49 protein-coding genes (1 of these 49 only partly in view) are annotated in these 57,129 nt (G+C 66.8%); 11 read left to right on the forward strand and 38 right to left on the reverse strand.

The window, feature by feature from the left end; translation table 11 throughout:
- Positions 1-57: 57 nt before the first annotated feature.
- Together NX778_RS10900 and queC are read right to left on the reverse strand one after the other, a co-directional pair.
- On the reverse strand, positions 58-801 hold the full coding sequence (locus tag NX778_RS10900; RefSeq protein WP_258811768.1) for a metallophosphoesterase family protein: 744 nt from the start codon (positions 799-801) through the stop codon (positions 58-60).
- A 15-nt stretch (positions 802-816) separates the two neighbouring features.
- Complete coding sequence (gene queC, locus NX778_RS10905) at positions 817-1,527, reverse strand: 7-cyano-7-deazaguanine synthase QueC (protein WP_258811769.1); 711 nt, start codon at positions 1,525-1,527, stop codon at positions 817-819.
- A gap of 147 nt (positions 1,528-1,674) precedes the next feature.
- Between queC and NX778_RS10910 the strand changes: the two genes are divergently transcribed.
- Both NX778_RS10910 and NX778_RS10915 read left to right on the forward strand, forming a co-directional pair.
- Positions 1,675-3,447 carry an autotransporter assembly complex protein TamA gene (locus tag NX778_RS10910; protein WP_258811770.1) on the forward strand — a complete coding sequence of 591 codons (1,773 nt, stop codon included), beginning with the start codon at positions 1,675-1,677 and terminating at the stop codon, positions 3,445-3,447.
- Entirely contained in the window at positions 3,447-7,856 is a 4,410-nt protein-coding gene (locus NX778_RS10915; protein ID WP_258811771.1) for a translocation/assembly module TamB domain-containing protein, read from the forward strand. The genes NX778_RS10910 and NX778_RS10915 overlap by 1 nt, the downstream gene beginning before the upstream one ends.
- A 53-nt stretch (positions 7,857-7,909) precedes the next feature.
- On the opposite strand, the gene NX778_RS10920 is transcribed toward NX778_RS10915, so the two are convergent.
- Entirely contained in the window at positions 7,910-8,092 is a 183-nt protein-coding gene (locus NX778_RS10920; RefSeq protein WP_258811772.1) for a hypothetical protein, read from the reverse strand.
- A 107-nt stretch (positions 8,093-8,199) separates the two neighbouring features.
- Between NX778_RS10920 and NX778_RS10925 the strand changes: the two genes are divergently transcribed.
- The gene (locus NX778_RS10925; protein ID WP_258811773.1) at positions 8,200-8,712 is read left to right on the forward strand and encodes a CcdC protein domain-containing protein; all 513 of its coding nucleotides are present in this window, start codon (positions 8,200-8,202) and stop codon (positions 8,710-8,712) included.
- A 2-nt stretch (positions 8,713-8,714) separates the two neighbouring features.
- Positions 8,715-9,230 (forward strand): CcdC protein domain-containing protein, encoded by a 516-nt coding sequence (locus tag NX778_RS10930; protein ID WP_258811774.1) that lies wholly within the window; start codon positions 8,715-8,717, stop codon positions 9,228-9,230.
- 73 nt (positions 9,231-9,303) lie between these two features.
- Here the strand turns inward: NX778_RS10930 and NX778_RS10935 are convergent, their stop codons facing one another.
- From NX778_RS10935 to NX778_RS10945, 3 genes are read right to left on the reverse strand one after another with little or no spacing between them, the layout of a single operon-like run.
- Positions 9,304-12,120 (reverse strand): ATP-binding protein, encoded by a 2,817-nt coding sequence (locus NX778_RS10935; RefSeq protein WP_258811775.1) that lies wholly within the window; start codon positions 12,118-12,120, stop codon positions 9,304-9,306.
- An 8-nt stretch (positions 12,121-12,128) separates the two neighbouring features.
- Positions 12,129-12,899, reverse strand: coding sequence for a hypothetical protein (locus NX778_RS10940; protein WP_258811776.1), 771 nt, complete (start codon positions 12,897-12,899; stop codon positions 12,129-12,131).
- Positions 12,892-14,265 carry a hypothetical protein gene (locus NX778_RS10945; RefSeq protein ID WP_258811777.1) on the reverse strand — a complete coding sequence of 458 codons (1,374 nt, stop codon included), beginning with the start codon at positions 14,263-14,265 and terminating at the stop codon, positions 12,892-12,894. Before NX778_RS10945 ends, NX778_RS10940 begins: the two co-directional genes overlap by 8 nt.
- Positions 14,266-14,458: 193 nt before the next feature.
- On the opposite strand from NX778_RS10945, the gene NX778_RS10950 reads away from it, so the two are divergent.
- A complete protein-coding gene (locus NX778_RS10950) occupies positions 14,459-14,866 on the forward strand; it encodes a hypothetical protein (protein WP_258811778.1) in 408 nt (135 codons plus the stop codon).
- Between the two features lie 106 nt (positions 14,867-14,972).
- On the forward strand, positions 14,973-16,058 hold the full coding sequence (locus NX778_RS10955; RefSeq protein WP_258811779.1) for a DUF5694 domain-containing protein: 1,086 nt from the start codon (positions 14,973-14,975) through the stop codon (positions 16,056-16,058).
- 190 nt (positions 16,059-16,248) lie between these two features.
- Here the strand turns inward: NX778_RS10955 and NX778_RS10960 are convergent, their stop codons facing one another.
- The 3 genes from NX778_RS10960 to NX778_RS10970 form a co-directional block, all read right to left on the reverse strand.
- Positions 16,249-17,034, reverse strand: coding sequence for a hypothetical protein (locus tag NX778_RS10960; protein ID WP_258811780.1), 786 nt, complete (start codon positions 17,032-17,034; stop codon positions 16,249-16,251).
- A gap of 136 nt (positions 17,035-17,170) precedes the next feature.
- Entirely contained in the window at positions 17,171-17,923 is a 753-nt protein-coding gene (locus tag NX778_RS10965) for a DUF3108 domain-containing protein (protein WP_258811781.1), read from the reverse strand.
- Position 17,924: 1 nt separating this feature from the next.
- Positions 17,925-19,007, reverse strand: coding sequence for a DUF3108 domain-containing protein (locus NX778_RS10970; protein ID WP_258811782.1), 1,083 nt, complete (start codon positions 19,005-19,007; stop codon positions 17,925-17,927).
- Between the two features lie 108 nt (positions 19,008-19,115).
- Between NX778_RS10970 and NX778_RS10975 the strand changes: the two genes are divergently transcribed.
- Complete coding sequence (locus NX778_RS10975; protein WP_258811783.1) at positions 19,116-19,799, forward strand: PhaM family polyhydroxyalkanoate granule multifunctional regulatory protein; 684 nt, start codon at positions 19,116-19,118, stop codon at positions 19,797-19,799.
- 158 nt (positions 19,800-19,957) lie between these two features.
- Positions 19,958-23,206 carry a patatin-like phospholipase family protein gene (locus NX778_RS10980; RefSeq protein WP_258811784.1) on the forward strand — a complete coding sequence of 1,083 codons (3,249 nt, stop codon included), beginning with the start codon at positions 19,958-19,960 and terminating at the stop codon, positions 23,204-23,206.
- Positions 23,207-23,327: 121 nt separating this feature from the next.
- On the opposite strand, the gene NX778_RS10985 is transcribed toward NX778_RS10980, so the two are convergent.
- The 4 genes from NX778_RS10985 to NX778_RS11000 all read right to left on the reverse strand — a co-directional run bounded on the left by NX778_RS10985 (position 23,328) and on the right by NX778_RS11000 (position 28,102).
- Complete coding sequence (locus NX778_RS10985; protein ID WP_258811785.1) at positions 23,328-25,100, reverse strand: tetratricopeptide repeat-containing response regulator; 1,773 nt, start codon at positions 25,098-25,100, stop codon at positions 23,328-23,330.
- Entirely contained in the window at positions 25,097-25,801 is a 705-nt protein-coding gene (locus tag NX778_RS10990; protein ID WP_258811786.1) for a sensor histidine kinase, read from the reverse strand. The genes NX778_RS10985 and NX778_RS10990 overlap by 4 nt, the downstream gene beginning before the upstream one ends.
- 82 nt (positions 25,802-25,883) lie before the next feature.
- Positions 25,884-27,536: an FAD-dependent 5-carboxymethylaminomethyl-2-thiouridine(34) oxidoreductase MnmC1 gene (gene mnmC1 / locus NX778_RS10995; protein ID WP_258811787.1), complete on the reverse strand. Its 1,653-nt coding sequence runs from the start codon at positions 27,534-27,536 to the stop codon at positions 25,884-25,886.
- Between the two features lie 2 nt (positions 27,537-27,538).
- Positions 27,539-28,102 carry a DNA-3-methyladenine glycosylase I gene (locus tag NX778_RS11000; protein ID WP_258811788.1) on the reverse strand — a complete coding sequence of 188 codons (564 nt, stop codon included), beginning with the start codon at positions 28,100-28,102 and terminating at the stop codon, positions 27,539-27,541.
- A 115-nt stretch (positions 28,103-28,217) separates the two neighbouring features.
- Between NX778_RS11000 and NX778_RS11005 the strand changes: the two genes are divergently transcribed.
- On the forward strand, positions 28,218-28,715 hold the full coding sequence (locus NX778_RS11005; RefSeq protein ID WP_258811789.1) for an FMN-binding negative transcriptional regulator: 498 nt from the start codon (positions 28,218-28,220) through the stop codon (positions 28,713-28,715).
- 14 nt (positions 28,716-28,729) lie between these two features.
- On the opposite strand, the gene NX778_RS11010 is transcribed toward NX778_RS11005, so the two are convergent.
- The 13 genes from NX778_RS11010 to NX778_RS11070 form a co-directional block, all read right to left on the reverse strand.
- Positions 28,730-29,599, reverse strand: coding sequence for a DUF4142 domain-containing protein (locus tag NX778_RS11010; protein WP_258811790.1), 870 nt, complete (start codon positions 29,597-29,599; stop codon positions 28,730-28,732).
- 147 nt (positions 29,600-29,746) lie between these two features.
- Positions 29,747-31,396, reverse strand: a complete 1,650-nt coding sequence (locus NX778_RS11015; RefSeq protein WP_258811791.1) for an acid phosphatase — start codon at positions 31,394-31,396, stop codon at positions 29,747-29,749.
- A gap of 207 nt (positions 31,397-31,603) precedes the next feature.
- Positions 31,604-32,074: a DUF4405 domain-containing protein gene (locus tag NX778_RS11020; RefSeq protein WP_258811792.1), complete on the reverse strand. Its 471-nt coding sequence runs from the start codon at positions 32,072-32,074 to the stop codon at positions 31,604-31,606.
- A gap of 4 nt (positions 32,075-32,078) precedes the next feature.
- On the reverse strand, positions 32,079-32,891 hold the full coding sequence (locus tag NX778_RS11025; RefSeq protein ID WP_258811793.1) for an FAD:protein FMN transferase: 813 nt from the start codon (positions 32,889-32,891) through the stop codon (positions 32,079-32,081).
- Positions 32,888-33,424 (reverse strand): FMN-binding protein, encoded by a 537-nt coding sequence (locus tag NX778_RS11030; RefSeq protein ID WP_258811794.1) that lies wholly within the window; start codon positions 33,422-33,424, stop codon positions 32,888-32,890. Before NX778_RS11030 ends, NX778_RS11025 begins: the two co-directional genes overlap by 4 nt.
- A gap of 9 nt (positions 33,425-33,433) precedes the next feature.
- Positions 33,434-34,762 carry a putative porin gene (locus NX778_RS11035; RefSeq protein ID WP_258811795.1) on the reverse strand — a complete coding sequence of 443 codons (1,329 nt, stop codon included), beginning with the start codon at positions 34,760-34,762 and terminating at the stop codon, positions 33,434-33,436.
- A gap of 20 nt (positions 34,763-34,782) precedes the next feature.
- Entirely contained in the window at positions 34,783-35,982 is a 1,200-nt protein-coding gene (locus tag NX778_RS11040) for a cytochrome-c peroxidase (protein ID WP_258811796.1), read from the reverse strand.
- Between the two features lie 104 nt (positions 35,983-36,086).
- A complete protein-coding gene (locus NX778_RS11045) occupies positions 36,087-37,532 on the reverse strand; it encodes a phage tail sheath family protein (RefSeq protein WP_258811797.1) in 1,446 nt (481 codons plus the stop codon).
- Positions 37,533-37,561: 29 nt separating this feature from the next.
- Positions 37,562-38,332, reverse strand: a complete 771-nt coding sequence (locus NX778_RS11050) for an enoyl-CoA hydratase (protein WP_258811798.1) — start codon at positions 38,330-38,332, stop codon at positions 37,562-37,564.
- An 81-nt stretch (positions 38,333-38,413) separates the two neighbouring features.
- Entirely contained in the window at positions 38,414-39,610 is a 1,197-nt protein-coding gene (locus NX778_RS11055) for an acetyl-CoA C-acyltransferase (RefSeq protein ID WP_258811799.1), read from the reverse strand.
- A 13-nt stretch (positions 39,611-39,623) separates the two neighbouring features.
- Entirely contained in the window at positions 39,624-42,041 is a 2,418-nt protein-coding gene (locus NX778_RS11060; RefSeq protein WP_258811800.1) for a 3-hydroxyacyl-CoA dehydrogenase/enoyl-CoA hydratase family protein, read from the reverse strand.
- A gap of 109 nt (positions 42,042-42,150) precedes the next feature.
- Positions 42,151-43,941: an acyl-CoA dehydrogenase C-terminal domain-containing protein gene (locus tag NX778_RS11065; RefSeq protein ID WP_258811801.1), complete on the reverse strand. Its 1,791-nt coding sequence runs from the start codon at positions 43,939-43,941 to the stop codon at positions 42,151-42,153.
- A 36-nt stretch (positions 43,942-43,977) separates the two neighbouring features.
- Positions 43,978-44,580 (reverse strand): TetR/AcrR family transcriptional regulator, encoded by a 603-nt coding sequence (locus NX778_RS11070; RefSeq protein ID WP_258811802.1) that lies wholly within the window; start codon positions 44,578-44,580, stop codon positions 43,978-43,980.
- Positions 44,581-44,811: 231 nt separating this feature from the next.
- Between NX778_RS11070 and NX778_RS11075 the strand changes: the two genes are divergently transcribed.
- The gene (locus NX778_RS11075) at positions 44,812-45,363 is read left to right on the forward strand and encodes a hypothetical protein (RefSeq protein WP_258811803.1); all 552 of its coding nucleotides are present in this window, start codon (positions 44,812-44,814) and stop codon (positions 45,361-45,363) included.
- A 150-nt stretch (positions 45,364-45,513) separates the two neighbouring features.
- On the opposite strand, the gene NX778_RS11080 is transcribed toward NX778_RS11075, so the two are convergent.
- The 8 genes from NX778_RS11080 to NX778_RS11115 all read right to left on the reverse strand — a co-directional run bounded on the left by NX778_RS11080 (position 45,514) and on the right by NX778_RS11115 (position 52,592).
- Entirely contained in the window at positions 45,514-45,891 is a 378-nt protein-coding gene (locus NX778_RS11080; RefSeq protein WP_258811804.1) for an RNA-binding S4 domain-containing protein, read from the reverse strand.
- A gap of 12 nt (positions 45,892-45,903) precedes the next feature.
- Positions 45,904-47,064, reverse strand: coding sequence for a cardiolipin synthase ClsB (gene clsB / locus NX778_RS11085; protein WP_258811805.1), 1,161 nt, complete (start codon positions 47,062-47,064; stop codon positions 45,904-45,906).
- Between the two features lie 4 nt (positions 47,065-47,068).
- Complete coding sequence (locus NX778_RS11090) at positions 47,069-47,884, reverse strand: endonuclease/exonuclease/phosphatase family protein (protein WP_258811806.1); 816 nt, start codon at positions 47,882-47,884, stop codon at positions 47,069-47,071.
- A 73-nt stretch (positions 47,885-47,957) separates the two neighbouring features.
- Positions 47,958-48,416: a dihydroneopterin triphosphate diphosphatase gene (nudB, locus tag NX778_RS11095; protein ID WP_258811807.1), complete on the reverse strand. Its 459-nt coding sequence runs from the start codon at positions 48,414-48,416 to the stop codon at positions 47,958-47,960.
- 69 nt (positions 48,417-48,485) lie between these two features.
- Positions 48,486-50,279: an aspartate--tRNA ligase gene (gene aspS, locus NX778_RS11100; protein ID WP_258812169.1), complete on the reverse strand. Its 1,794-nt coding sequence runs from the start codon at positions 50,277-50,279 to the stop codon at positions 48,486-48,488.
- A 44-nt stretch (positions 50,280-50,323) separates the two neighbouring features.
- Positions 50,324-50,911, reverse strand: coding sequence for a DUF502 domain-containing protein (locus NX778_RS11105; protein WP_258811808.1), 588 nt, complete (start codon positions 50,909-50,911; stop codon positions 50,324-50,326).
- Between the two features lie 44 nt (positions 50,912-50,955).
- Positions 50,956-51,201, reverse strand: a complete 246-nt coding sequence (locus NX778_RS11110) for an FmdB family zinc ribbon protein (protein WP_258811809.1) — start codon at positions 51,199-51,201, stop codon at positions 50,956-50,958.
- Between the two features lie 422 nt (positions 51,202-51,623).
- The gene (locus NX778_RS11115; protein WP_258811810.1) at positions 51,624-52,592 is read right to left on the reverse strand and encodes a DMT family transporter; all 969 of its coding nucleotides are present in this window, start codon (positions 52,590-52,592) and stop codon (positions 51,624-51,626) included.
- Between the two features lie 98 nt (positions 52,593-52,690).
- Here NX778_RS11115 and NX778_RS11120 point away from each other — a divergent pair, with 98 nt between their 5' ends.
- Positions 52,691-53,584, forward strand: coding sequence for a LysR substrate-binding domain-containing protein (locus NX778_RS11120; RefSeq protein WP_258811811.1), 894 nt, complete (start codon positions 52,691-52,693; stop codon positions 53,582-53,584).
- Here NX778_RS11120 and NX778_RS11125 read toward each other — a convergent pair whose 3' ends face one another.
- The 4 genes from NX778_RS11125 to NX778_RS11140 all read right to left on the reverse strand — a co-directional run.
- Complete coding sequence (locus NX778_RS11125; protein WP_258811812.1) at positions 53,585-54,181, reverse strand: class I SAM-dependent methyltransferase; 597 nt, start codon at positions 54,179-54,181, stop codon at positions 53,585-53,587. It abuts the gene before it with no gap.
- A 2-nt stretch (positions 54,182-54,183) separates the two neighbouring features.
- A complete protein-coding gene (gene ubiB / locus NX778_RS11130; RefSeq protein WP_258811813.1) occupies positions 54,184-55,752 on the reverse strand; it encodes a ubiquinone biosynthesis regulatory protein kinase UbiB in 1,569 nt (522 codons plus the stop codon).
- Positions 55,752-56,405: a ubiquinone biosynthesis accessory factor UbiJ gene (locus NX778_RS11135; RefSeq protein WP_258811814.1), complete on the reverse strand. Its 654-nt coding sequence runs from the start codon at positions 56,403-56,405 to the stop codon at positions 55,752-55,754. The genes ubiB and NX778_RS11135 overlap by 1 nt, the downstream gene beginning before the upstream one ends.
- 104 nt (positions 56,406-56,509) lie before the next feature.
- Positions 56,510-57,129: the 3' portion of a Tim44 domain-containing protein gene (locus NX778_RS11140; protein WP_258811815.1), read on the reverse strand. The gene runs 346 nt beyond the window's last position; the window shows 620 of its 966 coding nt (coding positions 347-966); its start codon lies beyond the right edge, outside the window; its stop codon occupies positions 56,510-56,512.

A 57,129-nucleotide genomic window follows, 5' to 3' on the forward strand; every position in this document is an offset into this window, starting at 1 on the left:
GCCTGCCCCCGCGGAGGCGGGGGGGCGGGAACGACGGTAACGCGAATCCCCTCCGCCTCAGATCCCTTCCACCAGCCGCATTGCAAAGATCATCGGCAAGCCCACCCCGATCACCCGCCGCGCCGCAGCGCCGTGGTCGTAGGGGACCCTGAAGTAGCTCAGCTCCCGCGTCGCATCGTCGTACATCGCATAGCAGGCCGCGTTGTTGCCGTCGCGCGGCTGGCCCACCGCCCCCGGAATCGCGAGGTACTGGTGCTCCGGATCGAGCACGATGCGCGTGCCCGACTGCGGCTGGTGCGTGCCCATCCGGCCGTCCGCCGTGCGGCGGTACAGCGCCGGCGCGTGCACGTGGCCCGAGAACACCACCTTGCTGGCGGTCGCGCGCAGCGACCGCTCCGCCTGCTCCGGCTTCTTCACGTATTCCCACTGGATCGGATCCTCGGCGCTGGCATGCACGAACAGCATGCCGTCGAGCTGGCGCGTGAGCGGCAGCTGGCCGAGGAATTCCACGTGCGCCGGCGACATCTGGCTGCGGGTCCATTCGATGGTCGCCAGGGTCTCGGGATGCATCTTGGGCCGCGCCACACTGGCGATCGTGTAGTCGTGGTTGCCCTGCACCGCCACCGCGCCGCGCGCGACGTAGGCCATCACCGTGTCCACCACCCAGGCCGGGTCGCCGCCGTAGCCGACCAGGTCGCCCAGGAAGGCATATTGATCGGCGCCCTGCTGGCCGGCGTGTTCGAGGCAGGCGGTCAGCGCTTCGCGGTTCGCATGCAGGTCGGTGAGCAGGGCCAGGCGCATGTCGCTCCTCGTGGATCAGGCGCCGCGGCTGGCGGCAAACTGTTCGTAGCCGCGCGCGCGCAGCTCGCAGGCCGGGCAGTGGCCGCAGCCATAGCCCCATTCGTGGCGTTCGCCGCGCTCGCCCAGGTAGCAGGTATGGGTCTCGAAGCGGATCAGGTCCACCAGCGGCTGGCCGCCGGCCTCGAAGGCCAGTTCCCAAGTCTGCTTTTTATCGATCCACATCAGCGGCGTCTCGACGCGCTGGCGCGTGTCCATGCCGAGATTGAGCGCGACCTGCAGCGCCTTCATGGTGTCGTCGCGGCAGTCGGGATAGCCGGAGAAATCGGTCTCGCACATGCCGCCCACCAGCACCGTCAGGCCGCGGCGGTAGGCCACGGTGGCGGCCACCGTCATGAACAGCAGGTTGCGGCCCGGGACGAAGGTGTTGGGCAGCCCGTTGGCCTGCATCTGGATCTCGACATTGCTGGTCAGCGCGGTGTCGGAGATCTTCGAGATCAGCGACAGGTCGATCATGTGGTCGTGGCCGAGGCGCGCGTCCCACTCCGGCGACAGGGCGCGCATCCCCGACAGCACCGCCGGCCGCACCGCCAGCTCGATCGCGTGGCGCTGGCCATAATCGAAGCCGATGGTCTCGACGCGCCCGAAGCGCTGCAGCGCCCACGCGAGGCAGGTAGTGGAGTCTTGTCCGCCGCTGAAGAGAACCAGCGCGCTGTCGTGTGCTTGCATCAGAAGTTTCCGGGGTTTAACGTTCGCCTGCCGCTTTGCCAATCCGTTAAGATGAGCTGAGATCGGTAAGAATGGAGAGATATGTCCTGCGCAGGCCTGAATCAGTCGATAGCAAGGGCGCGGCAAGCACGAATTTTGGCACAAATCGTGTTGGCCGTGTATTTCCTGCTGGGCATGCACACCCCATATGCACAGGAGGCGCCAAAGGCGGCGCCGGCCGCCGTGCGCTACGACGTGCAGGTGAACGCGCCGCGCGCGCTGGCCACCCTGCTGCGCGATAACCTCGACCTCGAACGCTGGCGCGGCAACCCGCGCATCGACATGGCGCAGCTGGCCCGCATGGTCAAGGACGCGCCGGAACAGGTACGCACCCTGGTCGAGACCGAGGGCTACTACAGCCCGCAGATCGAGGCCAGGCTCGACACCAGCGGCGCCACCCCGGTGGCGCGCATCAGCGTCGATCCCGGCACGCCGACCACCGTCAGCACGGTCGAGATCGAGCTGCACGGCTTCGCCACCGAAGGCGCCGGCGAACCCTTCGACCCGGCCGCGCTGCGCAAGGACTGGGCCCTGCCCTCCGGCCGGCGCTTCCGCAACGCCGACTGGGAAACCGCCAAGCGCGACCTGCTGCGCCAGGTGAACCGCAGCCGCTTCGCGCGCGCCCAGCTGGCCGAATCGCGCGCCACGGTCGATCCGGCCGCGCACACGGCGGCGCTGCGGATCGTGGTCGACAGCGGGCCGGACGTGCACTTCGGCCAGCTCAACCTGGTCGGCCTGAATCGCTATCCGCGCACCGTGGTCACCAACCTGAACAAGATCACCCCGGGCGACCCGTACAGCGAGGCCGACCTGCAGGCCTTCCAGACGCGGCTGCAGGACACCGGCTATTTCAGCAGCGTCGAGGTGAGCCTGGACAGCAGCGGCCAGGAAGCGGCAACCGCGGAGGCGCCCAACAGTGCCGCGCTGACGCTGCCGGTGCTGGTGCGCGTCACCGAGAACAAGCAGCGCAACGTCGAGTCGGGCGTCGGCTACTCGACCAACACCGGCATGCGCGGCCAGGTCGCCTACAACGACCTGAATGTGGCCGGCACGCGCCTGAAAAGCCGCCTGCTTCTGCAGCAGCGCCAGCAGACCGGACGCGCCGACTTCTACTGGCCGACCACCGCCCAAGGCTACGAGTACAGCGTCGGCGGCGGCATCGACCGCACCGACGTCGAGGGCCAGGTGCTGAACGTGGCCAGCGTGTCGGGCACGCGCGCCTGGGGCACGCCGCGGCTGCAGCAAAGCCTGACGCTGGAAGCGCTGACCGAATTGCGCACCCTGGACGACGAGCCGGGCATCCGCAGCAAGAGCCTGCCGCTCACCTACAGCATTACCAAGCGCGAGCTGGACAACCTGGTCACGCCCAAGCGCGGCTACGTGCTGTCGGGACAGCTGGGCGGCGCGCTGCTGCCGGTGCTGACCGACCGCCAGTTCGTGCGCGCCTACGCCCGCGCCTTCCTGCTGCGCCCTCTCGGCACCGACTTCACGCTGGTGCTGCGCGCGGAGGCAGGTGCGGTCGCCTCCAAATCCAAGGCCGGCGTGCCGGCCACCTTCCTGTTCCGCGCCGGCGGCGACCAGTCGGTGCGCGGCTACGGCTACCAGGAGCTGGGCGTGCGCGAAGACGGCGCGGTCGCCGGCGGCCGCTACATCGCCACCGGCAGCGCCGAGCTGCAGTACTGGTTCAAGCCGACCTGGGGCGCCGCGGTGTTCTATGATGCGGGCAATGCGGCCGACCGCGTGGCCGACCTGCGGCCCAAGGTCGGCTATGGCGTCGGCGCGCGCTGGCGCAGCCCGGCCGGCCCGATCAACGTCGACGTCGCCTATGGCCAGGCGGTGCGCAAGGTGCGCCTGCACTTCTCGCTGGGGTTCACGTTCTGATGGATAGCACCGCAAGCACTCCCACTCCCGCTCCACGCAAGCCACGGCGCTGGCCGCGCCGGCTCGCGCTCGGCATCGCCATCCTGTTCGCGCTGCTGGCCGGTGGCCTGTGGTACGCCGGCCGCCAGTCGACCCTGCAGTGGTTCGCCGAGAAGGTGTCGAACAAGACCGGTGGCCGGATCAAGATGACCGGCATCACCGGATCGCTGTACGGGCCGATGCACGTCGACCATATCGTTTATCGCACCGAAGACCAGCTGCTCACCATCGACAATGTGGACGTGGTGTGGTCGGTGTCACGCGTGTTCGGCGGGGTGATGTACATCGATACCCTGCGCGCGGCCAGCCTGCGCTCCGAGACCTTGCGTGAAACGCCGCCGCAGCCGATGCCGGCGTCGATCACGCCGCCGTTCGCGGTCACGATCCGCGATGCAAAGCTGGACAAGGCGGTCTTCGTCAGCAAGGGTGCGGCCACCGAGATCGACCGCATTCACTTCGGCGTGCAGGGCGACCGGCGCGGCTGGCGCGTGAATGGGGCCGGCGCCGCCACGCCCTGGGGCCAGCTGGCCGCCGACGGCAGCATCGACAGCGCCAAGCCCTACAAGCTCAATTTCAACGTTGGCCTGGCGCAGAGCGCATCGCAATCGCCGCATCCGGCGCGCCTGAGCCTGCACGCGGGCGGCGACCTCGCCACAACCATCGTCGACGCCACCGGGCAGGCCGGCCGCGCCACCGGCAGTGGCCACCTTGAGCTGGCGCCGTACGAAACCATTCCTCTGCACGCGTTCACGCTCAAGGGCCGCAACCTCGATCCCGGCTTTTTCAGTCCCGGACTGCCGACCGCCGACCTGACGGTGGCGGTGGCGGCCCGTATCGGGCGCGACCAGTCGGTGAACGGCAGCGTCGACCTGGCCAACGACGGCCCGGCCGGCACCATCGACCAGCAGCGCCTGCCCCTGCGCGCGCTGCAGGCGCGGCTGGGCGGCAGCCTGACATCGATGACGATTTCCGGCGTGCTGCTCGACTTCGGCAAGGCCGGCGCATTCACCGGCAGCGGCAGCGTGCAGCGGCCAGCCGGCACGCAAGGCCTGGGTGTGGCCGACTTCACGCTGCAAACGAAGCGGCTCGACCTGCACGAGCTGCACGGCAAATTGAACCCGACCGCCATCGCGGGCGAGCTGCGGGTAGGCAGCGAAAAAGACACGCAGACCCTGCGCGCGAACTTCGCCGAGAAGAATCTGCGGCTGGCCGTGCAGGCTACGCTGTCCGGCAACGCGGTGCAGGTACAGGAAGCGCAGCTCAGGGCCGGTAACGGCGTGATCACGCTGCGCGGCAGCGGCAGGCTGGATGGCGACAAGCCGTTCAAGGCGAATGGCAGCGTCGCGCATTTCAACCCGGCGGCGCTGGGCGCGCTGCCCGCCGCTGACCTGAACGCGACGCTCGCCGCGAGCGGCAGGCTGGCGCCGGAATGGGCCACCACGCTCGACTTCACGGTCGCGCCCAGCCGCCTGTTCGGGCAGACGCTGTCGGGCAAGGGCAAGCTGGATGCGGACGCGAAGCATGTCAGCCGTGTCGATGCGCAGCTCGCGCTAGGCCGCAACACGGCGGAACTGCGCGGCGCTTTCGGCGCGCCCGGCGAACGGCTGCGCTGGCGCCTGGACGGCCGCCAGCTCGACGCCCTGCGCGCGGGCCTGTACGGCAGCGTCATCGCCAGCGGCGAAATCACCGGCACGATGGCCGAGCCGCGCACCAGCTTCACGCTCGACGCCAGCGGCATGGGCTGGTCCACGGCCAAGCCGCGCCCGGCGAATGGCACGCTGCACGCGAGCGGCGATGCGCGGCTGGTGAGCGAAGGCAGCCAGCGCGTGGCGGTGCTCAAGGCCAGCGGCAGTGCCCAACAATTCAATCCGGCCGCATTCGGTTCACCACTGTCCGGCAGCATCAACGCCAGCTTCGACGCCAGTGGCCGCGCCGGCAAGGACTGGCGCGGCGCGATCAAGCTCACGCTGCAGCCGCAATCGACGCTGTCCGGCGCGCCGCTGTCGGGCCACGCAAACGTCGAGGCCGACCGCGCGCACGTGTCGAACACTGACATCCAGCTGCAGCTTGGACCGAACATGGCGAGCGCGCGCGGCGCCTTCGGCCGCGCCGGCGACAAGCTGGACTGGCGCATCGACGCGCCCAAACTGGCTGCCCTCGGCGCCGGCTACGCGGGCCAATTGCGCGGCGAAGGCAGGCTGTCCGGCAGCATGGAGGCGCCGTCGCTCTCGGCGCGTCTGGACGGACAAGGGCTGGCCTTCCTCGGCCGCTACTCGGTACGCGCGCTGTCGGCCAGCGCCAGCCTCGGTTCCGGCCACGGCGCCCGGGATCCGCTGGTGGCCGACGTGCAGGTGAGCGACTTCGCCAGCGGCGACACCAAGGTCGCGGCGCTGCGCCTGCAGACCAGTGGCACGCGTGGCGCGCACACTATCGCCTTCGCGGCGCGCGGCGCCAACTTCGACGCCGCCGCGCAGGTCAGCGGCGGCTGGACCGGCGACTCGTGGAACGGCACCGTCGGCGTGCTACGCAACCGCGGCCAGTACGCCTTCGAGCTGCAGGCCCCGATCCCGCTGCGCGTGGCCACCCTGCCCGGCTCCGGCGTGGGCGGCCTGCTGCACCCGGACCAGATCGCCTTGAACGGCGCGGTGATCCGCCTGCCGGCGGGCAGCGTGACGATCGACTCGCTGGTCAAGCTCGGGCCGCGCTGGAACAGCCGCGGCAGCGCCACCGGCGTCACGCTCAACTACCTGACCCAGTTCTCGCCCAACCTCGCGCAGTCCGTCAGCGGCGACCTGGTGCTGGGAGCGCAATGGGCGCTCGACCTGCGCACCGCCGCCGCCACTGGCGGTTCGGCGCCGGCGCTGGACGGCATGGTGCGTGTGTTCCGCGAAGGCGGCGACGTCAACGCCGGCGCCGATATCCCGGTGGCGCTGGGCCTGCGCACGCTCGACGCGCGCGCCGAGGTCGTTGCGGGCGTGCTCAAGGCGCGGCTGGACATGGATGGCGCCCGCGCCGGCCGCACCCATGCCGAGGCCAACGTCCAGCTGCTGAATGGCCTGGTGGCCGACGACAGCCCGGTGCGCTTCGCGGCCAACGCCGACATGCCGTCGATCGCGTGGCTGGCGCCGCTGACCGGGCAGCCCGGCATGAACCTCGACGGCACGCTGCACCTGGCGCTCACGGGCAGCGGCACCATCGGTGCGCCGGCGCTCGACGGCAGCATCAATGGCGACAACCTGCTGGTGCGCTGGACCGACCAGGGCGTCAACCTGCGCGGCGGCGTGCTGCGCGCACAGCTCGGCGGCGAGCAACTGAAGCTGCAGCAGCTGTCATTCAACGGCCCGAGCGGCAACGTGACGGCGCAGGGCGCGATGCGTTTTGGCGGCGGCGCCGCCGGCATCGACCTGAAGCTGGTCGCCAACAAGCTGGAGGCGCTGTCCCTGCCCGACCGCACCGTGGTCGTGAGCGGCCAGGCCACGCTGGTGCGCGACGCCCAGCACTTCGCACTCGAAGGCGATTTCCGCGCCGACCGCGCGCTGATCGACATGCCGCCGCAGGGCCGCCCGACCATCTCGGACGACGTGGTCGTGATCGGCCGCACGCCGCCGGAAGCGAAGACGAAACAGGAATCCGCTACGCCGCTGACCATCGACCTGACCGCCGACCTGGGCGACGACTTCCGCCTGCGCGGCAAGGGCATCGACGCGACGCTCGGCGGCAAGCTGCGCCTGCAGCGCGTCGGCCAGAAGTCGCCGCGGGTGAATGGCAGCATCCGTGTCGACAGCGGCACCTATTCGGCCTACGGCCAGAAGCTCAGCATCGAGCACGGTATGCTGACTTTCAGCGGCCCGTACGACAATCCCTCGCTCGACATCCTCGCGGTACGCAAGACTACCAATGGCGAGCAGCCTAGCGAGACCAATGTCGAAGCCGGCGTGGAGGTGCGCGGGACGGCGCAGTATCCGGTCGCGAAGCTGGTGTCGACGCCGACGGTGCCGGACAGCGAGAAACTGTCATGGCTGGTGCTCGGCCACGGCATGCAGGGCACGAATGCGAACGAGTCCGACGTGCTGGGCGCGGCAGCGAGTGCACTGCTGTCCGGCTCGGGCGGCGGCTTCCAGAACAAGATCGCGGGATCGCTGGGGCTGGACGAGATCGGCGTGTCGGGCGCGGCCAAGGGCCTGGAGAGCACCGTGGTCACGGTCGGCAAGCGGCTGTCCTCGCGGGCCTACCTCAGCTTCGAGCAGGGAGCCAGCACGGCGTCGAGCGTGGTGCGCTTGCGTTACAAGCTGAACCCGCGCATCACGCTGCAGCTGCAGACCGGTACCAACACCGCGCTGGACGTGCTGTATTCGTGGGCGTTTGATTAATCACCCGACCGTCGTTCCCGCGCAGGCGGGAGCGACGGTCCGTTTATAGCGGCTTATAGCGACATCTTCGGCCGAGCGACGATGCTGGGATTATGATCCGGCGGCACCTGCTCATCGTCGCCCGGAATCTGCACTGGCGGATGGTGCGGGTGCGGGTTGTCGAAGGAGTCAGGGCTGGGTTCCTCGATCGGCTCCGGATCCGGGGCGCGGTGCGCCTCGACAGGCAAGGGCTTCATGGCGCGAATCTCCTCTGGATAGTCGATGCATCAACATACCACGGGCTGGTCCGACCCGCCGCCCGGCTGGATTACAATGGCGGATTCCAAACTAGGAGTCCCCATACATGGTAAACGCACCGATCGTCGCCATCGCCCTCGCTCCGCTGGTCGCATGGCGCGTCTACAGCCGCATCCGGCGCCTGACCACGCGCCAGCGCTCGCGCACGTGGCGCCACCGGACCACGCTGGTGTTCTTCCCGCTGCTGGTGCTGATGCTGGGCCTGGGCGCGCTCTTCAGCCCGATGGCGCTGCTCGCGCTGGCCGTTGGGCTGGCGGCCGGCGTTGGCCTCGGCAATATCGGCATCCGCAAGACCACCTTCGAACAGGTCGGCGAGGAGTTCTACTTCACCCCGCACGCGCGCATCGGCGCGGTGGTGGCGCTGCTGTTCATCGGCCGCATGGGCTGGCGCGCCTGGGAGTGGTACATGAGCGACGGCGCGATCGCGCACCAGGATTTCGCGCGCAGCCCGCTGACGCTGGGCGTATTCGGCATCCTGGCCGGCTACTACATGACCTACGCGGTCGGCCTGCTGCGCTGGCGTAAGCGCAGCGCGCTGCCGGCGCTGCAGCAAGGGTGACGATGGACCTGACAACGATCGCGCTCCTGATCCTGGTGCCGGTGCTGGCCTGGCGCATCTACACGCGCGTCAAGTCGCGCATGGAGCGCCAGCGTTCCATCGTGTCGCGGCACTACACGGGCCTGCTGGTGTTCTTCGGGATGGTGGCGGTGCCCGCCAGCGAGATGAGCGACCCGCTGGCGATCGCCGCGCTGGCGGCCGGCACCGTGGCCGGACTGGCGCTCGGCGCCTACGGGCTGCGCCTCACGCGCTTCGAAGAGACCGAGGAAGGCTACTTCTTCACGCCCAATGCGCGGCTCGGCGTCCTGATCGCGATGGCGCTGGTGGCGCGTGTGCTCTACCTCGGCGTGCTGATTTATGCGAACAAGGGCAGCAATATGCCTACGCCGCGCATCACGGACAGTCCGCTGACCATGCTGACGGTCGGGCTGGCGGCCGGGTACTTCTGGATGTATTCGCTGGGGCTGCTGCGGTGGCGGATGAAGGTGCGCAATGAGATCGGGACCTTCAAGCCGTAAGGAAGAACGTCGTTCCCGCGCACGCGGGAACGACGTTCTCTCAAAGAAAAAGGGGCCGCGGCCCCTTTTCTTTTTATGCGGCTTTCGCCTGCCTCCGCTGCAGCACGAAAATCGGCTGCGCCCACTGCGTGTCCTTCTTCTTTTTGCTCGTGATGAGCGTCAGCTCCGAAGGATCGTACACGTCGGTATTGTGCGTCAGCGGCGTGGTCATCAGGTACTGCGCGTCCGTATTCTTCAGGAACTCGCCGACCAGCTGGATATTGCGGATGTCCAGGTGGGCGAACGGTTCGTCGATGAACACGAAGCCGCCCGAGCCATCCTCCGACTTCAACAGGCCAATCAGCAGCACCAGCGACTTCATCACCTGCTGGCCGCCCGAGGCCTCGCCGTCGTTCATCCCGATCTGGTCCTTGCCGTCGAACTTGAAGCGCACGTGCAGGCCGGCCTGCGCCAGCTGCACGTCGTCGTTCTCCAGGCGCACCGGGTCGGCATGGACTTCGATGTTGGCCAGCTCGCCCAGCTCCTTGATGTTCTTGGAGTAGGTCTTGATCGTGTAGCGCAGCCGCTCGATGTAGGCGCCGCGCGCATTGGCGGTGGCTTCGATCGCGCGGTTGTTCTGGTAGCGCCGCTCGTCGGTCTCGGACTGGCGGTTATGCAGCTGGTCGTTCAGACGCTGGTACTGGTCGATCACGGTTGCGTCCAGTTCCCAGTCGTCGCGCGCCAGCGCGTTTTCCAGCCAGTGGGTGCGCAGCTTCACCTGGTGCACGTTCTGGTGCTCGGCCACCAGCGCGGCGCGACGTGCGGCGCGACGCCACGACAGCGGCAGGTGGCGCCATGCGCGGCGCAGGGCGCGCAGCTCCTCGGCATGCTCCCCGCGCTGCTCGATCTGGCGGCGATGGTTCAGGCGCAGGCCCGCTTCCGCTTCCGACAGCGCCATGCGCGCGTTCTGCCACACGGTGTCGGCGCGCGTGCGGGCGACGGTCGCGTTCTTGGTCAGGGCCTGCAGCTCGCCCAGTCGCGCGCCCACTTCCAGGCGCTCGGTCTTGAGCGGGCCCAGGTTGCGCGCGGCTTCCTCGAACTCGGCGTGGCGCGCGTCCAGTTCCTTGGCCGCGTCGACGCCCGCGATCCGCGCGCGCAGGCCGCTGACTTCCGATGCCAGGCGGCTGACCTGCAGCGTGAGCTTGTCTTCCTGCTCCTCCAGGCCCGGCAGCGATTTCTGGATCGCCTCGAGACGCTGGATGCGCCCGGCCGAACCGAAGCGGTAGCGCGACGGTTCCACGAACAGCGAGCGGCCGCCGCGGCGTTCGCGGTGGTAGGCGTCCGGCGTGATCCACTCGTCCGAGCGGGACTTGAAACCGTCGTCGACCGAGTCCACGCGCTCGATGCGCGCCAGCTGGTCGATCAGCCACGACGGCGCCTTGGCGCTGAATTTGACCACCGACAACAGGCTCGAATCCTTGATGCTCGGCGCCTCGATGCAGTCGGGGACGATGAAGTGGCGATAGCGCTCCTTCTCGGCCAGCTTGTACGCGGCCGGGGCATCCTTCGAACGCTCCAGCAGCACCACCGATGCGTAACCGCCCAGCACACCCTCGACCGCGCCCTGCCACTTCGGATCCGTCACCTCGACGATATCCGACAGCATCGCGTGCGGAATGCCTTCGTCGTTGAGCGCACGGCGCATCAGGCGCTGCGCCTCGGGTTCCGGCATCGCGCTCTTGCCCTGCAGGGCCGAGATGGTGGCGCGTTCGCCCATGATCTTGGCCGAGATGCTGTCGCGCGACTGGCGCAGGCGCGCCAGCTCGATGTCCTTTTCTTCGATCTGCCTGGCGACGTCGGCCAGGTCGGCGCCGGCGTCCGCCGACAGCTTCTGCAGGCGCTCCTTCTGTTCCAGCAGGCTTTCCAGCGGCTTGAGCTTGGCGTTGATGGCCGACAGGCGGCTGGCGAGGTTGGTCGCTTCCTGCTCCAGCAGCGCTTCCTGCTGCTGCGCCTCGGTCAGCGCGCGCTGCTGCGCGGCCAGCGCCTTGCGCTTCTCCTCCAACTGGGTGTCGGCCTGCGCCATCGGCTTGCGCGCTTCGCGCAGCTGGCGGCTGACGACGGCGGCCTTCTCGCGCACCTCGTGGTATTCGAGGCTCGGCAGCACTTCTTCCGTCAGGTTGCGGCGCTCCTTGTGCAGGTCTTCCCACTGGTGGTAATTGGCCACCCGCAGGCGCAGGCCTTCGAGGTTGGTGCGCGACGCTTCCAGCTCGGCTTCGAAGCGCTTCAGTTCCGTCTCGGTGTCGCGCTGATGGCGCTTGGCCTCGTCGTAGGCATCCAGCACTTCCTTGTCGCCGAAGACCTGGAACACCAGGTCGAGCAGCTGGCGCGGCGCATATTCGCACAGCTTGTCGGTCTCGCCCTGCTCCAGCGCCAGCACCTTGGCCATCGCCGGCGACAGGCCGGCCTGCGCCAGGCGCTTCTTGTAGTTCTCGACGCCGAGCCAGTCGGTCGCCTCGGTCACTTCCTCGATCTCGATATTCCCGGGTCGCATGAGGTACATGCGCTTCCAGTCGCCGCCGTTCTTCTGCACCTGGCAGAACAGCGTCACTTCATCGTCGCTAAAGAAGCCGGAGTTGCGGAACGGGCGGTTCGACAGCTGGCGTCCGGCCGGCTTGTTGTCGACCACGGCGCGGATCCAGGCGCTCTGCTGGCCGGAGTGGCGCGCGTAGTGCTTGTAGGTGCGGCCCATCGAGCAATCGAGGCCGAACAGGGTGCGCAGCGCGTCCAGCAGCGTGGTCTTGCCGGAGCCGTTCTGGCCGGCGATGGTGATGATCTTCGCGTCCAGCGGGATGTTCTTGATCCGCTGCCAGTAATCCCAGTGGACCAGTTCGAGTGATTTAATGTGGAACATCGGTGCCCTCAGTTCTGGATATCGGTAGGATCAGCCGCGGCATCGGTCACCGTTGCGGCATCGATGGCCGCTTCGGCGTCGGCAGCGACAGGCGCGGCGTCGGCGGCAGGCTCGATCTGTGGATCATTGGCGCTGCGGCGCGCCGGCGCGATCGCCAGCGGCGCGCGCTTGAACACGTCGGCCAGCGCGCCGTTGATGATGCGTTCCTTGAGCACGTCGGTGTCCATCATCAGGTCCAGCAGCGGGCCTTCCAGGATGACGTCGCCGCGGCGCTCGATGAAGCCGAGTTTGGACAGCACGCCGAGGTTCATGTCCATGCGCGTCTTCTTGCCCAGCTTGTCGCCGAAGTCGGCCAGCAGCGCGGTGTACGAGATGCCGATCGAGGCGTCTTCCGCACGCGGGATCGGGTTGTCCTTGTCGAACATGTCGCTCTGCGAATCGTCGACGTGGTGGGTCTCCTGGCGTTCGCGCTTGGGCAGGATGATCTGCGCCCACAGCACCACCAGCAGCGCCACGCCGTCGCGCGTGAGGCCGAAGTTATTGTTCTGCCAGATGTCCTTGGCGCCGAAGATCTTCGGCTCGACCGCGCGGTGCAGCGCCAGCGTGACGTGGTCGGCGTACACGTTGTCGAGCAGCTTCAGGCCCGATTCGAGCAGGCGTTTATCGAGTTCGGCGCGGAACTGGTCGTCCGACAGCGCGCGCTTGACCAGCTTGTCGTCGCGGCGCAGGGTCTGGTGCGTAAGCAGGCGCGCGATCAGGATTTGTGCGTCGTCATTCATCTTGTTGCGAGCCGCTTTCTAAATTGAGTGAGAGAGTGGCGACCGACATCGCGGCCACTTCAGGGTCGTCCAGTTCGATCATCGCGTCGGTGGCGTCGAAGCTGATCGGCAGGCGCGCCAGCTGCGCGGTCGCGCCCTGCAGGCTGGCCTCGGCGGCGTCGCCCAGCAGCGGCAGCAGCGAGGCGCGGTACGAGGCGACGGCGAAGCTGGCCGGCAGCAGCGAGTCCTGGATCGGCACCTGCTTCGGGCTCTCGTCGGTGAACTCGGGGAAGGTGCCGAGGTTGGCGAAGTCGGACAGGCGCGAGATCCAGGTATCGAGCTCCATCTGGATCTGCGGGTTGTCGTTGATGGTCAGCGGCGCGTCCTCGCCGCTCGGCAGGCCGGCCGGGCCGACGCTGACGGCGCGTTCGGACAGCAGCTCGGTCTCGGCCACGTCGATCATCTCGGCCGGGGTGATGAAGATCGGGACCACCGGGCGGTCGATCGCGCCGTCGGCCAGGCTGGCCAGGTCTTCATGCGCCAGCAGCCACAGTTTGACGTCGGTGGTCGACAGGCCGGACTGGCCCAGGTGCACGCGCTGGCGCTCGATCTGGTTGAGGGCGCGCGAGAACATGCCCTGCATGTTCAGCAGCGCACTCTGGGCGCGGCCGATCGCCTGCGCGGCTCGGTGGGTGGCCGAGTCGGCGCGTTCGTCGCCGGTGATCGCGCGCAGGATCTGCGAGCCCTTCTCGACCCAGTCGCAAGCAGTGTGCCACTTGTCCTGCGAGGTGCGCAGCTGGAATTCGGAACCGGAGGCGATCGCGTCGCGGAACTCGTCGGTCAGCTCGGTCAGGCGGCCCAGCAGGTGCTTGAGCTGGTCGACGGTGACGCCGCCGACCGCCTGCGCGCCGGCCACCTGCGACAGCAGGAAGCCCATGTCGGCGTCTTCCGCGTCGTTCTGGCCGAGCGAGAACAGGGTGTCCAGCGCGGCCAGCACATTGCGCGCCATCGGCGTGATGCGGTACACGGCGGCGGGCGCGTCCCAGGCCAGCAGGCCGTGCGTGCGCAGGCGGTTCAGCACCGTCTCCAGGCTTTCCGGGATCAGGTAGGCGAACTTCTGGTTGATGTCGGCACGCGAGAAGGCGGCCGTCGCCGTGTCGGCGGCGAGTTCGCGCAGCACTAGCAGGCGCAGGGTCACGCTGTCCTGGCCGCCGTGGAACAGCGCGGTGAAAGCCTGCAGCATCGGCTGCGCGCGCTTCAGGTGGTAGACCTGTTCGATCTCCTCGGGATTGAGCCCGGCGTGGAAGTGCGCCTGCAGCGGATCCGCTTCGTCCAATGCTGGTATTTGTTCTGCGGCCAAGGCCGCGCCTGCCAGTGTGTCGATCATCGTGTTCCGGTAGTTGCTGGGGCGACGTGCCGCCGCGCCGTAAGGGCGGGCCAGACTCGTCCGCGGGGGCGCCAGTATACCAGTTACAGCCGGGCAAAATACCGAAAAGCCGGGGCCGGCGGGCAATGCGGGGGATACGCAACATTTTCTCGATTACAATCGAATATTGCACACCAGACAACTTAGAGGGCGTATGTGGTCGATGCGAAAGGCTTCCCTGGTATTCGCCGGGCTCGTGCTGTCGGCGGCCGCTGCCGCCCAAGCGCCGGCCGATCCTGCCCTGCAGAAGCAATTGCTGGAGTTGCGCGAACTGGACCAGGGCGCGCTCAGGCAGAACCTGGACGCCACAAAGTTGCGTGCAATACAACATTTGAATAAGGCCCGCCTGCAGGCGATCCTGCGCGCGCGTGGCTGGCCCAGGCTGTCGGCCGTGGGCGACGATGCGGCCCAGGGAGCGTGGCTGATCGTCCAGCATGCGGACGACGATCTGCCGTGGCAGCGCGAGGCCCTGGCGATGATGGAGGCGCTCATACCGAGCAAAGAGGTGCGCAAGTCGGATATCGCCTATCCTCCGCCGCTGCGCTTGATACCGCTGAATTGACCGCCGGTCGCATCCGCCGTGCTGGCGCCAGGGGGCCCGCGTAACATCATGTCATCGTCACCTTGCGGTGATTTATCGACCCATCGAAGAAGAAAGGACGATTGACATGATGCGCCCATTGCTCGGCCTACTACTGGTTGCCACCTTCTGCGCGGCCAACGCCCAGACCAGCACCTACGACACCGCCAGCGTGTTCGATCCCAGTAAGCTCAAAGGTCCTGCGCGCGGTACGCCGAATGAGGTGATGGTGCTGGGCACGGCCCACCTGTCGCAACTGCCCAGGGTCTTCGATCCGGCCTCGCTAGATGGCCTGCTCGATCGGCTGGCCAACTGGCATCCGCAGATCATCGCGATCGAGTCGATGTCCGGTACGCTGTGCGCATCCATGCGCCAGTATCCGGATCGCTATGCGGACACGGTCAAGACCTATTGCTGGGACCCGACGCCGGCGCGCGCCGCGACCGGACTGGACGTGCCGGCCGCAACGCGTGAGATCGACGCCATGCTTGCGCACTGGCCAGTCGCGCCGACCTCGGCGCAGCGGCGCAAGCTAGCCTCGCACTTCCTCGCTGGCGGCGAACCAGCGTCGGCGCTGGTGCAATGGCTGCGCCTGCCGGAGGCCGAACGTCATGCCGGCGACGGCCTCGACGCCTCACTCGTAGCCTTGCTTGAAAAATTCCACACTTGGCACAAAGAAGACGGGCTGATCGCCGCCCCGCTAGCCGCCAGACTCGGCCTGGAGCGTGTGGTGCCGATGGATGACCAGTCAGAGAATCTGCCGGTCGATGACGAAAAGGCCTACGGTGACGCGATCGCGAAGGCCTGGGACAATCCTGCCAACGCCAAGCGCACGCGTGTCGGCACGGAGCTTGACGCCGGGGTGGGCAGCGCTGCAGGGGTCATGGCACTGTACCGCGCCCTGAACGATCGCTCACTAGCGAGGACGGTCTTTGACGCCGACTTCGGCGCGGCATTGGAAGAGCCGTCCGGGCAAGGCTACGGCCGCGTCTACGTCGGTTACTGGGAAACGCGCAACCTGCGCATGGCTGCGAACATCCGTGAAGCGATCGGGGCGCATCCAGGCAGACGCACGCTGGTCATCGTGGGCGCCTCGCACAAGTGGTATCTGCAGGCCTACCTGAACCAGATGCACGACGTCCACATCGTGGACATTGCGCCGATGCTGCGTTGAGTGGGGGCTGGCCGATGGCAGCAATGGGTAATTCTCACGCTGCGGTTTTTTCGGCTGTGACTGTCGGCTCCTGGCCGAACCCGGCCGTTTGCAATGCTCAGGGTACGGCCCGTGTTGCTCTGCTGAATGGCCGGGAAGCCGCGCTTGTGATCAACCTAGTTACGATCGGAGCATGGCCTGGTCGAAGGCTTCATCTGCACCGACGGGTTTCTTTCTCCAAGCTTTCTTTGACCTGCTCGACTGTCAGCACGTCCGGGGCCGAGGGAAGGACCGGCATCCCGTCTGGACCAAAGTGAAAAGGTTCAGGAGCAGCTTCATTTGGGCAGGCCGGCACCGAGGCTGGCAACGAGGCGGCCAATGCGAATAATTGTTGGCGCAGTGGCGTTAGCGCGACATTCGCGTCTATCCAAAGCTCGTAGTACCGCCGGCCCCGCATCCATGACAAGGCAGAAATAGCGTTGCCGGATCCGGCCTGAAAAACGCTCAAGTGGGCTGGGAGCTTGCCGACTCTCTCTGTTTCGTCCTTCGGGTCGCGCCACATACGAGTGCCATCGGCTGACATGTCGTGCTCGAACAGTGTCAGCTTGCGCCCGTCGGGCATTCGAAACCCTCGGTAGAGACGAGATTTGGTACGGTTGACCGCTTCAGCTGTGGCCCCGAGGCTCTTGAGTTTTGCAAAGGGTGTTTTCGACAGGTCGACTGGTTGAAAGGCCAGGCTCTTTACAGCCGCCGCGCTTGGGCTGAACGACATGTCGTAGCGTTTCAGATTTGCTTCGCACACACGTAAGAAGCCGTCCCGACGCACTTCCTCTGCCTGACGGGCCCGGTCCTCGGCAAAGCCGCGGGTGCCCGGCGGCACGCCGAGCCCGCAGCGTTCGCTCGCCGCTCCGGGATTTGCCGAAACGAACACAGCGTGCATCACCAGGCAAAGCCCAATGGCGCTCAAGCCCAGAAACCGCAATCGCTTCACCTGCATGCCGCCCTCCCGTTGAAAGCCGTTTTCACGGAAGAGTAGCAGACCACCAAGCCTGACAAATGCACGGAAACCCACCGAATCGAACCATGGTCATGGCCGCTTGCAAATCAAGCAGTCGCGATCGAAGCAATCGCCGCTACTTCTTCGTGATCTTCTCCACCGACTGCTCTACGTAATCCTTCCCGTCGTCGTTGAACAGCAGCTTGACGGGATACCAATCCTGCGCCGGCGCCAGCCAGATATCGAGCTTCTGTCCCTTGACCGCCTCGGTCTCCTCGCGGATCACGTGCCACGCGTCGAATTCGCCGGCCGGCGTGCTCACTTTCTCTCGCTTGATGAAGCGGAAGATCCACGGATCCGCATCATGCCGCCCCGCGACGAAATACGCCCAGCGCGTGCCGGGCTTGAGCTTGTCCCCCGCCGCCCGCGCCTGCGCGACCAGCTGCCAGGTGACGGAGGTGCGATCCTGCTCGCCGCCCTTCAGCGGATAGGTCTGGTCCCCATCCGAAAAGCTCAGGGTCTTGCTACCACGGTCGAACTTGCTGGTGGTCGCATCATGCCGGAAGCGTTTTTCATAGAACTCCGCCGGCGCCAGGCCATAGCTGTCGATCGCGCCCTCGCTGCGGTTCTCCGTGATCTTGCCCAGGAGGGACACGCGCGATTCCGCCGTCGTGGCGTACTTGCCATCGCCGGCGCGCCAGGTGATCAGCGCCTTTCCGCTGAGCGAAAACCCACCCTGGCGTGCGCTCAGGTTGTAGCTCAGGTCGGCATTGGGCGGCAGTTCGAATGCCCGCTTCTGGACCGGATGATCGTCCTGAGCCCACGCGCCTGCCAGCACTGCCGCCAGCACGAGGACCGCGCCAGCCTGTTTCAACAAATTACGTCGCATATCAACTTCCTGTCATCAAAATCTTGCTTGTGGTCTGGCTCGTCACTGCCCCGCTCGCTTCGGTGTTGCGGATCCGGACAGGGTACCAGCCCCGCTCCGGCGCCAGCCAGATGTCCAGCCGCGAATTGTACGACCCCGGCTTCGGCGGGCGCGACAAATGCCAGACATGCAGCTTGCCCAGCTTGGTGTCGATATCCTCTTCGCCCACCAGCATGAAGTGGTAAACGGTTGCGTCGCGATCTTCGCCGACAAGAATGTCGAGGCCGCCCTTCAATTGGCCCGGATCGGCGCGCGCGATCGCGGCCAGTTGCAACGGCACACTGGCCTTGTCCTGCGCCCCGGCCACCAAAGCGTATTTATTTTGCGACGCCGAGAAGGTGATCGTACTTTCAGGACGGTTGAAATGCGTCGCCGTCATCGAGCGGCCGCGCCGCTTTTCCGTCATCAGCACCGGCGCGAAGCCGCTGTCGACCAGCTTGCCTTCGCTGGTGAGTTCGAGCAGGTTCACGTGCGCGAACAGCAGGCGGATGCCGACATTGAACTGCATACGGTAGCTGCCCACGCCCAGCTTCCAGATGAAATCGGCGTCGCCGGTCCAGTGCGTGCCATCGGCATCGATGCGGTCGACGTCCATCGTCATTTCGGCCGAGGGCGGCAGATCGACGCGGTAGCCGGGCACCGGCGGCGCGGCGGGCGCGGGCGCCGGAGCGGGCGCCGCTTGTGGCGCCGATTGTACGACGGGCGCGGCGGGCCCGGCGCCGCCTTGCACCTGATCACCGGGTTCGGCCGCGGGCGGCGGCGCGGGATCCGTGGGGGCCAACGTGACCTGTACCGGGGGCGGTGGTGGACGGCGCGGCGGCAAGGGTTCGCTGCGCAGCGGCAGCGGCAGCGGCTCCGGCGGCGGCAGCGGCTTGGGAGGCGTCGGCAGCAGTTCCGCCAGCAGTTCCGGCTCGTCCAATATGTGCACGCGGCGATGACCGAGCTGGCCACTGAACCACGTGAGCACAGTCCAATGCAACAGCACGATGAGCGCGCCAAGCACCAGCGCGCGCCGCCGGTGGAGTCGGAAGAATGCGGAGCTCATCCCCGTAGTGTAGCCTGTTCGCACAGCGGGCCCGCGTATGCACGCACGCGGTTTTTTGTGGCGCCGTGCGTAATCTGCTACGCTAGGCCCACACATCAGGAGACCGCCATGCTCAAGCCACCAGTGCCGCCCATTCCCGGAATGACGGACACGCTCGAGTTCGTCAAGAACCTGTGGAGCGGCATGAACGTCCCGGGCGTCGGCATGCCGGGCATGGCCGACGCCACGCTGTCCACCGATGCCCTCGACAAGAAGATCGCGGACCTCAAGGCCATCGAAGCCTGGCTCAATATGAACACGTCGATGCTGCGCGCGACCATCCAGGGACTGGAGGTTCAGCGCGGCACGCTCGGCGCGCTCAAGTCGATGAGTGCGACCATGGCGCAGGCCATGAGCCAGGCCAGCGAGCAGGCAGCGGCCGCGGCGGCACTCAATCCTTTCATGGCGGGCGCGACGACGCCGGGCACTGGTGCGTCGACGGGCAAAGGCCAAGATGGTACGCAGGCCAAGGGCAAGGCAGGGTCTGCCAAGTCCAATGGCGAAGGCGGCGCCAAGTCCGCCGATCAAGCGGGCGCGCAGGCGGGCAGCCAGGGTGCGCAGGGCGGGCCAGCCGGCGAGGCTGTGCCACCGGGCATGCCGGGCTTGCCGGCGGCAATGGCTTGGTGGAATCTGCTGCAGGATCAGTTCACGCAGGCAGTCACTGGCGCGATGGCTGCCAACAGCGCGGCCACGGCGGCCAAACCCGGGCCGGGGCCGGCCGAACCGCCGAAGGATGGCGCGGCCAAGACCTGAATCTCTTCTCCTCTTGCCATGCCCACGCGCAGCTTCATTGATCTGACAGCAATCCCCACTTCCGAAAACATGCTCCACTGACCAGTAGCGGCCGGGACAGCCGCGGTTCGCGCCTGCCCGCTCGTCCCCGCCGCGCTCGATTGAGCCGTGGAGGGTGCGTGCCGTACATCGACTACACCAGCCTCACGCCCGACCAGGTGGCCGACGTGCGGCGCAAGCTGGAAAGCGCCGGTATCGACGTGCCCCCGACCGCGGCCACGCTCGCCCAGCTCGATGATGCGCTCGCCGCCTTCCGCGCCCGCGAAGGCATCACCGCCGACGGCCCGCTCGACCAGGCCACCTGGCGCCGCCTGAACGCCCTGTCCGGCTGCGTGTTCACCGAAGTCTTCCAGAACGAACTCGACCTGCTGCGCCCCCGTCCCGATGGCGGCGCCGGTCCCGACCAGGTGGCCCCGGCCTGCCGCACCGAAGTGCTGCGGCGCGCACACGCGGCCGGGCTCACGGGGCTCGCGCTGTCCGGCGGCGGCGTGCGCAGCGCCACCTTCAACCTCGGCGTGCTGCAGGCGCTCGGCGAACAGCAGCTGCTGCGCGACTTCGACTACCTGTCCACCGTGTCCGGCGGCGGCTTCATCGGCGGCTGGCTGTCCAAGTGCATCCGCGAAAAGCATGGCGACGTGCGCGCGGTCGAAGCCATGCTCACGCCCGGCGCCGCCGGCGAAGCGGTGGAAGCCGAACCGGCCGAGATCCAGTTCCTGCGCCAGTACAGCAACTACCTGTCGCCGCGCTCCGGCATGTTCAGCGCCGATGCCTGGACCCTGATCGGCATCTACGTGCGCAACACGGGCCTGAACCTCGCGATGCTGCTGGCCTGGCTGTGCGCCCTGCTCCTGCTGCCGCGCTTTGCGGTGTGGGCCGTCAACGGCATCGTCGGCGCCAGCGCGCCGTGGGCCGCGTGGTCCGATCCGGCGTGGATGCTCGGCACCGGCGCCTTCCTGTTCGCGGTGTTCTGCATCGCGCTGTCGATCTCCAGCAGGCCGGAAAGCGCGGACGGCCAGCGCTGGTTCCCGGTCAACCAGGGCGCGGTCCTCTGGTACATCAACTTCCCGCTGCTGCTGTCCGGCTTCCTGGTCAGCATCGGGCTGTGGCGCCACGGCGGCACCATGCCCTGGATGCTGAACCGCCTGCTGGCGCGCCAGCTCGAATGGCGCCTGGCCTGGCTATTGGCGCCGGGCGCGGTCTACTTCATCGTGTGGGCCTGCGGCTGGTATCTCGCGCACGACCGCCTCAGTCCCTACCGGCGTGCCGGCTATGCGACGTGCGCCGCGGCGCTGGCACTGGTGGTGGCCGTCATGCTGGGCGGGACGCTCGAATTCGCGCCCGGCGTGGCCGAGCACGCGATCGCGCACGACAGCGCCTACATGCTGGCGCGCTGCTGGATCCCGGCCGCGGCGATCGCGCTGCTGCTGGCCGCCGCCGCCCTCGCGGTGCCGGGCTGGCGCCGCAAGCGCGCCGCGCCGGACATCACGCGCACCGACGTCCACGAGGCCCTGTCCCACTTCCTGAGCGCGATGTTCGCACTCACCATCGGCACCCTGCTGCTGCTCGGCGGGCTGGCGCTGCTGCCGAATCCCGCGCAGCACCCGATCCTCAATAACGCGGTCGCCCTGACCACCTTCGGCATGCCGCTGATGATGACGCTGTTCTCGGTCACCACAACGCTGATGATCGGCCTGATCGGCCCCCTCTACAGCGACGCCAGCCGCGAATGGTGGAGCCGCCAGGGCGCCTGGACCACCATCTTCACCATCACCTGGATGATGATGTTCGGCGCCGCCTTCTTCCTGCCGCCGCTGGTGCACTGGGCCTGGCTGACCTGGCATCCGCTGGCCAATCTCGGCGCCGCCATCGGCTGGCTGGCGATGACGTGGTTCGGCCTGAAGGCTGGCAGCATGGGCGGCCAGCTGCCCGGCATCGGCATGACGCGGCTGGAGCTGGCCGCACGCGTCGCGCCCTACGTGTTCTCATTCGGGATCTTCGCGCTGCTGGCGACGCTGGTGCAGCTGTCGGTGGCCGCGCCGGAGCTGGCCTGCCCGGCGCCGACGCTGGCCTGCGTCTACGCCTCGCACGCCAGCGCCAGCCTGCAAACCGACGGCGCCACGCTGGCCGTCGCCTTCGGCCTGTGCCTGTTCGCGGCCGTGGTGCTGGGCTGGCGCGTCGACATCAACAAATTCTCGCTCTACATGCTGTACCGGAACCGCGTGGTGCGCGCCTATTTCGGCGCCAGCAGCATGCACCGCAAGCCACATCCCTTCACCGGCTTCGACCCCAACGACGACCCGCAGCTGGCCGACCTGCAGGACCAGCTGCCCTACCACATCATCAACACCTCGCTGAACCTGGTCAGTGGCGAGGAGCTGGCCTGGCAGACGCGCAAGGCCGCGTCATTCGCCTTCACGCCGCGCTACTGCGGATTCGAGATGCCGCTGATGCCGGCGCAAGGCGCGAACCTGGCGCTGCATGAAGCGCAACGCGGCACCTTCCGGCCGACGCGCCAGTACGCCTCGCGCGCCGGCAAGGGCGTGGACGACGACGCCAAGGTGCGGTTGGGGATGGCGGTGGCGCTGTCCGGCGCGGCGGCCAGCCCGAACATGGGATCGCACTCGTCGCCGCCGCTGAACTTCCTGATGACGATGTTTAACGTGCGGCTCGGGCGCTGGTGTCCCAATCCGCGCAAGGCGGCGTGGAAGCGCTCGTCGCCGCCGATCGGGCTGTTCAGCCTCCTGGCGGAGCTGTTCGGGATGACCAATGCGGACGCCAGTTACGTGTACCTGTCGGATGGCGGCCACTTCGAGAACCTCGGCATCTACGAGCTGGTACGGCGGCGCTGCCGGCTGATCGTGGCGGTGGACGTGGCCAGCGACCGGACGCTGGCCTTCGAAGACCTCGGCAATGCGATCCGCAAATGCGCCACCGATTTGCATGTGACGATCGACCTCGACGTCTCGCGCATGGAGCTGGTGAAGGGCACGGACCTGTGCGGCGCGAGCTGCGCGGCGGGCACGATCTGCTACAGCCATGTGGATGAGGGAGGCGTGGACGGCACGCTCCTGTACATCAAGCCGGCCATCGTCGGTAACGAGAACGCTGATGTGCTCAACTACCGCAAGGCCCATCCCGACTATCCGCACCAGAGCACGGCGGATCAGTGGTTCGACGAGGCGCAGTTCGAAAGCTATCGCGCGCTGGGGTATCACATCGCGAAGGAGGCGCTGTCGCGGGCAGCGGAGGTATCAAAGGTGCCGGGGATGCGCAGGGACGTGGACCAGTTATGCGCGGAGCTGATGCGCCAGCACGCGGGGAGGCTGGCGCCTTCGCCAGCCGGTGCGGGGGCGGCTACGGGCGCCTGATCTCACCAATAACAAGGCACGTCGAGACGGGGACCCATGCTGAGTCAGAGGGCCTGCGGCGATCTGCGATGCGGCAACTCAAGCTGTCCATGGGTCTCCGCCTGCGCGGGGACGACGGCTTTCAGGATAACTGTATTGCAGCCGGCTGCTCGTCGTCCAGCAAATCGAGAGGATGCGCGTCCGGCGGCACCGGCTCCGCAGCCGGCTGCGCTGGATCCAGCAGTCCAGGAACCACCGCCTCCACCTGCGGCGCCAGCGCCGCCAAGTGCTCCATCAACTGCGCGAAACGCTGCTGCCCCGGCTGCAAGTGGTCGACGTGCGACAGCACCTCGTAGGCCTCCTGCGCCATCGCCTCGTCGTAGCCGTGCTGCTCCAGGTGCGAGATCAGCACCTGCGCCGCGTTGAACAGGATGCGCTGGTTGTTGGGCACCGCGCGCCGCGCGTTGCGCATCCACTCGACCGCTTCGTGCAGCCTGCCGGTCTTCCACAGCAGGACGCCCTGGTTCATCAGGTCCGACGCTTCCTTGCGCGACGCCCGGATGATGGCCTCGCCCTCCTCGCCCATGCGCGCACGTTCGAACAGCTTGCGCACCTGCTCCAACAGCACCGGATGATCATGGTTGTTGCGGATGACGTAGGACAGCAGCTCCACCGGCGCGTCCTTCACGCCGACCGCGAACAGCAAGGTCGCCATCTCCATGCAGGTCGGGATGTCGGGCCGCTCGGCGGTTTCGCGCAGCATCTGCTCAAGCTCGTCGCCGGACTTGCGCGCACGCCGGTAGTCGCCGCTCTCGTGGTACACCAGGCCCTCGGTGATCTTGGCGCGCAGCTGGATGTCCAGGTGCTCGCCGGCGAAATCGCGCTGCGCCTGCGACAGCAGCTGCAGCGCCTCCTTGGTGTCGTTCTTCAGGCCGCACACGCGCGCCAGCCCGAGATAGGCATCCGGCGTCTTGTTGACCGAGTACTCTCCCACCGAGATGCACTTGCGGTAGGCCTTCTCGGCCAGCGCCATGTTCCCGATCTTCAGGCTGACGTTGCCGAGGTTGCGCTGGCGCGTCACGGAATTGGGCGACAGCTTTGCGGCGCGCTCCAGCACCGCGCAGGCCTCGTCCAGCTGTCCCATCCCTTCGAAGGACTTGGCCAGGTTGTCGTAGGCGTCGAGGTACCAGCTGTTCTCCGCGATCACGCCCTGGAACATCTGGCGCGCCTGCTCGAATTCGCCGTTGGCCAGGCGGATCTTGGCCAGCCCGATGCGCGCCCACTGGTATTCGCGCTGCGCCAGCACCTGCTCGTAGGCGGCGCGCGCCTTGTCCGGCTGGCCGCTCTTCTCCATCAGCCGCGCCTTCATGCGCAGCAGTTCGATCTCGTGCGCCTTGTGCGCCGCGATCTGCTCGTCGCACAGGCGCGCCGCATGCAGGTAGGCGCGTTCGGCATAGGCCTGGTCGATGGCGCGGAACACCTGCTTCTTGTGCCACACGCGGTTCAGGCGCGTGAGCAGCACGCCTTCCGTGATCGGCTTGATGAGATACGCATCCGGCTGGTGCTCGGCCGCGCCCACCACCGATTCGACGCTCTTCTCGGCCGTGACCATGATCCACACCGTGCTCGGGTTGACCAGGTTGCGCACCCGCGATTCCTCCAGCACCTGCTGGCCGTTCTTCCCCTCGCCCAGGTAGTAGTCGCACAGGACCACGTCGTAGCGCGTGCGCGTCAGCAGCGCCATCGCCTCGCCGCCGCTGGTGGCCTGGTCGATGCTCCTCGCGCCAAGGCTGCGCAGGCTTTCGCGCAGCAGCTGGCGCATACCGGCGAAGTCGTCGACGACCAGGTAGTTCTTCGAGGCCCAGTCGACCTGATTCTCGGGACCTGTGGTGGAGAGGAGCGGGACCGCGTTCATGGCAGCCTGAGGATGAAGCAGCCGCCCCCGTAGCGGCCACCGTTTTCGAGCCGCAGGTCGCCGTGGCGGCCGCGGTGGCGGTGCATCTTCGCCACTTCGCTCGAAAAATACAGGCCCAGGCCCGCGCTGTTGGTCAGGAAGTTCACGCCGTTGGAAGCGCCGTGCATGGCGGCGACGCCGGCGTCCAGCATCGACTGCGGATAGCCCATGCCGTTATCCTCCAGCCGCAGTTCGAGGAAGCCGTCGACCTCGCGGATGACGAGCAGGATTCGGTCGCGCGTGTAGTTGGTGGCGTTGTGGATCGCATGCGACATCACGCCGATGATCAGGTCTTCGTCGAAATGCCAGACCAGGTGCGGATCGCAGTCGATCTCCAGCGTGACGCCGCGCGACTGCAGCAGCACCCGCTCGCTCGCCGCCACTTGCTCGGCCAGCTCGCCCACTTCCAGCGGCTGCATGTCGAAGGGGTACTCGGGCGTGCCGACCTGCTTGTACAGGGCCAGCAGCTGCATCAGCTGGTTGTTCAGGCGGCGCGTCTGGTGCAGCATGTGCGCCATGCGCGGATAGGCCGGCGCCGCCTGCGGCGCGTCGACCAGCAGCTGCTCCAGCGTCCCGGACAGGATGCTGATCGAATTCTTCATGTCGTGCGCAGTCGACGCCAGGAACAGGAACAGCTCGTGTGCGCGGGATTGGTCTTCCATCGCTTAACCTGGACGGGCCAGGCCATAAAAAGTTTCCTTGCGGAAAATTATAGCGCGGATGTCGTTTTGGTATTGCGATTTGTCAGTCGTACACGGGATTGGGCCCCCGTGGGGCGCGGCGTGCACGCAACACAAAGCGCGCCGGATCGAGGGCGTCGACAAGGTTTGCTTCCAGCGGCAGCGGTTCGCCCTCCAGCGATGCCGCCAGCAGCTCGGCCGCCAGCGGCGCCCAGGTCAGGCCGCGCGAGGCGTAGCCGAGCAGGCCATACAGGCCGGGGTGGCGCGGCACGTCGCGCAGGCGCTCGGTGCCGCCGGCGGCGTCGAAGTCGGGCAGGCGTCCGATGAGCGGCAGCCGGTCCGGCGCCACGGTGCGAAAGCCGACGCGGCCCGCGAGCGGGGCATCGGCGGCGGCGAGCGGGTCGGACAGCAGCGCGCGCAGCTTGGCCAGGTTGTCGTCATGGCTGGACTGGCGCAGCGCGGGATCGGGATCGAGGTCGTAGGTCGCGCCGGCGCAGCAGATGCCATGCGAGGCCGGCGTCACGTAGGCTTCGCGGCACAGCACCAGCGGCAGCGCCGGCAGGGTATCGGCCACGATGTGCGAGACCTGGCCGCGCAGCACGTCCAGCGGCAACGGCGCCGTTTGCGGGAAGTCCCTGGCGCCGGCGCCGCTGGCGAGGATCACGGTCGGCGCCTGGCCCAGCACGGCGCCGCCGGCATCAACCACCTGCCATTCGCCATCCGCGCGCTCGAGCCGCACGCTGCCGGCGCCGAAACGCGCGTCGAGCCGACCGCCGCAGGCAGCGAGCATGGCGTCGCAGACGCTGCCGGGGCGCGCCCAGCCGCCCTGCGGGAACAGCCAGCCTCCCTCAAGCGCGGGCAGCCCGAGCATGGCGCCCGCCTCTCCCGCTTCGAGCCAGCGCGCGAATTCGGGCGGGTAGCGGCCCTCGGCCGCGATCGCGCGCGCGGCCTGCGCATGGGCCGCGTCGCGCGCCAGTTGCAGCACGCCGCAGGCCGCGCCTTCGATCGCGCGGCCGATGCCGCCAATGGTGTCCCAATACTGCAGCGCGTACAGATAGGCCGCGCGCACCAGCCGCGTCGGGATATTGTCGTCCCGCGACACCAGCGGCATGAAGATGCCGGCGTGGTTGCCGGACGCTTCCATCGCGGGCCGTCCGTGCCGCTCGACGAGCGTGACCTGCCAGCCGCGCGCGCACAGGCGCTCGCACGCGGCCGCGCCGGCGATCCCGGCACCGATGACGATCGCGCGGCGCGGCGGCGCCGGCGCCACCGGCAGGCGCGGCTTGCGGCTGGCGAAGTGCGCGCGGCCGGCGCCGTCGAACACGAAGCCTTGCGCGGCCAGCGCATCAAGCTGTTCCGCTGCCAACCCATCTTCCGCGAGCAGCGCATCGGCGGCGGCAATGCGCGCCAGCGGCCGCGCGAAAGCCGCGCCCTCGTCCGCGATGCCGTGCAGGCGGATGAAGTCGAGTCGCGCCGACAGCTGTGCCAGCGCGGTGTCGAGCGGTGCGCTCAACAGGTCCAGCGTGAGGCCGGCATCAGCTTGGGGAATGCGATGGAAGCCCGGCATGCGGTCGCGCGCGATGGCGACCACGTGCAGGCGCGCCGGCCGCTGCGGATCGTCGCGCCACGCCTGCAGTAGCGCACGCACGCCGCTGCCGTCGCCGTAAGCGCTGTCGAAAACCGTGTAGCGCTCGCGGCCGCGCCAATGCGCCAGCATGTTCAGCGCCCTGAATGGCAGAAGCACTCGGGATCATGGTCGTCGACCATGCCGATGCCCTGCATGTAGGCGTAGATGATGGTCGAGCCGACGAACTTGAAGCCGCGCTTGCCGAGGTCCTTCGAGATGCGGTCCGACAGATCGGTGCGCGCCGGGCGCTCGCCCCTGGCCCAGCGGTTCACGATCGGCTTGCCGTCCACCTGCGACCACAGGTAGTGGTCGAGCGTGAGCCCATCGGCGCGCATGCGCAGGTAGGCTTGCGCATTGCTGATCGCCGCCGCCACCTTGAGCCGGTTGCGCACGATGCCGGGATTGGCCAGCAGCTCGGCTACCTTGGCCTCGCCGTAGGCCGCGATCTTGTCCACATCCCAGCCGCAGAAGGCCGCGCGGTAGTTCTCGCGCTTGTTGAGGATGGTCTCCCACGACAAGCCGGCCTGCGCGCCTTCGAGGTTGAGCATCTCGAACAGGCGCAGCTCATCGTGGCATGGCACGCCCCATTCCGTGTCGTGGTAATCGAGGTAGCGCGGGTTGGCCGGATTGGCCCAGCTGCAGCGAATTTTTGTCATGGCTGAGAGTATAAATCACCACTCCTGGCCAAGCGCGGTTAAGATGGCGGATGATTTTTTGCGGAGGACGAATCATGCGCACCGCAGCTCAAGCACGGCATCCGGAGCACGGCTGATGTACACGCCACGCCATTTCGAGGAAACGCGGCTGGACGTGATGCACGCGCTGATCGCCGCCCATCCATTCGGCGCGCTGGTGCGCGTCGGCCCCAACGGCATGGATACCGATCACCTTCGCTTCGACATCGTCGCGCCATGCGACGAGTCGCCGCGCGGCACCTTGCGCGCGCATGTCGCCCGCGCCAATCCGGTCGCGCGGGAAGCCGGTTCCGAAGTGATGGTGATGTTCGCCTCACCGTCCAGCTATGTTTCGCCCGGCCCGGCGTGGAATTACGCGGTCGTGCACGCACACGGCCGCCTGCGCGTGATGGATGATCCCGCCTGGTTGCGGGATCTGGTCGAGCGCCTGTCGTACCGCTACGAGGAGATGCTCAAGGCCATCGTCGGCATCGAGATCCCGATCGGACGGATCGAAGCAAAATGGAAGGTCAGCCGGGCGCGCAGCGAAACCTTGCACGCGACGCCTGTTGAGAGAGATACCGTCCGCGGGTAACGCAGACTACGCGCCTACTTGCCGGACTTGGTGTTGGCCATTGCCGACTTGTCCTGCTCGGCCGACTTCAGGTGTTGCTCCACCACCGGCAGCATCTTGTCCGCCAGGCCCTTGACGTCACTGTCCCTGGCCTTCTTCGAATCGCTCATCAGCTTGCCATGCACGGCCTTGTGGTCGGACACGCCGGCCTGCGACATATAGGCCTTGTCGAAGGCCGTGCCGCTCATCGCTTCCAGCTTGGCGGACATGGCCTTGTGCTTGGCGTCCGGCTCCGTCGGCAGGGTGACGCCCTTCTGCTGCGCGACCTGCTGCACGTCGTTCAGCGCCTTGCTGTGGTCATCGATCATCTGCTGCGCGAAGGTCTTGACCTGGTCGTTCTGGCTCTTGCTTTGCGCCAGCTTGGCGGCCTCGATCTCGTCGATGTTCGCCTGCGCCATATCCTTGAGGATTTTTTCGTCGGCCTTGCTCAGCGAAGAAGAGCCGGTGCTGCCGCTGGCGCCGCTCGCGCCGCTGGTGTGGTCGCGGCGCTTTTCCATGCCCATGCTATTGGTATTGCCCATGGTGCCGCCCGCCATGGTCTTGCCGGTGGTGTTGGGATTGCCGGCGCCCGTCGTGTCCTGGACATTGTGCAAGGTATTGCCGCTGCCGCTGCCGCTGCGCGTGCTCTGCATGCTGCTGCTGCCCGCTTTCTCGTCCTTGCCGACGCTATTCGTGTTGCCGGCCGTGCCCTCACGCGTCGTCTGGCCGGTCTGGGCGGTGGCGTCCTGGCCGGTGCCGGAAGCATTGCTCGATCCGCCGGTCTGCGCCTGCACGCCGAATGCACTGAACATTGCCGCCACAGCTGTTACTGCTAGCAGTTTCTTCAACACCTTTTTCTTATGCATCTTGCTCTCCTGTTATTAAATTTATACATGGACCGGATCAGGCTGCGAGTGTATCGCCGCCCTTTTTTGGGCAGCGCCCGGTAGCCCCCGAGCAAGGCACAAAAAAAGCCAGGCGCGCAGCCTGGCTTTGCCGAGGTAAGGCGCGCTTCAGCGGAAGCTGAGCGCCGCAGTCAGATCGCCCGGCGGACGCGCGCCGCGCGCGGCGAACGCGGCGTTGCGGGCCGCGATGCCTTCCAGCAGCGGCAGGCCGTGCAGGCGCGTGATGAAGCGCAGGATCGAGGTCGTGTCGTAGAAGTTGTGGTCCACATTGCCCCGCTTCGCATGCGGCGACACGATGATCGCCGGGATGCGCGAGCCAGGACCCCAGCGGTCGCCCTTGGGCGGCGCCACGTTGTCCCACCAGCCGCCGTTCTCGTCGAAGGTGATCACGACCACCATGTCCTTCCACTGCGGCGATTTCTTCAGGTGCTCGATCACATTGGCCACGTGGGCGTCGCCCGACTCGATGTCGGAATAGCCGGCATGCAGGTTCAGGTTGCCTTGCGGCTTGTAGAACGCGACGGCCGGCAGGCGCCCCGCAATCGCGTCGGCGATGAACTTATTGGAGATCGGGCTGTCGCCCAGGCCGGCATCGCGCAGATGTTTGGCGCGCGCGGCGGTGCCCGGTGCAAACTGCTTGAAGTAATTGAGCGGCTGGTGGTGGTACTGGAAATTCGGCCGGCTGCCCTCGCCGCGATGCTCCAGCGCCGCTTGCCAGGCGCCGGCGTACCAGGCCCAGGACACGCCGCGTGCCGACAGCAGGTCGCCGATCGTGTCGTAAGCCTGCGGCGGCAGCACGGAAGGATTCTGCGGATCGGCGGCCGACGCATCGCCACCCGGCGCCGGCCGCACCCAGCTCGGCTGATACGGCGGCGCCATCGTGTTGATCGTGTAGCCGTCGGGCGTGATGTCGCCGTCGCTGACGAACTTCGGCTTGCCTTCGAGCGCCGAGCGCGGGCTGTCGTGCGCAAGCGTGAGCTGCACGCCGGTCGGGCCGTCGTCCAGCGCGGCAATGAGTTTTTTGGCCGGCGAGTTGGCCGCATCGGGATACGCGGGCGGCCGCGCCGCGACGAGGAACTGGTGGTTCAGGTAGGAGCCGCCGAAGGCCGCCATGAAGAAGTTGTCGCACAGCGTGAACTCGCGCGCGATCTGCCACAGGCCGAGGTTCTTGTGCGTCTCGCCGTAGTAGCCCATCACCAGGCCGCCGGCATTGCCCCAGGCCGCGAAGCCATCGTTCTTGCCGCCGTTGATCTGCATCTGGTTCTGGTAGAAGCGGTGCCACAGGTCGCGCGTCACCAGGCCTTCCGGCAGCGGATTGCCTTCCGCATCCTTGAGCGTGAACGGTGCATTGGGCAGGCCGCTGATCTGCTCTTCCTTGATCAGGTAGTCCTTGCCGCCGATGTTCTGGCGCGCCGGCACCATGCCGCCCCACACCTTGGGCAGCGTCGGCAGCACCGAGCCGTCGCGGTCGCGCTGGGCCGCCGCGGCGGGCGCTACCGCTGACAGCGGCAGCGCCGTGCCCGGGAAGTTCGCGAACAGGTTGTTGAAGCTGCGGTTCTCAAGATAGATCACAACCACGTTCTTCACATGCGCCCGGAGCTTGGCGTCGAGCGAGGTGGCGGCGACGGCGGCTTCGGCTGGCGCGTGCGGCAGCGTGGTCGACAAGCCGACCGCCGCAGCCGCCTGGAAGATGCGGCGGCGCGCCGGGTTCTCGGGAAGGTCGGCGTCGTCGCGCTGGTCGTGATCGAGGTCTTGCACGTTCTCTCCTGGGAAGGCTGGCGGAAACCGCCGGGGAGCCGTAATTATCCTTCTTTTTTTCCCGAAGGCAAAAATCTAAAACCGCGTCGCACGCCTGTCACATCCGGCCTGCACAATCCGTTTCGCTCCTGGGGAAAGAGCGGCAACATCGGCAGCGCGAGCTGCCCTACCGGCGCCGGCGGTCGGGAAATATACCGGCACCAAACACTACTCGGCCACGCTCTTGCGGCCGACCACGATGTGCAGCACGAACAGCAGCGCGACCGCCAAGCCGGCCGCCCAGTGCAGCACCGACCACAGCGGGCGATCGGCCTCGCCGGCGAGGTAGTACAGGCCGTAGCCGGTCACGAGCAGGAACAGCAGGATCGCCACCAGGGACCAGCCGACCAGCAGATTGCGGCCCGCCTTGACCGCGCGCCGGACATGCAGGTGCAGCAGGCTGCCGGTGAAGAACAGCGTGGCCATCGCGGCAGCGCCGTGCAGCTTCATCGCCCATGGCTCAAGCGGGTTGACGGTCTCGCCGAATTCGCTCACCGGCCGCATGAAGTAGCGCAGCACCAGCCAGGCCACGCCGGACAGGAACAGCACCGCGCCGGTCACGTAGACCGTGCGGCGGTGCCAGCGTTCGAGCCGGAAGCCGAAGCGCTTGCTGGCGGCGGCGGGAGGAGTCCTGTTCATCGCATCAAATCAAAAAAGCGCTGGCCTCGCATGCGGACAGCGCGGGGTGGCGCACGTCGCCGGTGGCCAGCACGACCTTGGTCAGCGCGTCGGCCAGCACGCAGCGCGGCGCGCGCACCGAGGCGCTGCGATCGTTCACGATGGCCGTGCCGTCGCGGGCGTCGACCAGTGCGCTGACCATCACGCGGCCATCGACTTCGCGCGACGAAAAATAGCTGCCGGAGGTGGCGAGCGCGCAGTCTTCCAGCTCCAGCACCGCGGCGGCCACGCCCGGATTGCGCGGCGAGCGGATCGACACCGGCAGGCGCAGCTCGCCGAACACGCGCAGGTCGCCGCCCGCATTCACGCAGCCGGAGCGCACGCCGGCCCGCTGCAGGCATTCTACCGCGAGGTCGACCGCATAGCCCTTGGCGATGCCGCCGAGGTCGATCCATCCGGCGGCCAGCTTGCGCACCACGCCCTCCCGCTCCAGCGCCAGCACCCGCTCGAATTTCAGGACCGCGGGCGACGTGGCTTGCGGCGCCGGCAGCACCTGCCACGCCACCAGCCGCGGCGCGCAGGCGATGTCGAAAGCGCCGCCGGACAGCCGCCCGATATCGGCCGCGATGCGCAACACTTCCCAGGTATCGCGGTCGATGTGCACCGTGTCGCCCGGCGCGGCGCGGTTGATGCGCGAGACGTCGCTGTGCGCATCGTGAAAACTCATCAGCCCGTGCACGCGCGCGATGGCCGCGAACGCGTCGGTCAGCGCATCATGGCTGCCCTCCGCGCTGATCTCGACCATGGTGCCCAGCCAGGGCTGCGCGCGCCGGATCATTTTGCCAGCGCCACCTGCGCCACCGCGGCGATGCGGCGCACGCCGTCCGTGATATGGGTGCACGACAGCGTGGCGCCGCTGATATTGGCGATGCCGCCGCCGATCGCGAGCCCGCCGCTTTTCGCGCTCTTGCCCACGAACTGGCGGCGCCACGCGGGCAGCCGCACTTCCGCGCCGTGGCTTTCGCGGTAAGCCAGGATTTCGACCTGGCGGATGCTGGCGTCCGGATTGACGCCGACCGCGTACGAGATCAGCTCGAACTTGCCGACCACGTCGTCCAGCACCACGTAGCCGAGCACCGTGGCGCCCTTCATCGCGGCCACCACGCGCCACTGCACCGAGCGCGCCGGCAGACCGGCCAGCTGCTCGACCTGCTTCATCTGCGCCGCGTCCAGCGCCAGCGGGTGCGGACGGAAGGCGTCAGCGTCGGGGAAGATCAGCTTCTGCGCTTCCTCGGCGCTCAGGTACTGCGTTGCAAACGCGGGTGCGCTGGCGGCGCCTGCGATCAACACTGTCAGCGGTACGTAGCGCATCGCTCCACCTCAATAAGCAAAGCCGACGCCGAGGTTGACCCGGTCGCGCGATTTATCGTCGGCGAATTTCTGGTAATCGGCCTTCAGCACCACGCCCTGCCCGACCTTGAAATTGGCGCCAACGGTGGACACGCGCTGGTTCGGCCCGGTCGCGACGCCCAGCCCCGCCGGCATCGCACCGTAGCTGCGTGCGGTATTGAAGCTTTCGTAGCGGGCGAAAGGACTGAGCACGTAGTCGCCTGACTGCCACAGCTGGTAGGCGGCCTGCAGGTACCAGCCCGCGAAGCTGCTCGGCACCGGGGTCGGGTTGCCGACGAAGGTGGCGTTGAGTGCGCCGGTGTCGCTGATGCGGCCGTAGGCCCACAGCGCCGACAGGTCCCACGCACCCGGCGTGTAGCGGGTATGCAGGTCCACCAGGCTGACGCGGGCGTCCTGCGCCGCGAAGCCTTCGGTGGCGTGGCCGGCCTTGCCGGTGAAGACCGAGCCGCCCACCAGCAGGCCCGGATAGCCGCGCCAGTTCAGCGCGCCGTGCAGCGCCAGGTTGCGCGCCTTGGCGACCTGGCCTTCCTGGTGGATCGAACCGAGCGGCGACTCGCGGCCTTCTTCCGAAGCCGGGTCCCACTTGGTGAGGTCGAAGCCGGTGGTCACGCCCGCGTCCCAGGTGTAGCCTTCGCCGAATTCACCGGTCAGGCCGATGCCGGCCTCGCGCCAGGTGGTGGGGATGATCGCGGTCTCGACGAAATTGCGCTCGACGCCGTAGTAGGCGGTTGGCTCGTGGGTCTGGTTCAGCAGGCCCACCGGCATCAGGAACAGGCCGGCGCGGGCGCGCAGGCCGCCGCCGAATTCACGCTCCACGTACAGCTGCTCGACTTCGGATTCGCCCTGGTCGCTGGCCGACACCACCGCGTGTTCCCATTCGAATTCGGACACGATCTTGGTGCGCTCGTCGAAGCGGTGCTGGAAGCCGATCACGGCGCGCCGCACATCGGCCTGCGCGCCGCTCGCGTTACGCACCGGGCGGTTGTAGTTGATCTCGCCGTAGCCGATCAGCACGGTGGACGGCTGCTCGCTCGCGGGCGCGGCGGCGGCCACGGCTGCCGGTGCGCTGGTCGCGACCGGCGCCGGCGCCGGTGCGCCAGGAGCCGGTGCTGCGGGCGCCGGCGCGGTTTGTGCCGATGCCGCCTGCGCCTTCTGCGCCGCCAGCTCGGCCTTCAGCTGCGCCAGTTCCGCGGCCAGCTGCTCGACACGCTTGGCCAGGTCGGTTTCCTGCGCGAGCACCGAGGCCGGGGCGGCCAGGAAGGCGGCGGCCAGTGCGACGCTGATCAGTTTTCTTTGCATTGTTCTTCTCCGTTCGATAGTTAAAGTTTGTAGCCGTCGGTGAGCGAGCCCAGGAATTGGACAAGGTCGGCAATCTCGGTTTCATCCAACGCCGGCATCATGCCGGGCTGGCGGTTGTACGGGCCTTCGGCGGTGTTCACGTTCTTGCGCAACTGCGGCGGCAGGTCGTTGAATTTCTCGGCCACGCCGTTCGCGCCGACCGGGTACCACTCCTCAGGATTGGTATCGCGCCGCACGTAGAAGCGCACGACATCGGTCAAATTGGTGAAGTAGCCGTTGTGGAAAAAGGACTTTCTGGTCGCGACGTTGCGCAAGGTCGGCACCTTGAACGCTCCGCAAAGGTCCTGGCGCGCGCTCAAGTCCGTGCGATCGGGGCCGCACAGGCCGAGGTCGAAGTAGGCGGGATCGGCGGTGGCCGGAATGCGCGGGTTGCGCGGCACGCCCAGCGCGTCGAAGCTGAAGTCGGTGAACAGGGGAGCGCTGCCGTCGCTACCGCGCGCGCCTGGATGGCAGGCCGCGCAGTTGCCCTTGGCCGGATTGTTGAACAGCGCCAGCCCGCGCAGCTCGGCGTCGTTCAGCATCACCTTCCCGGCCAGGAACAGGTCGTACTTGGAATCGAAAGGATGGAAGCGCGGGTCTTCCTTCTCGAACTGCTGCAGCGCGAACTGCATGCGGCTGAAGGCCTGCTCCGCATTGTCGAAGATGGCCGCGCCGAACACGCTGCGGAACTGGTCCGCGTAGGCCGCCTTGCTCAGGCGAGCGACCGCGTCGGCCTTGCTGGCGTTGGCCATCTCGTGCGGCGCCAGCAGGGGGCGCTCGGCCTGGTCCTGCAGCGTGGCAGCGCGGCCGTCGCGGTTGAAGCCGCCGACCGGCGTGCCGTCCGCTTCGAAATGGAAGGCCGGCGTCTGTTGCATGTAGCGCAGCGAGGGCGAGGCGCGGAAACCCGCCACGATGCCGTCCGGCCCGCCCAGCGGGATCGCCAGGCCATCGCTGGGGCCGTGCGCATTGTCCGGATTGTGGCAGCTGGCGCAGGACTGCTTGCCGGAGGCCGACAGCGACACATCGTTGAAAATCTTCTCGCCCAGCGCCGCGCCTTGCGACAAGGACGACAGGAGCTCAGGCTGCGGCGAGGCCGCCGTACCGCCGCCACCGCCGCCGCATCCGGCGAGCAGCACGGCAGCAAGCGCGGCCAGCAGCTTCCCAATCCGGACAGGTTTCATGTTTATTAAGAACGAAAATCTAAATGAGAATGATTCTAATTTAAGATAAACATTGGAGCAATAGCATGTGGCGGGGTTGCCACGATTCTGCTGGTTCGGGGAGCTCAGGACACGGCCATTTGCTGCTGGAAGGTCATCACAATGAATTCGGCCGGACGCACGAGGGCGACCTTGACCGAGACGTTCATGTAGCCGTCCAGCAGCTCGTTCCCGCTCATGGTCGAGCCCAGGCCGACAGCGACGCTGAAGGCATCTTCTGGTTTGGCGCCCATCAGCGCACCCTGTTGCCACTGCACGGTCAGGAAGTTCCTGATCATGCTGTTCACCGTCGCCCATGTATGCACGTCGTTCGGTGCGAACACGTAGGCTTGCAGCGCTGTCTTGATCGACTGCTCCAGCATGATCGCGGTGCGGCGTACGTTCACATAGCGCCAGTCGTCGCTGTTGCCGTCGAGTGTACGCGCACCCCAGACCACCATCCCGCGGCCGGGCAGCACGCGGATCGCGTTGATCGCCATGCCGTTGAGCGGAACGTTCAATTCTCCCTGCTGCACGTTGTCGATGTTCACGGCCGGCGAGACCGCCGAGTTGATTCCGGTGTTCGCGGGTGCCCGGTACACACCCATGTTGTTGTCGATCCGCGTGTAGACGCCGGCCATGGCGCCGGACGGCGGCAGGAGGTTCAGCGCCTGCCTGATCGCGTTCATCGCGGCCCGGTAGGCGGGCAGCGCGGCCGCCAGCGCCCTGTGCGTGTCCGGCACCATGGAAGGCTGCGATATCTTGCCGATCAAATCCTCAAGACCGGTCAAGCCGGCGGCGCTGGCCTGACGCTTCAGCCATGTGGCCAGCGCCGGCTTGCTCTCATCGCTCACCCGGGTGTAGTCGATGGCGCCATCCGCCAGCAAACTGGTATTGAGCCACGGGTAATAAGCCACGCCGTAGTTGAGGAAGCCGCTGCTCAGGCTCCAGAAACCCTTGTCGCCCGAGATGACGTCGTCAGGGCCATTGGTGCGCGGCTTGAAGCCATCGAAGACATCGAAGATGCCGATTCGGCTCTGCATCTTGCCGCAGTGCGCCAGCACCGCCTCCGCCACGCTGTTGGCGGCCGCGCCATCGGCCAGCAGCATGGCGTCCGGGATCACGACCATGGTCGGATCAAGGAACTTTTCGAGCGCAAGCAGCGGTGCTGTCAGTTGTTCCGCATTGGCCGCTGCGCTGTAATCGCCGGCCGAGACGATGTAGCAAGGCCCGCCGCCGTTGTCGAAAAACAGGCGCAGGCTCAGGTAGAGGAAGAACTGGCCAACCGGGGCGCCCAGCGTCCCGTCCTCGTTGAAGGTGATCCGGGTGTCCGGCGCGCCGCCGAAGTAAAGCTCGTACTCGGCGAGCGATGAGATCGGGGTCGGCACGCCAGTCAGGTTCTGCTGGCCGGATTGGGCCTTTTCAGTGTAGCCGATGAAGGCCGGCACCGCCGTCGCCACCTCCACGACCGAATTGGGAAAGGCGTTCTCCTCCACGACGTAAACACCCGGTGTCTTCAGCTGTGTGGCCATGGACGCGCCCTCCTTTTTTTAAGATCGGCTCAGTCGAATTTCGAAAAGTCCGGCTTGCGCTTTTCGAAGAAGGCGGTGAATGCCTCCTTCGCTTCCGCGCCCTGCAGCATCGCGGCGAACTGCTTGCTTTCAAACGCCAGCGTGTCGTCGATGGCCTGCTGGCGCGGTCGCTTCATCAGCGATTTTGTCATGCGGATCGAGGCCGCCGGCAGCGCCACCAGCTTGGCCGCCTGCTGGCGCGCAAAGGCGGGCAGCTCGGCCACCGGAAGCACTTTCGACACCAGCCCCATCTCGTACGCTTCCTGCGCGCCGAATGCTTCGCCGAGCAGCAGCTTCTCGGCCGCACGCGGATAGCCCGCCAGTTGCGGCAGCAGCAGCGAGGATGCGAACTCCGGGCACAGGCCGAGCTGCGAGAACGGCAGCGAGAACTTCGCATTGTCGGCGCAGTAGACCAGGTCGCAGTGCAAGAGCAGCGTGGTGCCGATGCCGATCGCGGCGCCCGACACCGCGGCCACCACCGGCTTGCTGATGCCGGAGAGCGCGCGCATGAACTGGAACACCGGACGGTCTTCGCTCATCGGCAGCGCGGCGGATTTCAGGAAGTCCTCCAGGTCGTTCCCGGCCGTGAAAATCTCCGGCTTGCCGGTGATGAGCACCGCACGCACCGCCGTGTCGCGATCGGCTTCGAATAGCGCATCGGCCATCGCCTGGTACATCGCCGAGGTGATGGCGTTCTTGCGCTCGGCGCGATTGAATTCGATGGCCAGGATGCCGTCGGCCTTGGTGCTCAGGATCTCCATGCGCTTCTCCGTTTCTTGTTCAGTTGCGACGAAGGGTGGGTACGGTTGCCCGCCCCACCCTTCGTCCTTGTCGCGTCTTGATTACACGCGTTCGATGATGCCTGCCGCGCCCATGCCGGCGCCGACGCACATCGTCACCATGCCGTACTTGAGATGATTGCGGCGCAGTGCGTGCACCACGGTGGCCGCGCGAATCGCTCCGGTCGCGCCCAGCGGATGGCCCAGCGCGATCGCGCCGCCCATCGGGTTGACCTTGGACGTATCGAGGCCGAGGTCGCGGATCACGGCCAGCGCCTGCGCGGCGAAGGCTTCGTTCAGCTCGATCCAGTCCATCTGGTCCAGCGTCAGGCCGGCCGCGGCCAGCGCTGCGGGAATCGCGAACTTCGGGCCGATGCCCATGATCTCGGGCGGCACGCCGCGCACCGCGAACGAGGAGAACTTCGCCAGCGGGGTCAGGTTGTGCTCCTTGAGGATCTTCTCGCTGACGACGATCAGCGCACCGGCGCCGTCCGACATCTGCGAGGAAGTCGCGGCGGTGACGCTGCCCTTGGCCGCGAATACCGGCTTGAGTTTGGCCATCGATTCGATGCTGGCGTCGGCGCGCGGGCCTTCGTCCAGGTCCACGGTGCGGCGCTTGACACTGATCTCGCCGCTGCCCAGGTCCGGCGTGCGGGTGACGATCTCGAACGGCGTGATCTCGTCCTTGAAGAAGCCGGCCTGCTGCGCGGCGATGGCGCGGCGGTGCGACTCCAGGCCGAATGCGTCCTGGTCTTCGCGCGACACCTTCCACTGCTCGGCCACCTTCTCAGCGGTCAGGCCCATGCCGTAGGCCAGGCCGACGTTGTCGTCCTCGAACACGCGCATATTGATCGACGGGTGGTGGCCCATCATCGGCACCATCGACATCGACTCGACGCCGCCGGCGATCATGACGTCGGCTTCGCCCACGCGGATGCGGTCGGCGGCCATCGCCAGCGCGGTGATGCCCGATGCGCAGTAGCGGTTGACGGTGACGCCGCCCACGGTCTTGGGCAGGCCGGCCAGCACGACGGCCTGGCGCGCCACGTTGAAGCCCTGCTCCGCCTCGGGGAAGGAGCAGCCGACGATGGCGTCGACGATCACGTTCGGGTCCAGGTTCGGCACCTGGGCCATCGCGCCGCGGATCGCGCCCACCAGCAGGTCATCCGGGCGGGTCCTGTTGAACATGCCGCGCGGCGCCTTGCCGATCGGGGTGCGGGTCGCCGCGACGATGTATGCGTCTTGAAGTTGTTTGCTCATGTTGGTCGTCCTGTTAGTTGCGCACCGGTTTCCCGTTCTGCATCATGCCCATGATCCGCTCCTGCGTCTTCGGATTCGCCAGCAGCGCGATGAAGGCGCGGCGCTCCATGTCGAGCAGCCACTGCTCGGACACATAGCTGCCCTGGTCGATGTCGCCGCCGGTCACGATCTCGGCGATGGTGTCGCCCAGGTGGTAGTCGTAGGCGGAGATGAAGCCGCCGTCGCGCATATTGACCAGCTGGCCGCGGATGGTTGCCCAGCCGTAGCGGCCGGTCACCTGCACCGGACGGCGCAGCGGCGGACGGTAGCCGGCGTCGAACATCGAGCGCGCGGTGGTCTTCGCCACGTGCAGCAGTTCGTACACGTTGAAGACGATGACGTCGTCTTCCTTCAGGTAGCCCATCGCCTTCGCTTCCAGCGCCGACTTCGACACATTGGCCATCGCGGCATTGGTGAAGCCGACCTTCAGGAACTGCAGGATGTCGTTGCCCTTGGCTTCAGCGAAGGCGCGCACCGCGCATTCCTTCAGGCCGCCGCCAGCGGGGACCAGTCCCACGCCCACTTCGACCAGGCCGATGTAGGATTCCAGCGCTGCCACGCGTTTGGACGCATGCAGCGACATCTCGCAGCCGCCGCCCAGCGCCAGCCCGGCCACCGCGGCGACCACCGGGATGTTCGCGTACTTCATCGCCATGTACGTGTCCTGCAGCTCGCGCACCAGCGGCTCCATCGCTTTCGCGCCGCCGGTCATGAAGGCCGGCAGGGCCGATTGCAGGTCGGCGCCGGCCGAGAAGGCGCCGCCTTCCATCGAGTCCGGCTGCCAGATCACCAGGCCCTTGAAGTTCTGCTCGGCCTCCGCGATCGCGCGGCGCAGGCCCTTGGTGACGCCATCGCCGATCACGTGCAGCTTGGTCTTCGACGAGAAGATCAGCACGTCGTCGCCGGTATGCCACAGGCGCACCGATTCGTCTTCGAACACGGTTGTGCCGAAGGTCTTGGGATCGGCGCCGCCGCCGCCCGCTACCTTCGCGCGGAATTCCTGGCGCTGGTACACCGGCAGGCTTGACCTCGGCACATAGGTCTTGCGGCTCGGCGAGTACGAGCCTTCAGGCGTGTGCACGCCCTTCTCGCTGACCGGCGCTTCGAACACCCAGGCCGGCAGCGGCGCATTGCACAGGGCCTTGCCGGCGTCGATGTCTTCCTTCACCCACTGCGCGACGGTGCTCCAGCCGGCCGCCTGCCAGCTCTCGAACGGACCGGTGCTCCAGCCGAAGCCCCAGCGCATCGCGAAGTCGACGTCGCGCGCGTTGTCGGCGATCGATTCGAGGTGCACGGCGATGTAGTGGAAGGCGTCGCGGAAGATCGCCCACAGGAACTGCGCCTGGGGGTTGGTCGACTCGCGCATCGCCTTGAATTTCTTGACCGGGTCCCTCTCCTTCAGGATGCGGCCGACGATGTCCGCCGCCTTGGCGCCGCCCGCCACGTACTCGCCGGTGGCGAAGTCGAGGCGCATGATGTCCTTGCCGACCTTCTTGTAGAAGCCGGCCTTGGATTTCTGGCCCAGCGCGCCCTTCTCGATCAGTTGCGCCAGCACGGCCGGGGTCTTGTAGATGCCGAAGAAGGGATCGTCCTGCAGGTTGTCCTGCATGGTCTTGATCACGTGGCCCATGGTGTCCAGGCCGACCACGTCGGCGGTGCGGAAGGTGCCGGACTTGGCGCGGCCCAGCTTGGCGCCGGTCAGGTCATCGACCACGTCGACCGACAGGCCGAACTTCTCGGCTTCGTGCATCGTCGCCAGCATGCCGAAGATGCCGACGCGGTTGGCGATGAAGTTCGGCGTGTCCTTGGCGCGCACCACGCCCTTGCCCAGGGTAGTGGTCAGGAAGGTTTCGAGCTGGTCGAGGATCTCCGGGCGCGTGGCCGCGGTCGGGATCAGCTCCACCAGGTGCATGTAGCGCGGCGGGTTGAAGAAGTGGACGCCGCAGAAGCGCGACTTGAGCTCGTCGTCGAAGCCATCGGCCAGCGTGTTGATCGACAGGCCCGAGGTGTTCGACGCGAAGATCGCGTGCGGAGCCAGGTGCGGCGATACCTTCTTGTACAGGTCGTGCTTCCAGTCCATGCGCTCGGCGATCGCCTCGATCACGAGGTCGCAGCCGGCCAGCAGGTCCAGGTTGTCTTCGTAGTTGGCGGCCTGGATCAGGTCCGCGTCATCCTTGTTGCCCAGCGGGGCCGGGGACAGCTTCTTCAGGTTGTCGATGGCGCGGAGGACGATGGAATTCTTTTGAGCGGCGCCGCCGGAGCCTTGCTCCGGCTTGGCCGGCAAATCGAACAGCACGACCGGCACCTTGGCGTTGACGCAATGCGCGGCAATCTGCGCGCCCATCACGCCGGCACCCAGCACGGCGACTTTCTTGACGATGAAATTGGACATAGTTTGTCTTCCTCAGGTAGCCGTCGTTCCCGCGCAGGCGGGAACCCATACGTCGCGTTACCAGACGCTCAGCATGGGTCCCCGCCTGCGCGGGGACGACGTGATGGTGTTAGAACAGCTCTGCGTCAAGCGCCAGCAGGTTGGATGCGCCGGAGCGCGCCTGGCGGATCAGCATCGCGGTCTCAGGGTACAGGCGGCCGAAATAGAAGCGCGCCGTGGCCAGCTTGGCTTCGTAGAAGCGGTCGCCCGAATCCTTCTTCTCCAGCGCGATCTTCGCCATCTGCGCAAAGAAGTAGCTGAATACCAGGTGACCCACCACGCGCAGGTAAGGCACGGCCGCCGCGCCCACTTCGTCCGGGTTCTGGAAGGCCTTCATGCCGATTTCCATCGACAGCTTGGTGACCTTCTCGCCCAGTTCGCCCAGCGGCGTGATGAACTCCGACAGTTCTTCGGACAGGCCGTTGTCCTCGACGAAGGCGCGGATCTTCTCGCCGAACTTGCGCAGCTTGGCGCCGTTGTCGAGCAGGACCTTGCGGCCCAACAGGTCCAGCGACTGCACGGTGTTGGTGCCTTCGTAGATCATGTTGATGCGGGCATCGCGCACATACTGCTCCATGCCCCACTCGGCGATGTAGCCGTGGCCGCCGTAGACCTGCAGCGCTTCCGAGGTCGCGATCCAGCCATTGTCGGTGATGAAGGCCTTCACGATCGGCGTGAGCAGCGCGACTTCATCGGCGGCATCCTTGCGCGCGTCTTCGTCCGGGTGCGACAGCTCGCGATCGATTTGCAGCGCCACGTAGGAGGTCATGGCGCGCGCGCCTTCGGCATAGGCTTTCGCGGTCAGCAGCATGCGGCGCACGTCCGGGTGCACGATGATCGGGTCGGCCGGGCGGTCCGGCGCCTTCGGGCCGGACAGGCTGCGCATCTGGATGCGGTCCTTGGCGTACACCAGCGCGTTCTGGTACGCGACTTCGGTCAGGCCGAGCGACTGCATGCCGACGCCGAGGCGCGCCGCGTTCATGAAAACGAACATCGCTTGCAGGCCCTTGTTCGGCTGGCCGATCAGCCAACCCTTGGCGCCGTCCAGGTTCATCTGGCAGGTGGCGTTGCCGTGAATGCCCATTTTCTCTTCGATTGCGCCGCAGGTGATGCCATTGCGCTCGCCCGGCTGGCCGTCCGCGTTGGGCAGGAACTTCGGCACGATGAACAGCGAGATGCCCTTCGAGCCTTCGGGCGCGCCCGGCAGGCGGGCCAGCACCAGGTGCACGATGTTCTCGGACATATCGTGTTCGCCGGCCGAGATGAAGATCTTGGAGCCGGTGATGCTGTACGAGCCGTCGGCCTGCGGCTCGGCCTTGGTGCGCAGCAGGCCCAGGTCGGTGCCGCAGTGCGCCTCGGTCAGGCACATGGTGCCGGTCCATTCGCCCGACACCAGCTTGGGCAGGTAGACCTTCTTCTGCTCGTCCGAGCCGTGCTCCTTCAGGCACTCGTAGGCGCCGTGCGACAGGCCGGGATACATCGACCAGGCCTGGTTGGCCGAATTGAGCATCTCGTAGAAGGAGTTATTGAGCGCCACCGGCAGGCCCTGGCCGCCGTACTCGGGATCGCACGCCAGCGCGGCCCAGCCGCCTTCGACATACTGTTTATACGCTTCCTTGAAACCCTTCGGCGTGGCGACCTTCCTGGTCTCCTTGTCGTAGTGGCAGCCTTCGCGGTCGCCGCTGTGATTCAGCGGGAACAGCACTTCCTGCGTGAACTTCGCACCCTCTTCCAGCACCTGGTTGATGATGTCGGCGTCGATTTCCTGGTAACGCGGCAGGTTCTTGAATTCCTCGCCCACGTTGAGCAGTTCATGCAGCACGAACTGCATGTCCCGGATTGGCGCGACGTACTGACCCATGTTGATCTCCTGATGTTTTGTTGACTGGCGCGGCGCTCAGCCGCCCTGGTTGGGATTGCGGTAATTTTCGATCAGCCGCTCGAAGCCGCGGCGGGCGCGCTCGATCGCGCCGGGGATGCGCAGGAAGCGCGCGTCATGGTGCAGGGCGAGGATCAGGCCATACATCTCGTACACCAGTTGCTGGGCATCGGTGCCGGCTTTCAGGTCGCCGCTGTCGATCGATTGCTGCACGCCGCGCAGCAGCGCGCTTTGCCAGGCCTGCACCATCGCCACCAGCTGCTCGCGGATCGGGCCCGGGCGGTCGTCGTATTCCACCGCGCCGCTGATGTAGATGCAGCCGGATGCGATCTCCACCGACACCCGTTTGACCCAGCGTTCGTACATCGCCTCCAGGCGCGGCAGGCCGCGTGGCTCCTGGATGCTGGGATAGAACACCTCCTGCTCGAAGCGCTGGTGATAGAGCTTGATGACTTCCATCTGCAGGTCTTCGCGCGAGCCGAAATGCGCGAACACGCCGGATTTGGACATGTTCATCCGGTCGGCGAGCACGCCGATGGTCAGCCCTTCCAGGCCGTCGCGGCTGGCGAGCTGCAGCGCCACGTCGAGGATGGCGGCCCGCGTCATCTCGCCCTTGCGCATGAATTTGGTCGAAGTGCTAATAGCAGTACCCGTTTTTAAGGATCGAAAAAAATCCGAACGCTCGTACTATTATCTACCAGCCGTGAAATGTCAAACGAGAACTTTAGAGCTGAGGTTCTACTAGGTGGGACGGTCTTGCATCGACTCAAGATAACATGAAAACATCTTGGTACGGCGCGTTGCCGGCGCGACAGCAATTACTGCGTGGTAACATCCCGGCAGGAGAAAAACATGACCAGACAAACCCTTGCCGCCCTGCTTTGCGCAGTGGCTTTAACCGCATGCACCTCTGCCACTGTGCGGAAGGCGGAGGCGGAATATCAGCAAAGCCGCGTCGCCTACGGCGCCGTGGTGGCCGTCAAGCCGGCCGATATCGCCGGGCAGTGCGCCAGCATGCCGCATCCGTCGTTCGCGCCGGTGTGCAATAGTCCGGCCAACTATGACCAGGCGCGGGTCGCCGTGTTGAACAGCACCCGGATGGTGTCGGGCTGGGTGTTCGTGCCGAAGGACTGGAAGGTGCGGTACGGCGCGATCGTGAAGCTGGATCCGTATGGCACGGTGGTCGCGACCGAGCTGGCCGCCGCCCAGCAACGCCGCGGCTGCGAGTGGAAAGGCTACGAGCTCGATAAGGTGACCGGCAAGGACCGCCTCTCCATCGCGGAAGGCGTCGCCACCGGGCTGCTGATCCTGCCATCGCTGGCAGTCACGCTGGACGATTCCTTCCACGAAGGCGGCGTCGAATGCGACGGCTGGTCGTTCAGGAAGCTGCTGCACTACAGCTAAGCGCATTTCAGATAATAGAGAACGTCGTTCCCGCGCACGCGGGAATCCCATTTTGCACGCGCACCGCATCAATCAAACGTAGCGGTTTGCGTGAGAAATGAGGTTCCCGCTTTCGCGGCAACGACGGTGACTATTTAACGCCGCCGCGCATTATTCACCGCCGGCGCGGTCGATCGCTCTTCTATCACGCTTGGTCGGCCGGCCCTTGATACTGGTGCCCGGCTCCGGGAACAGCCGCCGCGCCTCCTGGTCGCGCTCGCGCCGCACCACGCTTTCCTCGGTTTCGCTATACAAGGTGCGCGCCACCGGCGCCGGGCCGCGCACGTCCGACAGCGCCTGCACCACCACCTCCCAGCGGTCCGCGCCATTGTCGATGGCGATCTTGTCGTTCACCTTCACCGCGCGCGCCGGCTTCACCGGCTCACCGCCGATGCGCACCCGGCCGCGGTCCACCGCGTCCGCCGCCAGCGAGCGCGTCTTGAAGAAGCGCGCCGCCCACAGCCATTTGTCGATCCTGACGTTATCCATTTCCTTCTTCCTTCAAGCGTAGCCGACCGCGAACAGCCGCATCGCCAGCTTGTACAGCCGGTACGCCACGCCATAACTCGTGCGGCGGCACCAGCCCAGTTGCCTCATGTCTTCCAGCGCGACCGGCACCGCGTCCAGCAGGCCGCGCTCCACGTGCTTGCGCACGGTAGCAGCGAACACGGGATCGCGCACCACCACGTTCGCCTCCTGGTTCACGAACAGCGACAGCCCGTCGCAATTGCTCGATCCAACCGTGGCCCAAGCCTCGTCCACCACCGCCACCTTGCCGTGCAGCTGGGTCTTGCGGTACTCGTAGATCTTCACGCCCGCCATCAGGAGGCGCGGATAGAACGAGTGCGCGACCATGTCCTGCAACCTGAATTCGCCGACGCCGATCACCAGCCGCACGTCGACACCGCGGCGCGCCGCCTGCATCAGCGCTTCGCGCAACTTGCGGCCCGGCGCGAAGTAGGGGTTCGCCAGCAGCACGCTGCGGCGCGCGCGGCCGATCGCCTGCAGGTAAGCGCGCTGGATCGTGCGGCGGTGGCGCAGGTTGTCGCGTACCACGAACGCGGCCAGCATCGGCCGCTCGCCCGTCCCGATCGGCTGGCGCCGCATCTCGCGGAACAGGCCGATCCGGCGCACCAGGTTCATGTGGCCGACGCGTGCCCACTGGGCCTGCGCCTCGCGGTGGACGTGGGCCACCAGCGGCCCGCGCACCTCGACCGCGAAATCCCAGCGCGGCGCCGGCAGCGGCTTCTTCGGATCGTAGTCGCAGAACCAGTCGTCGTTGACGTTGATGCCGCCGACGAAGGCCAGCTCGCGGTCGATCACGGCGATCTTGCGGTGGCTGCGCGCCACGCCGCGCCGGAACCAAGGGTTGAAGATGCGGTAGTGGACGCCGCCTTCCAGCAGCGCCATGCCGAGCCGCGACGCGACCCGGCTGCCACTGCCGAACCAGTCCACGATCACGCGCACCTTGACGCCGCGGGCCGCGGCCCGCAGCAGCGCGTCGCGCACCGCGTTGCCGACCTTGTCCTCGGCCCAGATATAGGTCTCGAAGAAGATATCGTAGCGCGCCGCATCGATCGCCGCGATCAGCGCCGGAAAAAAGGCGATGCCGCTTTCGAGAAGGGTGATGTCATTGGCGGCTACATACGTCAATGAACGCATGGGGCTATGACAATTCCAGGTTGGCGACGATCGGCGCGTGGTCGGACAGCCTGGCCCACAGCGTGCCGTGCAGGACCTGCGCTTCCGCGACCTTGAAGCCGCGCACGTAGATGCGGTCGAGGCGGAACCAGGGCAGCGCGGCCGGGAAGGTGCGGGCCGGCCGCAGCCGCGTTTCGCGCCCCGCCAGGCTGCGCACCAGGTCACCCAGCGCATTGCGCGGCGAGAGCGAGTCGAACACTTCGGTCACACCGAGCTCGCGGCGCAGGCGGTCCGATAGCGTGTTGCGCCAGTCGTTGAAGTCGCCGGCGATGATGACCGGTTCGCCCTTGGGCGCCGATTCGTGCACCGCATCGATCAGCGCCTGCGCCTGGCGTCCGCGGCTGCCTTCGAACAGACCGAGGTGCACCACGTAGCAGTGGACCTGGCCGGAGGGCGTGTCGAGCACGCAGTGCAGGATGCCGCGCTGCTCGTAGGCGTGGTCCGAGATGTCGGTGTTGCGCGTGTTTTCGATCGGGAACGCGCTGAGCAGCGCGTTGCCGTGGTGGCCATGGTCGTACACCGCGTTCATGCCGTAGGCCGAATGGTGCGACTCGCCGGCGAAGAATTCATGCTGGGCCGATTCCGGCCAGTGGCGACGGTGCGCCTGGTCGTTGGTGCCATAGCGCGCCTGGATGCGGTCATGGCGGCCCTGCACCTCCTGCAAAAACACGATGTCGGCGTCGAACTGCGCGATGGCTTTTTTCAGGGCAATGACCCGTGGCTGGCTGCGCAGCGAAGTCACGCCTTTGTGGATGTTGTAGGTGGCAACCCGAATCTTCATGGGAATATTCTAACCCCATCAGTCCGTGTCGGGCCGGAATCACCGGGCAATCGTGCGAGATGAGCGGGCCGGCTCAGTCGGCCTTCGGCGGGTAGTGCCGGGGCAATTGCAGGACGGCTTCCGCGTTGGAGGACGAGAAGCAGCGGTCGGCCGCTTCCAGCAGGGGCAGCCAGGCGTATTGCGTGTGTTCGCGCGGACTGAGGATGACCGGGATGTCGCGCGGCACGCAGACCGAGAACACGTGCTCGGTGTTGTGGGTGACACCGGGCGCGTAACGGTGGCGCCAGGTCTGGTAGATCTCGTAGATGTTGGACAGGTGCCAGTCGATGAGGCGGATGCGCTCGCCGTCGGCGACGATGCCGGTTTCCTCGAACAGTTCGCGGGTCGCAGTCTCGATCAGCGGCTCGTCCGGGCGGTCCAGGGAGCCGGTCACCGACTGCCAGAAGCCGGGCCGGTCGGCGCGTTCGATCAGCAGCACTTCGAGGTCCGAGGTGTGGATTACGACGAGGACGGATTCGGGGATTTTGTGCATCTTGTCGTTACATGCAAAAAGGGCCGCGTTTGTTCAACCCGGCCCTTTTCTTTTTCAACTCACAGCGATTCAAGCAACTTTCTGCTCAGTGCGCAGGCGGATGTGCAGCTCGCGCAGCTGCTTCTCGTCGACTTCCGACGGCGCGCTGGTCAGCAGGCACTGGGCGCGCTGGGTTTTCGGGAACGCGATCACGTCGCGGATCGACTCGGAGCCGGTCATCAGCGTGATCAGGCGGTCCAGGCCGAACGCGAGGCCGCCGTGCGGCGGCGCGCCGTACTGCAGCGCGTCGAGCAGGAAGCCGAACTTGGCGCGCGCTTCCTCGGCATTGATCTTCAGCGCGCGGAACACCTTGCTCTGCACTTCCTCGCGGTGGATACGGATCGAACCGCCGCCCAGCTCCCAGCCGTTCAGCACCATGTCGTAGGCCTTGGCGATGCAGGCGCCCGGATTCGTCTCCAGCATGTCCTCGTGGCCGTCCTTCGGCGCGGTGAACGGGTGGTGGGTCGCGGTCCAGCGGTCGTCTTCCTCGTCGTACTCGAACATCGGGAAGTCGATCACCCACAGCGGCGCCCACACGTCGTCGAACAGGCCGGCCTTCTTGCCGAACTCGGAGTGGCCGATCTTCACGCGCAGCGCGCCGAGCGCGTCGTTGACGACCTTCGCCTTGTCGGCGCCGAAGAAGATCAGGTCGCCGTCCTGGGCGCCGGTCAGTTCCAGCACCTGGGCCAGGGCGTCATCCGACAGGTTCTTCACGATCGGCGACTGCAGGCCGTCACGGCCCTTGGCCTTCTCGTTGACCTTGATGTAGGCCAGGCCCTTGGCGCCGTAGATCGCCACGAACTGGGTGTAGGCGTCGATCTCCGAACGCGGCATCGCACCGCCCTGCGGCACGCGCAGGCCGACCACGCGGCCGCCGGCCATGTTGGCGGCGCTGTTGAAGACCTTGAACTCGACCGACTTCATCACCTCGGTCAGTTCGGTGAATTCGAGCTTGACCCGCATGTCCGGCTTGTCCGAGCCGTACTTGCCCATCGCGGTGGCGTAGTCCATCACCGGGAACGGGTTCGGCAGGTCGATGCCGCGCGTGGTCTTGAACACGTGGCGCATCATGTCTTCGAACAGGTCGCGGATCTCCTGCTCGGTCAGGAACGAGGTCTCGCAGTCGATCTGGGTGAATTCCGGCTGGCGGTCGGCGCGCAGGTCTTCGTCGCGGAAGCACTTGGTGATCTGGTAGTAGCGGTCGAAGCCGGACACCATCAGCATCTGCTTGAACAGCTGCGGCGACTGTGGCAGCGCGAAGAAGTGGCCGGCGTTCACGCGCGACGGCACCAGGTAGTCGCGCGCGCCTTCCGGGGTCGACTTGGTCAGCATCGGGGTCTCGATGTCGATGAAACCGAGCGCGTCGAGGTAGTTGCGGACGGCCATCGAGACCTTGTAGCGCAGGCGCAGGTTGTCCTGCATCTGCTGGCGGCGCAGGTCGAGCACGCGGTGGGTCAGGCGGGTGGTCTCGGACAGGTTGTCGTCGTCCAGCTGGAACGGCACCGGCACCGAAGGGTTCAGCACTTCCAGGCCGGTGGCCACGACTTCGATCTTGCCCGACTTGAGGTTGGCGTTGATCGTGCCCTCCAGGCGCGGGTTCACGGTGCCGGTCACGCGCAGGCAGTATTCGTTGCGCACGTGCTCGGCGGCCTTGAACACCTCGGCGTTGTCCGGATGGCAGACCACCTGCACCAGACCCTCGCGGTCGCGCAGGTCGATGAAGATCACGCCGCCGTGGTCGCGGCGACGGTGCACCCAGCCGCACAGGCTGACAGTTTGGCCCAGCAGTTCTTCGGTCACGAGGCCGCAATAGGTGGTACGCATGGAGGACATATTATTTTCTATCCAGGTTGGTTGATTCGTTGAATTCATTCGGGGGCGACGACGCCCATCGAGACGATGTACTTGAGCGCCGCGTCCACCGTCATGTCCAGCTCGACGACCTTGCTGCGCTCCATCATCAGGAAGAAGCCGGAGGTCGGGTTCGGCGTCGTCGGCACGTACACGCTGACGTAGTCGCCCTGCAGGTGGTTCTTGACGTCGCCGCCGGGGGTGCCGGTCAGGAAGGCGATGGTGTGCGATTCGGCGTGCGGATACGGGATCAGCACGGCCTTGCGGAAGGCGTTGCCGTTTGACGAGAACAGCGTGTCCGACACTTGCTTGACGCTGCCGTACAGCGAGCTGATCACCGGGATGCGGGCCAGCAGGCGCTCCCACTGGCGCAGCACGAAGTTGCCGATCAGGTTGTTGGTGAACAGGCCGATCAGGAACACGACGGCGATGGTCAGCACCGCGCCCACGCCCGGCAGGTCGAAGCCGATCAGGTGGCGTGGCTGCCAGGCTTCCGGCACCAGCAGCAGCGACTGGTCCAGGGTGCCGATGACGAGGTTCAGCACCCAGGCGGTGATCGCCAGGGGAACCACGACCAGCAGGCCGGTGATGAAATATTTGCGCATCGTGTTCTCGTTATGTTCGGCGGCCGCACTGCGCGGCCGGCGTTTTAGTCACTGCTGGCGCCGGTCTTGGCCGACTGTTCGGACGAGCCGCCGCCGGACGACGAAGAGCCGCCACGGAAATCGGTCACGTACCAACCGGTGCCCTTGAGCTGGAAGCCGGCCGCGGTGATCTGCTTCTGGAAAGCCGGTTTGCCGCACGAGGGGCAGGCGGTCAAAGGCGCGTCCGAGATTTTTTGCAGCACATCTTTGGAAAACCCGCATTCAGCGCAGCGGTAGGCGTAAATCGGCATGGCAGGTACTCCGCAAAAATCTTCAAAAACCCTGAATTATAAAGCCTTTACAGCTTCAGTTGCCGATATGGGGGCGAATTCCCGAGTTCAACAGACTTCGGGGTTTGTGCCCATCTGTTGTTTTTCGACCGCACGATCGTACGATCCATTTGCCGCAGGTCAACGCGCATGCTTAAATAGCATGATTCGACGCACGCAGCGAGGGGCAACCCAAACGCGGCCAAGAGTGAAGAAACAGAAGCGTTGCGCGATGCTGGACATCGACGCATGTCGTACAAAAACGACCGAATTGAAAGCCCGCGGACCGCGGGCTTTTTTTTGTTCCGCGTCTTCAAACAACGTCGTTCCCGCGCAGGCGGGAATCCATGGACCGCGTGTCTGGACGCTCAGCATAGGTCCCCGCCTGCGCAGGGACGACGGTTTTAGGCAAACAATTTCGCGGGCTTGGCCGGCTCGGCCGCAGGCACCGCGGCCCTGGGCTTCGGCTTGAGCCGCGAGACGCCGAACATCACCAGCGCCAGGCCGCCGATCTGGGCCACCGACATCGGCTCCTTCAACAATACCCATGAAGCTAGCATGGTTAATGCCGGCCCCAGGCTTCCGATGGCCGCCGCCTGCGCCGCGCCCATGCGCTGGATCGCCAGCGCCATCCAGTACACGGGCAGCACCGTGGACAGCACCGCCATCAGGCCGGCGTTCCACCACACCGCCTTCGGCAGCGCGGCCAGCGCCGCCGGATGCCCGGCCAGCAGGAAATGCGCGAGCACCATCAGCGCCGAGGCCGCGCCGGCCAGTCCCGACAGCCGCATCGAGCCGATGCGGACGATCATCGCGCCGGTGCCGAGGTAGTAGCAGGCATAGGTCACCGCGCTGGCGAACACCCAGGCCGCGCCGACCCAGACCGCATGCCCATGCCCGGCCTGGCTCAGGTCGTGCATGAAACCGATGCCCAGGCCCACGTAGCAAATCACCATCGCCTGCACGGTGGCCGATGGCGGCAGCTTGCGCACGATGAAAGTCTGGAACACCAGCACCAGGGTCGGGTAGGTGTACAGGATCAGGCGCTCCAGCCCGGAGCTGATGGTTTCCAGCCCATAGAAATCGAACAGGCTCGACAGATAGTAGCCGACCGCGCCCAGCGCCGCGATGGCCGCGCCGTCCTTCCACGTCAGCCGGCCGTGGCCATTGCCGCGCGCCATCCAGACCAGCCAGCCGAACAGCGGCAGCGCGATGCCCATGCGCAGGGCCAGCAGGGTCAGCGCGTCGACCGGACCGGCGGCGTAGCCCAGCTTGACGAACACCGCCTTGAGGCTGAAGCCGGCGGCGGAAAGAATCGCGTACAGGCGGCCATCCCCTGCCCACTTGCCCATCGTTGAACGCAAGAATTCCATGATATTCCTGAAGAAAAGCTTGAGCCTTATTCTGGCGCGAAGCAATCTTCGCTAGAATGCCTATTTTGTGGACTCACCCTTCGCGTCAGGAGAAGGCTTTGCATTTCGATCTCGTGGATTTGCGCCTGATAGTGGCGATTGCCGATGCGGGCAGCCTGAGCAAGGCGGCAGCTGCCTTCCCGATCGCCCTGTCGGCAGCCAGCAACCGCCTGCGCCGCTTCGAGGAGCAGTGCGGCGTGGCCGTGTTCGCGCGCGGCGCCGACGGCATGACCCTGACGCCGCCCGGACGCCTGGTGCTGGACCGCGCGCGCAAGGTGCTGGCCGAGGCCGAGCACCTGAACGAAACCCTGCGCGAGCTGACCGGGCAGCGCCGCGTGGCCCTGCGCCTTGCCGGCACGACCGTGGCCAACAGCACGTTCCTGCCCGCCGCGCTGGGCCCCTTCCTGGCCGACTACCCGCAAGTCGACCTGCAGCTCATCGAGCGCAACAGCCCGCAGGTGCTGGAGGCGGTGCAGGCGCGGGAAATCGATATCGGCGTGCTCGACGGCACGGCAGCGAACCGCGAGGTCATCACCCTGCCCTTCCGCGACGACCGGCTGGTACTGCTGGTGCCGGACGGCCATCCGCTGGCCGAGCGCGGCCAGGTCAGGCTGAAGGACGCGCTGGTCTATCCCTTCGTCTGCCTGCCGCCCGAGCGGGCCATGCAGCGCTTCATCGAGAACATGGCGATCCGCAATGAACGGCCTTTGCAGATCCGGGTGCGTGCGCCCAGCTTCGACGCCATCATCGAACTGGTGGCGCAACAGGCGGGCATCGCGATGCTGCCGGAGACGGCCACGCGCCGCTACGGCGTCGGGCTGCCGGTGCGCCAGGTGCTGCTGGCCGACAATTGGGCCAAGCGCGAGCTGCGCATCTGCATCCACAGCTGGAATGCGCTGTCGGTGCACGCGCGCCAGCTGCTGGCTTACCTGACGCCGGAGACGCCGGCCTGATCAGCGCCGGCGCCAGGTCATCCAGCGTTCCTTGCCCGCGAACACGGGAATGGAATCGGTGACGGCGGCATCCGCGATGCAGTCGAAATGCGGCGCCAGCAAGGCGTCCAGTTCCGCGATGGTGGTACCGAACGGCGGCCCCTTGGGCGCATCGTCGACATAGAAGAAGCCGGCCAGCAGCCCGCCCGGCGGCAACAGTTCCGCCCAGCGCGCCGCGACCTGCGGCCACATTGCGCGCGGCATCGCGCACAGGAAGGCCCGTTCGTAGATGCATTCGAGCGGACGCGGCGGCTGCCAGGCGAAAAAGTCGGCGAGTTCGACGCGCTCGCGCCACTTGCCGGCCACCACCTTGCCCGCCTCGACGGCGGCCGGCGAAAAATCGATGGCCAGCGCGTCCCAGCCGGCCTCGCACATGCAGGCCAGCTCGAAGGCGCTGCCGCAGCCGGGGATCAAGGTGACGAGCGGCCGCGGCGCCGTGTCGACAAAGGCGCGCAGCGCCTGTGGCACGCCGCCCCGGTCCCACGGCGTGAAGCCATGCTGGAAGCGCTCGTCCCAGAATGCGGGCGCGCGCGGGTCGCGGTTGGAGAAAGCGGGCATGCTCAGCCCCGCATCCACCACGAGCCGTACAGGTAGGTGATCGCCACCGCCGAGAACAGCAGGCCGAGCAAGCTCGCCACGAAGACCAGCACGCGGTTGGTGCGCTTCTGGTGGTGCAGCAACTCCATGATCAGGGCCGAGTCGGCCACTTCCATATCCGTGGTCTGCTGCAGCGCCTGGTATACGAGGCGGGGCAGCTGCGGGAAGATGTGGGCGAAGCGCGGCGCCTCGGCGCGCAGGCGTTCCAGCGCGCCGCGCCAGCCGACCTGCTCGTTCATCCAGCGCTCCAGATAGGGCTTGGCAGTCTTCCACAGGTCGAGGTCGGGGTCGAGCTGGCGGCCCAGGCCCTCGATATTGAGCATGGTCTTTTGCAGCAGCACCAGTTGCGGCTGCACCTCGACGTTGAAGCGGCGCGAGGTCTGGAACAGGCGCAGCAGCACCTGGCCGAAGGAGATGTCCTTCAGCGGCCGGTCGAAGATCGGCTCGCAGCAGGCGCGCACCGCCGATTCCAGCTCATCCACGCGGGTGTCCTTCGGCGCCCAGCCCGATTCGATGTGGGCCTCGGCCACGCGCTTGTAGTCGCGGCGGAAGAAGGCGATGAAGTTCTGCGCCAGGTAGTCCTTGTCGAAATCGTTCAGGGTGCCGACGATGCCGAAGTCGAGCGCGATGTAGCGGCCGAAGGTGGCGGGGTCGGTCGACACCAGGATATTCCCGGGGTGCATGTCCGCGTGGAAGAAGCCGTCACGGAACACCTGGGTGAAGAAGATCTCCACCCCGTCCGAGGACAATTTCTTCAGGTCGACGCCGGCCTCGGCCAGCCGGTCGATCTGCGACACCGGGATGCCGTCCATGCGCTCCATCACGATCACGCTGTTGGAGCAATAGTCCCAGTACATCTCCGGCACCATCAGCAGGTCGGAGTTGGCGAAGTTGCGGCGCAGCTGGCTGGCGTTGGCGGCCTCGCGCATCAGGTCCAGTTCGTCGTGCAGGTATTTGTCGAACTCGGCCACCACTTCGCGCGGCTTCAGCCGGCGGCTCTCGGACCACACGCGCTCGATCAGGCCGGCGGCGATGTGCATCAGCGCGACGTCTTCGTCGATCGACTTCTTCATGCCCGGGCGCAGCACCTTGACGGCGACTTCCTTGCCGTTCTTCAGCGTGGCGAAGTGGACCTGGGCGATCGAGGCCGAGGCCACCGGCACCCGGTCGAAGCGTGCGAACAATTGATCCGGGTGGGCGCCGAGGGCCCGCGTGATCTGGGCGATCGCGATGTCGGAATCGAAGGGCGGCACGCGGTCCTGCAGCAGGGCCAGCTCGTCGGCGATATCGGGCGGCATCAGGTCACGCCGGGTCGACAGCACCTGGCCGAACTTGACGAAGATCGGGCCCAGTTCCTCCAGCGCCATGCGCAGGCGCACGCCGCGCGGGGCCGAGATGTTCCGCCAGAAGAACAGCTTGTCGATCAGCTTGGCGGTGCGCGGCACCGGCAGGCCGGAGATGGCGATCTCGTCGAGGCCGTAGCGGGTGGCGACGGTGAGGATTTTCAGCAGGCGCAGGAATTTCAGGATCATCAGCGGTCCGGGGTGGTGGCGCCGTCGGGGCGGGTGGCGGCGGCCAGCTTCTGCTCCAGCCGGGCGATGCGCTTGTCGAGGCGCTCGACGTCGTCGCGGGTGCGCGTCACGTCGTCGGTGAATTGTTCGACCACGGCCGGACGCACCAGCACCGGGTTCTCTTCCAGCAGGTACTCGGCGACGTTCTCGGCCAGGCGGCGGCCGGTGGCGGCGGCGCCGCCGAAGGCGCTCCTGGCGCCGCCGACGAGGCGGGACGCGCCGATCGGGCCGAACAGGCGCTCGGCGTCGTGCTCGGCGTCCCAGCGCAGGCCCTTGGACAGGGTCGAGATGGTGTTGGCGAATTCGGCGTCACCCTCGATCCGCACATACGAGAAGGCGCGGTCGCGGTTCTGCGCGATCAGCGGCAGGTCGGCCAGCTTGAGGTGGATGGTGACCTTGGCCGGATCTTCGCTATTGCTGTTCTCCAGCATGCCGTCGCGCGCGACCCGCATGCGCAGTTGCAGGTGGCCGGTGTCGAAGCAGGCTTCCTTGCCCGCATGCAGGGCGAGCGCGTCGCGCGCCCAGGCCTCCTGGGCCAGCAGGTGGTTGATCGCGGCAATCGCCGGCGCCGCCAGGGCACGCTGCGGCGACGGGAACGGAGAACTCGGGGCCATCTGGATCGCTTCTCAAATAAAAACCGCCCGGCGGGTGGCGGGCGGTCTCGATCTTACCAGTTTGCCGAGCGCAATTACGTGCGCCCGGCACAGCTGGCGACAAATTACTGCAGCTGCTGGAGACCCGCCAGCACCCAGCCGCCCGCGCCGGACAGCGGCTTGGACAGGTTCCACACCTCGGTGAACGGTTCCGGCGCGGCGCCCGGCGCGGTGCGGATCGTGCCGTTGAACTGCACGCTGGCCAGGTAGTCGCGCTCGCTGGTCTCGATGCCGAGCAGCTGGGCATCGATCGACACCACGTCGGTGAAGTCGTTGGCGTTGCGTTCCAGGATCTGGGTCTTGAGTTCGGCGAACACTTCCGGCGTGGCGAATTCGCGCAGGTCCTGCACGTCGCCCTTGTCCCAGGCCGCCTGCAGGCGGATGAACATGGCCTTCGCCTCGCGCAGGAAGCCGTGGGTATCGAAATCGGCCGGCACGCCCCAGGGCTGGTGCGCCACGGCGGGCGCGGCGCCCTGGTTCAGGCCGGAGCCGATGTCAGGCGTGCCGCCGCCCTGGAAGGCGTTTGGCTGCTGCCATGCCGGTTCGCGGTTCATGCCGGAGCCGATCTCGGGCGTGGCCGAGGCCGGATACGGCTCCGAGCTGTAGCCCTGGAACGGGGTATTGGCCGGGGTGTCCTTGCGGCGGAACATGCGCACGATGAACACCACCGCCAGCACCAGCAGGC

It is taken from the genome of Massilia terrae, assembly GCF_024753145.1.
Taxonomy (GTDB): Bacteria; Pseudomonadota; Gammaproteobacteria; order Burkholderiales; family Burkholderiaceae_D; genus Telluria; species Telluria terrae.

Bases quoted from the DNA above. Each gene is read 5' to 3' on its own strand.
- mnmC1 (WP_258811787.1), bottom strand. From the start codon at position 27,536: ATGCTGGCGCATTGGCGCGGCCGCGAGCGCTACACGGTTTTCGACAGC.
- NX778_RS11135 (WP_258811814.1), bottom strand. From the start codon at position 56,405: ATGGCCCCGAGTTCTCCGTTCCCGTCGCCGCAGCGTGCCCTGGCGGCG.
- NX778_RS11020 (WP_258811792.1), bottom strand. From the start codon at position 32,074: ATGAACAGGACTCCTCCCGCCGCCGCCAGCAAGCGCTTCGGCTTCCGG.
- aspS (WP_258812169.1), bottom strand. From the start codon at position 50,279: ATGCGTACCACCTATTGCGGCCTCGTGACCGAAGAACTGCTGGGCCAA.
- NX778_RS10915 (WP_258811771.1), top strand. From the start codon at position 3,447: ATGGATAGCACCGCAAGCACTCCCACTCCCGCTCCACGCAAGCCACGG.
- NX778_RS10945 (WP_258811777.1), bottom strand. From the start codon at position 14,265: ATGATCGACACACTGGCAGGCGCGGCCTTGGCCGCAGAACAAATACCA.
- NX778_RS10955 (WP_258811779.1), top strand. From the start codon at position 14,973: ATGATGCGCCCATTGCTCGGCCTACTACTGGTTGCCACCTTCTGCGCG.
- NX778_RS10990 (WP_258811786.1), bottom strand. From the start codon at position 25,801: ATGGAAGACCAATCCCGCGCACACGAGCTGTTCCTGTTCCTGGCGTCG.
- NX778_RS11000 (WP_258811788.1), bottom strand. From the start codon at position 28,102: ATGACAAAAATTCGCTGCAGCTGGGCCAATCCGGCCAACCCGCGCTAC.
- NX778_RS11010 (WP_258811790.1), bottom strand. From the start codon at position 29,599: ATGCATAAGAAAAAGGTGTTGAAGAAACTGCTAGCAGTAACAGCTGTG.
- NX778_RS10925 (WP_258811773.1), top strand. From the start codon at position 8,200: ATGGTAAACGCACCGATCGTCGCCATCGCCCTCGCTCCGCTGGTCGCA.
- NX778_RS11025 (WP_258811793.1), bottom strand. From the start codon at position 32,891: ATGATCCGGCGCGCGCAGCCCTGGCTGGGCACCATGGTCGAGATCAGC.
- NX778_RS11105 (WP_258811808.1), bottom strand. From the start codon at position 50,911: ATGCGCAAATATTTCATCACCGGCCTGCTGGTCGTGGTTCCCCTGGCG.
- NX778_RS10940 (WP_258811776.1), bottom strand. From the start codon at position 12,899: ATGAATGACGACGCACAAATCCTGATCGCGCGCCTGCTTACGCACCAG.
- NX778_RS11110 (WP_258811809.1), bottom strand. From the start codon at position 51,201: ATGCCGATTTACGCCTACCGCTGCGCTGAATGCGGGTTTTCCAAAGAT.
- NX778_RS10965 (WP_258811781.1), bottom strand. From the start codon at position 17,923: ATGCGACGTAATTTGTTGAAACAGGCTGGCGCGGTCCTCGTGCTGGCG.
- NX778_RS11050 (WP_258811798.1), bottom strand. From the start codon at position 38,332: ATGGAGATCCTGAGCACCAAGGCCGACGGCATCCTGGCCATCGAATTC.
- NX778_RS11090 (WP_258811806.1), bottom strand. From the start codon at position 47,884: ATGAAGATTCGGGTTGCCACCTACAACATCCACAAAGGCGTGACTTCG.
- NX778_RS10975 (WP_258811783.1), top strand. From the start codon at position 19,116: ATGCTCAAGCCACCAGTGCCGCCCATTCCCGGAATGACGGACACGCTC.
- NX778_RS11075 (WP_258811803.1), top strand. From the start codon at position 44,812: ATGACCAGACAAACCCTTGCCGCCCTGCTTTGCGCAGTGGCTTTAACC.
- NX778_RS10985 (WP_258811785.1), bottom strand. From the start codon at position 25,100: ATGAACGCGGTCCCGCTCCTCTCCACCACAGGTCCCGAGAATCAGGTC.
- NX778_RS11035 (WP_258811795.1), bottom strand. From the start codon at position 34,762: ATGCAAAGAAAACTGATCAGCGTCGCACTGGCCGCCGCCTTCCTGGCC.
- NX778_RS10970 (WP_258811782.1), bottom strand. From the start codon at position 19,007: ATGAGCTCCGCATTCTTCCGACTCCACCGGCGGCGCGCGCTGGTGCTT.
- NX778_RS10920 (WP_258811772.1), bottom strand. From the start codon at position 8,092: ATGAAGCCCTTGCCTGTCGAGGCGCACCGCGCCCCGGATCCGGAGCCG.
- NX778_RS11060 (WP_258811800.1), bottom strand. From the start codon at position 42,041: ATGTCCAATTTCATCGTCAAGAAAGTCGCCGTGCTGGGTGCCGGCGTG.
- NX778_RS11045 (WP_258811797.1), bottom strand. From the start codon at position 37,532: ATGGCCACACAGCTGAAGACACCGGGTGTTTACGTCGTGGAGGAGAAC.
- NX778_RS11040 (WP_258811796.1), bottom strand. From the start codon at position 35,982: ATGAAACCTGTCCGGATTGGGAAGCTGCTGGCCGCGCTTGCTGCCGTG.
- NX778_RS11055 (WP_258811799.1), bottom strand. From the start codon at position 39,610: ATGAGCAAACAACTTCAAGACGCATACATCGTCGCGGCGACCCGCACC.
- ubiB (WP_258811813.1), bottom strand. From the start codon at position 55,752: ATGATCCTGAAATTCCTGCGCCTGCTGAAAATCCTCACCGTCGCCACC.
- NX778_RS10950 (WP_258811778.1), top strand. From the start codon at position 14,459: ATGTGGTCGATGCGAAAGGCTTCCCTGGTATTCGCCGGGCTCGTGCTG.
- NX778_RS10900 (WP_258811768.1), bottom strand. From the start codon at position 801: ATGCGCCTGGCCCTGCTCACCGACCTGCATGCGAACCGCGAAGCGCTG.
- NX778_RS10935 (WP_258811775.1), bottom strand. From the start codon at position 12,120: ATGTTCCACATTAAATCACTCGAACTGGTCCACTGGGATTACTGGCAG.
- NX778_RS10930 (WP_258811774.1), top strand. From the start codon at position 8,715: ATGGACCTGACAACGATCGCGCTCCTGATCCTGGTGCCGGTGCTGGCC.
- NX778_RS11065 (WP_258811801.1), bottom strand. From the start codon at position 43,941: ATGGGTCAGTACGTCGCGCCAATCCGGGACATGCAGTTCGTGCTGCAT.
- NX778_RS10960 (WP_258811780.1), bottom strand. From the start codon at position 17,034: ATGCAGGTGAAGCGATTGCGGTTTCTGGGCTTGAGCGCCATTGGGCTT.
- clsB (WP_258811805.1), bottom strand. From the start codon at position 47,064: ATGCGTTCATTGACGTATGTAGCCGCCAATGACATCACCCTTCTCGAA.
- nudB (WP_258811807.1), bottom strand. From the start codon at position 48,416: ATGCACAAAATCCCCGAATCCGTCCTCGTCGTAATCCACACCTCGGAC.
- queC (WP_258811769.1), bottom strand. From the start codon at position 1,527: ATGCAAGCACACGACAGCGCGCTGGTTCTCTTCAGCGGCGGACAAGAC.
- NX778_RS11070 (WP_258811802.1), bottom strand. From the start codon at position 44,580: ATGCGCAAGGGCGAGATGACGCGGGCCGCCATCCTCGACGTGGCGCTG.
- NX778_RS11115 (WP_258811810.1), bottom strand. From the start codon at position 52,592: ATGGAATTCTTGCGTTCAACGATGGGCAAGTGGGCAGGGGATGGCCGC.
- NX778_RS11030 (WP_258811794.1), bottom strand. From the start codon at position 33,424: ATGCGCTACGTACCGCTGACAGTGTTGATCGCAGGCGCCGCCAGCGCA.
- NX778_RS11080 (WP_258811804.1), bottom strand. From the start codon at position 45,891: ATGGATAACGTCAGGATCGACAAATGGCTGTGGGCGGCGCGCTTCTTC.
- NX778_RS11005 (WP_258811789.1), top strand. From the start codon at position 28,218: ATGTACACGCCACGCCATTTCGAGGAAACGCGGCTGGACGTGATGCAC.
- NX778_RS11125 (WP_258811812.1), bottom strand. From the start codon at position 54,181: ATGCCCGCTTTCTCCAACCGCGACCCGCGCGCGCCCGCATTCTGGGAC.